Below are 57,671 nucleotides of genomic sequence, written 5' to 3' on the forward strand. Positions count from 1 at the left end.
TAGGTAAGGGGCGTGAGCAGGACGCGGAAGCTTTGCTCGGTTTTTACTTATTCTTACATGGATGTAAGCCATTAGAATAACGCAGGAGCAGTTATCGAGCCCACTAGGTTACAAACCTCGCGCCGCGATTTAATCTTCCTTGGATTGAACAAATTTCAATCCGCAAAGGTCAACACGCCCTGGTGGCAATATTTGTGTACAAACGTGCGCTGCACGGTTTTTGCACAAATAGCCATCTGAGCATCCGGCATGCTTGCTGTTTGTAGGCGCATACGTTTTGATTGTTGAATCGCAAAAACATAATAATCAAAAAAATGAGCCTACAATGAGCAAGCATCATATAAACACCCAGTGTATTCACGGACCACAAAAAGCAAACGACCCGCACGGCGCACTCACTTCTCCTTTGTATCAAACCTCTACCTTTCATTTTGAAAATGCCGCACAAGGTGCTGCGCGTTTTGCAGGCGACGAACCTGGCTATATTTATACGCGCTTAGGAAACCCTACAACCACAGAGCTTGAACAAAAAGTTGCTCAACTAGAGAGCTGTGAAGCAGCAGCTGCAACCGCAACAGGTATGGGGGCTGTATCGGCCTCAGTACTGAGCTTTTTATCGCAAGGAGATCACCTTGTTGCCTCAAGTGCTTTATATGGTTGTACCTTTGCGTTTTTCTCGCATATGTTGCCGCGCTGGGGAATCGAAGTCACTTTTGTTGATATGACCAACGAGGACGAACTACGCGCTGCCATCAAACCTAATTCAAAAATGATATTTGTAGAAACGCCAATCAACCCCACTATGGCGGTTATTGATTTGTCACTGATTGGCGCAGTTGCTAAAGAACACAATTTAATTAGTGTGGTCGACAACACCTTTTTAACGCCGCTACTGCAATCGCCCAAAAAATACGGCATCGACATTATAATGCACAGTGCGACCAAGTACTTAAACGGCCACGGAGACGTAGTTGCCGGTATTGTATGTGGATCGCTTGAGCACATAACACACATTAAAATGACCGTACTAAAAGACATTGGTGCAACCATAAGCCCGCACGATGCATGGCTAATTAATCGAGGCCTAAAAACACTCGCTATTAGAATAGAGCGCCATTGTCAAAGCGCACAAACTATAGCGCAATATCTAGAAGCGCATCCACAAGTAAGCACCGTATATTACCCGGGGCTTAAATCGCACCCAGGTTATAAGTTTATTGGTAATCAAATGAAAGCCGCTGGTGGTGTTATTGCGTTTGAAATAAAAGGCACGCTACATGATGGCGCTCAATTTATTGATAGTATGAAACTTTGTACACTTGCAGTAAGCCTCGGTGACGCAGAAACACTGATTCAGCATCCTGCATCTATGACTCACTCGCCTTATACGCCAGAGGAGCGAGCTGCCGCTGGAATAAGTGATGGGCTGATCAGACTCTCGGTTGGGCTTGAAGATGTTAACGACATTATTAGTGATTTAGACCAAGCTTTTACTAAAATTGGTTAGGTGTATTTAATTGTATACACTTAAAAATAAACTGCAGGCCTTTATTAAAGGGCCTGTATTTTTAATGTGCCATGAGTGTAATTTTAAATTTACGATCTAAGTGATCACGCTAAATACTGATGTTAGCCTATCTATTAAACTTTTCTTCACTTTTGCATAGTATGGGGTCATTCGATATTCAACAGGTTTGAGTATCACACTGACACCGATTTAGGGCTCACACCCAAGAAGGTACTTATGGCTAAAGCAAGTAAATACACATCCAAAACACCAGACGAAAATGGTGTTATACACTGGAGTGATGAAGAAAATAAAATTTGGTCTGAGCTTGTAGCGCGCCAACTTGCATGCATTGAAGGCAAAGCCTGCAACGAGTACATGCAAGGGTTAAAAAAGATTAACCTGCCGCACGACCGCATTCCGCAGTTAAGCGAACTAAACGAAGTATTGTTAGCCACTACCGGTTGGCAAGTTGCACCAGTACCTGCGCTTATCGACTTTGATGAGTTTTTTAGATTACTGGCAAACAAGCAGTTTCCGGTAGCTACATTTATTCGTAGCCGCGAAGAATTTGACTACCTACAAGAGCCAGATATTTTTCATGAAATATTTGGCCATTGCGCCATGCTAACTAATCCTGACTTTGCCGAGTTTACACACAAGTACGGGCAATTAGGTTACGCAGCGCAGAAAAAGGACCGTGTATACCTTGCGCGTATATACTGGTTTACGGTTGAATTTGGTTTAATGCAAACCGAAGATGGCCTGCGTATTTACGGCGGCGGCATTTTATCAAGCCCAGGGGAGACTCAGTATGTATACTCAAATACGCCAGAAATTAGCCCAATGAACGTGCTTGATGTACTGCGTACGCCGTACCGTATTGATATTATGCAACCACAGTACTACACCATAAATTCGATTCATGATCTGTTTGATATATCGCAAATGGATATTATGACTTTGGTTGAGCGAGCTAAAGAGCTTGGTTTGCACGACCCAAAATTTCCACCAAAAGAAAAATTAGCCAGTTAAACATTAATGCTAAAAAAGCTAAAAGTAAGGATTTAGAATGTCTTCATTAAGTGCACAAAAATGCGAAGCCTGTCATGTAGATGCGCCAAAAGTATCTGACGAAGAGTTAGCACAATTAATTACTAAAATCCCAGACTGGGTACCAGAAGTACGTGACGGCATTATGCAGCTTGAGCGAGTTTATAAATTTAAAAACTTCAAACAGGCTATCGCGTTTACTAACAAAGTAGGCGACATGGCAGAAGACGAAGGCCATCACCCAGGTTTATTAACCGAGTGGGGCAAAGTAACCGTTACATGGTGGAGCCATTCAATTAAAGGCCTACACAAAAACGACTTTATTTGCGCAGCTAAAACAGACGACGTATTTAACGCGCTGTAAACTTTTTAAAGGTTTAACCTTCGCAACAAAAAGCCCGCTAAAGTTATTTAGCGGGTTTTTTTTATATACTGTTGTCACTGGCATTTATAGAAATTGAATGAACCTTTAGCTGCTTGTCTGAAAACTTACTTTTAAGCATGTCGATGGTTTTTTCTTGTTGCCTACAAGGCGGACAAGGGCCTACATCTTCATCTATTGAGGTGTAAAACAACGTATACTTTTGCTGGGTAAAATCGGGCAATGTTGTTAATAGCTGCTCTAAATTACTTTTAATTAAATCAGAATCAGGATGGCTTTGTTTATTTTTAAAAATGGATAAAATATTTGGTAAATATTTATCAGAGTAATGCATCAACTCGCCTTTGCTGTTAAATAAAAACATTTGCGGTGCGGTATTATTAATGGGCGATTTAACCATTTGGTAATGAGAGAAACTGTACTGCTCAGCGTATGTATTTCCACCATATATAAGTAGTGTAGCTAGTAGTAATTTATACATGCTTATCCTTAAGTTAAGTTATTCCACGAATTGTTAAGTGTTTTTTTAATCTCTATAGCAATAATACATATAACCGCTAACAAAATGACTAAATGCACTGTAAGTATCGTGTTTAGGTCAAAAACGGATTGTTGAAATAAAAAAGTTTGTAGTTTTTCATGTTGGGTGAAAAATAGCGCAATAATAACTATGTGGGTTATCACAAATGCAGTGAAAAATAGCTTTAAAAATAAATAGCATATTTGGTAGCTGCGAGCGCCCATAGCACGTCTTAATGCAAGCTCTGTAGATGATTTAGCAGTAAGCTGTTTAATACTGCTGTAGTTGTATAAAAACGCAGAGAGTAGAAGAATTGAGGAACACACAACGGTAATTATTAGTAATGCATTTCTAGGGGCTTGCTCATTTTTTACTAAAGATGAAAGGGGGGTAAGTGATAAATCGTTAAAGTTAACACTTAATGCTCTTACTGCCGTTTGGAGTTCACTTTCAACTTGTGTGATGGGCGCATGAGTTTTAATTATAATTGTTTCAAAACCTGTCAGGGCACTTATTACATTATATACAGTTGGCTGAACCGGTGTGTCGGCCCCTTCATTATAAATATCATTAACAACGCCAACTACTTTATGTTTTACTTTTCCAGTATCAAATTGGGCTAATAAATAAGCTTGGCTTAGTTCTGTGCCTGCAAAGTATTGATCCCATAAAGCGCTGTTAACGACAATGTTTTGGTACTGTTGCCATTGCACACTTTGCCCAGAAATAAGCTTAGCGCCAATAGTTTTAAAGTAATGCGGGCTCACTCTATGGCTTGCGGTACTGGCGCTTTTAACCGAACTGATAGCTTGTCCGGTAACGGTGTACCATGCACTAAACCCACTGCGATCTGATAGTGGCGGGGCAGAGCTAAGTGATACTTCTTCAATAATGGGCAGTGAATTTAATTGCTGAATTAATTGTTGAGCAGAGTTATTTGCATTAAAGGCCTCGCTAGGTGATTGTGGAAAACTAAAGCTGGCAATTAGAATATTATCTGCATTAAAACCCATACTTTTATTATTTAAATTAATCTGGCTGTAAATAACCAAACTACTAATGTAAACACTTGTAATAGCAAGGCTAGTAAGTAACGAAAGCAATGAGAACACTTGTACTTTTTCGCTTGTTGTTGCACTTTGGCCGCGTCCAATACTGCTGTGTACCCACCTTCGCTGAAAATAACTAAGCGCCGATAAAAAAGTAATAATAACTATGTAAAATACCGCCAGCGTAAATAATGAAAAAGAGCTGCTTAGCTTATTCAGGCTTGGTAATAAAATTGCGCTAATGCGGTCGCTCAGTGGATACAAAACGCACATTACAATAATAAGTAGTAGGCTTGTGAGTGCAATATCAATAATTTGCTGCACAAAAATGTGTGTGTTATTGGCTCCACATAGTTTGCGTATAGTTTCTTCTTGTTGCTTTTTAATTGACTCTGCACAGTAAAATGCACAAAAGGCAATAAAGCTAAATGAGAGTAAAATATAATAAAGTAACTGCAATAAGTTTAGGCGCTTTATTATTTTATTAAAGTGAGTAGGGCTAACGCCAATACCATCACTAAACTTAAGTTCGGTGTTATCAAATATAAACATTTCGTTTTGTAAGTGCTTATTTAGCAAGCTTAAAAAGAGTGTTTTATTTTTAACGTTTCCTAAAATATACGTAAATGTATCTGGGGTCAGGCTACTTTCTTGAGGCAAAATGCGCTTGAGTTGCGAGTAAGAAATAAGGAGTTTAGGTTCATAGGCACGTTTAAAGCTTTTAAACTCTTTTGGCATTACAGCAACAATGTTTATGCTTTTATTATTAACAGCAAGCTGTTTGCCAATAATATCAGTGACACCTTTAAAATGAGTATGCCAAAACGAATAGCTAATGGCGGCACTTAGTGCGCTGCCTTGTTTTGGGAAATCTAGCTTCTCAAAGCTGCCTAAAGCAGGAATGATACCTAATTGTTTATAACCCCCCGATATAAAGCTTACCTTAACAGGCTCGCTATCATGATTAACCGAAAGCTTTAATGATAAATCAATAGAGCGTTCAAAAACGCCGACTAAATCTTGGTGCAATAAGGTTATTTCATCAAAAATGTACTCATCAACGGGTAAGTCATTTTGAGTGTCACTTAAGTAAACTTGTTTAATGTTGTGGATGTTATTTATTGCCGTGTGATCGGCTGATAAAAACTGACTATGAATATTATTTATATTTAAAATTAAACACAAAGGAATACTCAGCAACAAACAGCTAAGCCATAATTTAGTATTTTGCTTAGCATATTTTAGCCAGTTTAAGGTCAGATCAGTAATTAAGTTCAGCATCAAAAACCTTGCGCACTAAGCTGTCCGTCTTGAATATACAAACGCGTTTTTGCTGTTTTAGCATGGTTTTCATCATGTGTTATTAAGCAAATTGTTTTGCCATCGTCGTTTAGCTTATTGAGTAACTGATATATTTGTTCGCTATTACTCGAATCTAAATTACCCGTTGGCTCATCGGCTAAAATAATAGAAGGCTCATTTATTAATGCTCTAGCAATAGCAACTCTTTGTTGTTGCCCGCCTGACAATTGGCTTGGCTTTCTATCAATAAATTCAAGCATATTTACTTTATTAAGCGCAGCTTCTACTTTTTTTTGGTAATCCTTCCTAGGCACCGATTTGTTGTAACTGAGTGGCAAAGCCACGTTATCAAATACGCTTAAATGATTTAATAAATTAAAGTTTTGAAATATAAAACCAAGTTCTCTGTTTTTAATGGCTGCAATAGAGTCGGGTGTTAAGTCTGCTGTGTTAGTGCCTAAAATAGTGTATTGCCCTTGGCTAGGTAAGTTTAGTAAACCTAAAATAGAAAGTAGGGTACTTTTACCACTGCCAGAAGTACCAGTTATTGCAATGTAGTCACCACTGTTTATTTTAAAACTTACAGCTTTGAGGGTATCAATTTTGGTATTAGGGTATTGATAAAAAATATTATTAAACTCTATTAACGGATAACTCATAACTGACACCTCATTAAAATACTTCTTTCAAATCAAGGTAACTTTGAGTGGCATAAGCTGCTGGTAGTAATAAAACATAGTTACCTTGTAGCGACTCATCAAAGCTTAAAGTGTCTTGCTCAGTCGTTTTGTAATTTATATGAGTAAGAATAGCTTTGCTGGAGGGCGTTATTTCATATACTTTCCACAGACTGTAGTTATCAAAATCATTCGGTTTTTTAATGTTTTGAGCTACTAAAGATTGCTCCAAATAAATATGAGCTTCTATTGCTTGGCTGCTTCTAAGCCATGATGGAGGGGAAGCGTCTAATACTAAAAATACATTAATAGCGCCATTTCTTATTACCGTATCAATATAATCAACCTTAGCTGCAATTGTGCCACTGGGTGTAACTATGTCTGCTTTTTGGCCAATTTTTAACTGAGTGGATGAATACTGAGGGACTTGTATTTTAGCCAGTAAGTTGTCGGTCTCTATTAACTCAAACAGCGATTGCCCTTGAGTAACCGCTTGACCTAATTTAGCTAAGCTTTGGCTTACGGTACCGTCAAAGTTTGCTGTGAGTGTTAGTTGCTCTTGACGCCTTTGTAAATAGCTAAGTTTGTTTTTTGAGATGTTTACTTTGTTATCAAGCGCAATTAATTGCTGATCAAATGCCTCTTTAAATAGACTAAGTTCACCATTTTTGGCATTAACTTCAAGTTCACTTTGCTTGTAAAGCATTTCGCTTTGCTTAAAGCGAATTGCAGAAATAATACCTTGTTCCATTAAGACTTTATTAGCATTTAATTCAAGCGCTTGCTGCTGCAATGCCATTTTAGCTTTTGATAAGTCGACTTTAATTTGCGAGAGCTTAATTGCTAAATTACTTTTATCAATAGCTACTTGGGATTCTAAATTAAGCTGCTCATAACTCGCATTATGTATATCTTGTTCCAATTCGTAGTTAGTTAGCTTTGCTAATACTTGGCCTTTTTTTATAGCTTGCCCTTCACGAATTGTAAGTGTGTTGATATTGCCTTTTAGCGGCGCAGACAAAAGCTCTCTTTGTGTAGGCTCTATTGTACCAATCCCTTTTAATACATTGGGTAATGATACTTGAGAGACTAATATTGGCTTTAAATAACGTTCAGGAATATCATTTGAGAAAAGTAGTATCTTAATTAAATAACCCAAAGCCAATAACAACAATAAAGCCGCAATAGCGATAGGGTATCTACTTTTTTGTTTAACGATTAAATACTCTTCCATTAGTACAACCTACTTGTGCTTTTGTTATTTTAAAATGTGGTAAACGCTGTTTTAGTTAGGATTTTTATTTTCCTTAAGTAAAGGGTGTAAGGGTAAGCTAGCTGAGTAATATTTTTTAGCTGGCAGTTAATGGTTTGATTTATCACCAACTCCGTTCCCAAAACACATTCAGTTATATCACCACTAAGTTAACTATGTAAATTTTATTTTAATGGAATTTGGTGGAAGAAAGGTTTGATTATCTTGTTTGTTGATGAAGCAGGGCAAGGTAATTACTACGTTGCTACATAAAAGCACTTTTTTTATAAGTGATCTTAGGTTTAGGGGGGTATTGCTAACAATGAGCAGTAGCTCGGGATTAATTTTATCGACGTAGGAAGGGTTGAGTGAAACGAAACCCAACGGTTATCTGAAAGTTGCCTTTGAACTTAAAACTTTAGGCTTATATGGGTTAGTATCAACTCCTAACTCGTAGAGTTTTTTATTAAAAAATAAATTGTCTAACATATCATTAAAGACGGGGTCATTAGCTGCAAATTTACAACACGGTCCAAGTATAATTGTGTCAATTATATTTATTCGAAAACTTACTTCAAGATAGCTTTTAATAAAGCCATTAGAGTTTATGAATTTCACATCTTGAGGTGGTGGCAGTTTTTCAATGAAAGAAACTAACCTTACTTCACCTTCGTCTATAAAAGCCTCATTTTTACCTGTTGTTATAAATGCGATAAAGTTATCAAGAAAGTTACTTCTAGCCTCAAATTCAAATTGATCACTATCAAAAGTTGAGGCTAATTTTAATAAGTTTTGTGCTTCTGTGTTTAATTCTCCTTGTTTGTAAACGCAATTCCCAGCAATGCGGTAAGTATTATTTAGACAGTGTCGTAATGCTGATAAATTGATACTAAAACATATTCCTGTACCGTTATCTGCATATCCCCGCCACTGGCTTAAAGAATCTGGGTTTTTACTAAAGCTCATTATATGTATATAGTGATTTTCAATATGCTTTTTGAAAAACTTAATATTTTTAATGCCTTTATTAAACCCTTCATTTGAAATATTTAATTTTTTCATTAGCTCAGGTTTTTGTTTTTCTAAATTTAAAAGAAGATTAATATTATGATCTATCTCTGTATAGTCATTCATTGCTCTTGCGTCGCCAAACCGAAAGGTTCTGCTATTCACAATAGAGATAAAAGCATCCAAAGATGTGTAGTGATAGACTAGCTCGTTACTTTCTTCAGTATCCATATGATCAACTCTCCATTTAATAATAGAAAACGTTCAGATAACAAAAAAAGCTCTAGACCCAAAGGGCTTAGAGCTTTTCTATATACAATTAAAGTTTAGCTAAAACACTTAACTTAAAAGTATCGTTGGGTTTCGTTTCCCTCAACCCAACCGACTGTTACTCATCAATTGAGCGTAGTAGGGCGTTGATGCCTACTTTTTCACGTGTTTGTTTGTCTACTTTTTTAACGATGATTGCAGCGTAAAGGCTGTGGGTGCCATCTTTTGACGGTAGTGCGCCTGGAACAACTACTGCCCCTGCTGGTACGCGGCCGTAGTGAATTTCGCCGGTTTCGCGGTCATAAATACGAGTGCTTTGGCTGATGTAAACGCCCATTGAAATTACTGCGCCTTCTTCAACAATTACGCCTTCAACAATTTCAGAACGTGCGCCAATAAAGCAGTTGTCTTCAATGATAGTTGGATTAGCTTGTAGAGGCTCTAAAACGCCGCCTATGCCTACGCCACCTGATAAATGTACGTTCTTACCAATTTGTGCACATGAGCCTACAGTCGCCCATGTATCAACCATGGTGCCGTCGTCAACGTATGCGCCAATATTTACGTACGATGGCATAAGTACGACGTTTTTACCTACAAAGCTGCCTTTACGTGCTACTGCGTTTGGTACTACGCGCATACCACCTTGCTGAAATTGCTCTGGCGTGTAGTCGCTAAATTTAAGTGGTACTTTGTCGTAAAACTGGTTTACGCCGTCGTTCATTGGTTGGTTGTCGCGAATACGAAACGACAGTAAAACGGCTTTTTTAAGCCACTGGTGTACAACCCATTCACCTGATATTTTTTCAGCAACGCGTGCTGCGCCGCTATCAAGCAAATCAAGTGCATCAATAATGGCTTGTTTTACGTCGCTTGATACTGTGCTTGGGCTAATACTATCGCGGTTGTCCCATGCGTTTTCGATCATCGTTTTTAAATCTGACATGTGTGTCCTCTATTCTGTTTCGGCGTTGAATTTTTTACGTAATGCCTGATGAATTTTTGCTTGCTCTTCATCAGTCAGCGCTTGGTATTCGTTATTAGATACAACAAAGAAATCCTCTGCACGTTCACCTACCGTTGTAATACGGGCAGCGTGAATGTGTAGTAAATGCGCTTGGAAAACTTCGGCTATTTTGGTTAGTAAACCTTGTATATCGACGGCTTGAATTTCTATTAAGCTACGGTCTTTGCGTGCATGTGGGCGCAACACAATTTTAGGTTTAATATTAAAATCTTTAAAGCGTTGAGAGCGGCTCTTTTTAAAGCGAATTTTTTTACGCGGATCGCTAAGTGCTTGCTCAAGCCCGCGTTTAATTGATTGCGCTCGACCACTTGCAATAGGGTCGCCACTTACTTCAAGTATTACAAAGCTAAACAGGACGTAACCATCTTTTGTGGTCAGTACTTGCGCGTGCTGTATTTGTGCTTTTTTAGAGCCAATTACACTCACTAATCTCGCAAAAAGCGCACCAGAGTAGGGGCTGTATACAAATACTTGTGTACCCCCATGCATTGCTTTGTTAGATACAATGACACTGGGTTGGCTTAAATCGGTGCTAGTTAATAAATGCTCACTTTGCCACGATATTTGCTGTTCGCTAAAGGCGGTAAAGTAGTTGGCTTTAAAGCGACTCCAAATTAAATCAATTTTATTCTCAGGGTAACCTAAGTTGAGTAGACGTTGTTTAGCTTGGTGCTTTTTATCGCGAATTTGGTCGCGCTGATCCATTGGGTTTTCAAGCCCTAAGCGTAATGCGCGCTGCGTGTGCAAGTACAATTCACGCAGTAGGGTGTTTTTCCAATCGTTCCATAAGTTGTCGTTGGTTGCACGGATGTCGGCAACGGTTAAACAATATAAATAGTCGAGTTGGCGCTCTGTTTTAATACGTGTTGCAAAGTCTTTTATTACAGCAGGGTCGTTAATATCTTTACGCTGCGCGGTAACCGACATAAGTAAATGGTTACTTACAAGCCATGCTACTAATTTTGCGTCAGAGGATGAAAAACCATGTAGTTTAGCAAAGGCTATAGCATCAACAGCGCCAAGTTCTGAGTGATCTCCCCCTCGTCCCTTAGCAATGTCGTGAAATATACCGGCTAAATAAAGTAGCTCTGGTTTGTCCATTCGAGTGACTATTTCACTACAAATAGGAAACTCGCTAATGCCAGTTTTATCAAAGTATTCGTAAATATTTTTGATTAATTTGTGAGTATGCTCATCTACGGTGTAGGCGTGAAACAAATCGAACTGCATTTGTCCAAATATATTACGCCACTGCGGTAAGTAGGCGGCAAGCATGCCGTGTTTGTGCATTAACGTAAATGCGCGGCCCATACCATTAGGGTGTTTAACTAAGCGTAAAAAAGCTTCACGACAGGCTGCATAATCTTGTAAATCCCCCAATAAACGGCGGCGTACTTGGCGGATTGTACGAATAGTGCTTGGGTAAATATGCGTTATTGCAGGGTTGTCTGCTATGTGCTCAAACAATACAAAAAGTTGGTCACGTCTAAAAAATACAGATGGATCTTTTACGCGTATTTGATGGCCCACTTGCTCAAAGTTTCTGTCGAGTACTATCACCGTTTTTTCACTACTTTCGGGCATGATACTTTGCTCAAAGTATGAAAGTAGCATTTGGTTAAGTTCGCGCACGCGGCTCATTATTCTAAATAAGCGCTTCATCATACGCTCAACAGAGGCTTTACCGTCGCTACCAAAACCTAAAATTTCGGCGGCTTGTGGTTGATGATCAAACAATAAGCGGTTTTCAGCCCGACCTGCGGCTAGATGCAGTGCAAAGCGAATATTCCATAGGTTCTCTAGGCACTCTGAAAGCTCTTGAAACTCTTCATGGGTTAAGTAGCCGTGACTTATTAACTCTTGCAGGGTTTCGGTTCTAAAGTGCTTTTTTGCGACCCAAATAATGGTTTGCAAGTCGCGCAGGCCACCGGGGTTTTCTTTAATGTTTGGCTCAAGATTATACGCGGTGCCATGGCACTTTTTGTGACGTAAGTTTTGTTCTTGAACTTTGGCAGTAAAAAACTCACCGGAGCGCCATACGGGGGTTTCTAGAATATGCGTTTTGAGTTTTTCAAACTCAATATGATTACCAAAAATAAGGCGGCTTTCGAGTAAACTGGTGGCAAAAGTAACGTCTTCACGTTTTTGCTCAATGGCTTGTTCTATCGTGCGCACGCTGTGGCCAATCTCTAAGTTGAGATCCCATAGCATGGTGACAAACTGGCCTATTTTTTCGCATATTTCTTCGCTTGGTGGTTTAGTTACAAGCAATAAAAAATCGATGTCGGAGTAGGGATGTAGCTCGCCACGTCCGTATCCGCCTACTGCTATTAGTGCTAAATCAGGTTCGCGCGCTAAGTCGTAAACATGAAAAAGCTTAATTAGTAGGCGGTCAATAAACTCAGCCCGGGCATTAATTAAATTCCCAACCGGTTGTTTAGAAAATTCGTTATGTAACCATTTATAAAAATAGCTAGAACAATCGCGATAATCACTAAGTTGCTCTGCATCGCTGAGCAACTTTTTTACTTTGTTGGGTAATGCCACGTGGGCTGGCTCCTAATTTCTTATTTATTATTAGTGTTCTATGATCCTGTCGATAGTATCATCTGATCGTAGCGTTAAAATTTCAACACCATTTTCAGTCACTAATAAAGTATGTTCCCACTGTGCAGACAAGCTGCGGTCGCGAGTTACTACAGTCCAATCATCTTTAAGTAGCTTACATTGGCGTTTACCCGCATTAACCATTGGTTCAATTGTTAAGCACATGCCCGCTTTTAAAGTTTCGCCAGTACCCGCTTTACCGTAGTGCATTACTTGTGGTTCTTCATGAAATCCTGCGCCAATACCGTGGCCGCAATATTCACGAACAATAGAGTAATTAAAACTTTCTGCATATTTTTGAATAGCAGAGCCAATATCACCTAAGCGCACACCTGGTTTTACCATTTTAATAGCAAGGTATAAGCTTTCTTGTGTTACTTCTGCAAGACGCTTAGCTTGGATGTTTGGTGTACCAACGTGGAACATTTTAGAAGTATCGCCGTGGTAGCCATCTTTAATGACAGTTACGTCAATATTTACGCTGTCGCCTTCTTTTAATGCTTTGTCATTTGGAATTCCGTGACAAATAACATGATTAACTGACGTACAAACTGATTTTGGAAAGCCATGATAATTTAACGGAGCAGGGATTGCTTGTTGCACATTAACAATATAATCATGACAAAGTGTATTTAGCTCATCGGTGGTAACACCCGGCACTACATGAGGGCCGATCATTTCAAGTACATCGGCCGCTAAGCGCCCAGCTACGCGCATTTTCTCTATTTCTTCAGGGGTCTTGATAATAGCGCTCATTGAGGCTCCAAAGTTGAGTTTCTAACATTTATCGCCGAACAAATTTTGCACGCGACGTTGAGTATTTAATTTTAATATGGTATAAAGCGCGCCGTCTTTTTACAAATAAATTCTTAAATGATTTTTTGTATTTAAGGCAAACACAATTTTATTTTAACACACACACGTATCGTCACATACACTTGGGTGCATTTGAAGTTTAATTACTTCGGTGTTGGTGCTATGGGATATGTGGAGGCCTAACCCTAAACAACTATAGAGGATCTATAAAATGGCAAACGTTTCAATGCGCGATATGCTTCAAGCTGGTGTTCACTTTGGTCACCAAGCACGTTACTGGAACCCTAAGATGAAGCCTTTCATCTTCGGCACACGTAACCGTGTACATATCATCAACCTTGAGCAAACTGTACCAATGTTCAACGACGCACTTAAGTTTTTATCAAGTGCTGCAGCTAACAAAGGTAAAGTTCTTTTCGTTGGTACTAAGCGCGCAGCAAGCGACGCAGTTAAAGCAGCTGCTTTAGAAAGCGATCAGTTCTTCGTAAATCACCGTTGGTTAGGTGGTATGTTGACTAACTGGAAAACTGTACGTCAATCAATCAAGCGTCTTAAAGACCTTGAAGTACAAAGCCAAGACGGTACTTTCGAGAAATTAACTAAGAAAGAAACGTTAATGCTTAACCGCGAAATGGAAAAGCTTGAAAAGAGCCTTGGTGGTATCAAAAACATGGGCGGTCTTCCAGACGCGCTTTTCGTTATCGATGCTGACCACGAGCACATTGCTATCCGTGAAGCAAACAACCTAGGTATCCCTGTTGTTGCAATCGTTGATACTAACTCTAACCCAGACGGCGTTGATTACATCGTTCCTGGTAACGATGATGCTATCCGTGCTGTAAGCCTTTACACTAGCGCTGTTGCAGCTGCTATCACTGAAGGTCGCGAGAATAACATCGTTGCTCAAGCTGAGAAAGACGATTTCGTTGAAGCTGAGTAATTAGCTATCATCAAGTCTTCATCTTTTTAAGGTGAAGACTTGTTATTCTTGTAGAGCGGGTAACCCGCTTATCTAAACCAGATTTCAGATTTGAGGATTTACTAATGGCTGTAACTACTGCCCTAGTTAAAGAATTACGCGAGCGCACAGGCGCTGGCATGATGGATTGTAAAAAAGCGTTAACTGAGACTGATGGCGACATCGAGTTAGCGATTGAAAACATGCGTAAAAGTGGCGCTGCTAAAGCTGCTAAAAAAGCAGGTAACATTGCTGCTGAAGGTACTATCATCATCAAGCAAAACGCTGGTGTTGCAGTACTAGTAGAAGTTAACTGTCAAACAGACTTCGTTGCAAAAGACGTAAGCTTTTTAGCATTTGCTGATAAAGTTGCTGAAGCTGCAATTGCTGACACTCTTACTATCGAAGACTTACAAGCTAAGTTTGAAGAAGACCGTGTTGAGCTAGTAACTAAAATTGGCGAAAACATCAACGTACGTCGTCTGCAGTACATCGCTGGTGAAAACCTAGTTGAGTACCGTCATGGCGACCGTATCGGTGTTGTTGTTGCAGGTGTTGCTGATGAAGAAACACTTAAGCACGTTGCAATGCACGTTGCTGCTTCACGTCCAGAGTACTTAACTCCTTCTGACGTACCAGCTGACGTTGTAGAAAAAGAAAAGCAAGTACAAATCGAAATCGCGATGAATGAAGGCAAGCCTGCTGAAATCGCTGAGAAGATGGTTGTTGGTCGCATGAAAAAATTCACTGGTGAGGTTTCTCTTACTGGTCAAGCTTTCATCATGGAACCTAAAAAATCTGTTGGCGATATTCTTAAAGAGAAAAATGCAACAGTTACTGGCTTTGTACGTGTAGAAGTTGGTGAAGGTATCGAGAAGAAAGAAGAAGATTTTGCTGCTGAAGTTGCTGCTCAAATTGCAGCTGCTAAAGGTCAGTAAGATTAACTATTTGTGATGCAAAAGGAAATTAGATGCAATTAAAGTACTATTTGGTTTTGCTTCACAGCTAGAAATTCTTTAAAATAACCGCGCTTTTATGTTTAACATAAGCGCGGTTATTTTTTATCCATAATTCAATAAAAGTTGGCCCCTATACTATGACTATCAATCGCAAACCTATTTTCAGACGTGTTCTTCTCAAATTAAGTGGTGAAGCTTTAATGGGAGACGAAGGCTTCGGCATCGACCCTAAAGTTTTAGACCGTATGGCACAAGAAATTAAAGAGCTAGTAGAGCTTGACGTAGAAGTGGGTTTAGTTATTGGTGGAGGTAACTTTTTACGCGGTGGTTCACTTGCAGAAGCAGGTATGAACCGCGTAGTAGGCGACCACATGGGTATGCTTGCAACGGTTATGAATGGCCTTGCAATGCGTGATGCGCTACACCGTGCATTTGTAAACTGTCGCTTAATGTCGGCTATTCCGCTAAATGGTGTATGTGACGCTTATAACTGGGCTGAAGCAATTAGTTTATTGAAAACTGGCCGCGTTGTTATTTTTGCAGCAGGCACCGGTAACCCATTTTTTACTACCGATTCTGCAGCGTGTTTACGCGGTATCGAAATTGAAGCGGATACAGTAATTAAAGCGACTAAAGTGGATGGCGTGTACAGTGATGATCCTGTTAAAAACCCAGAAGCGACGCTTTACAGCCACTTAAGCTACAATGAAATCATTGAAAAAGAATTAAAAGTTATGGATTTAGCGGCATTTACTCTAGCCCGCGATCACAATATGCCATTGAGCGTATTTAATATGAATAAATCAGGCGCGCTAAAACGCGTAATTATGGGTGAAGAAGAAGGAACACTTATTTCTTCACAAGCCTCAGATGAAATAATCAAATAATTAGGATTAAACCGTGATTAACGATATTCAAAAAGACGCGCAAGCGCGCATGCAAAAAAGTGTAACTGCACTAGGTAGCCAATTATCTAAAATTCGTACTGGCCGTGCACATCCTGCAATCCTAGATGGCATTATGGTGTCGTACTACGGTGCACCAACGCCTTTAAACCAAGTTGCTAACGTAACAATTGAAGATTCTCGTACACTTGCTATTGGTGTATTTGATAAGTCTTTAGCGCAAGCTGTTGAAAAAGCAATTATGGCGTCTGACTTAGGTTTAAACCCTATGTCGGCAGGTACTGTTATTCGTGTACCTCTTCCTCCACTTACAGAAGAGCGTCGTAAAGACCTAATCAAAATTGTACGTGGCGAAGTTGAAGGCGGTCGTGTTGCTATTCGTAACATTCGTCGTGATGCTAATGGCGATGTAAAAGGTTTATTAAAAGATAAAGAAATATCTGAAGATGAAGCGCGTCAATCAGATGATGCGATTCAAAAACTTACAGATAAGTTTATCAAAGAAATGGATACTCTATTAGCTGCTAAAGAAGCAGAGTTAATGGAAATCTAAGTAAGTCCCTGTTTATCTTTTGAGGTTAAATTTGCAGTAGTGTGTTTGGCTTTAAGGCAAGGCAGAGCCTACGTAGTGTGGTTATTACTCATTATTAGGCGATAGCAATGCATAAAATCTAAAAACGCGCTGCCCAAAGGGTTCTGCCTAGATTGAATAAATTACAATCCTGAAAGGTAGACAGGACCTATTAAAATTATTAGTTTTGAAACGCCGTCTAGGGTATACTAGGCGGCGTTTTTTTATGGAATACTCGATATTTATGGTTCTAGATGCTGACACAATTTCACAGCAATGTTTACCCAAACATGTTGCTATCATCATGGATGGGAACGGACGTTGGGCACAAGCTAGAAATAGACCTCGTGTGTACGGGCATAAAAAAGGCGTAGACGCAGTTCGTCAATCTGTTCAGTTTTGTACTAAATTAGGGATACAATCGCTAACCTTATTTGCTTTTAGTAGTGAAAACTGGCGCCGCCCTGAAGACGAAGTAAACACTTTAATGGAGCTTTTCTTATTTGTTTTAACAAAGGAAGTTAAAAAGCTTCATAAAAACAATGTAAAACTGACCATTATTGGAGACTTATCACGATTTTCTGAAGGATTACGTAGCAAGGTAGACGCTGCGCATAAGCTGACTGAAAATAATACCGGATTGCGCTTAAATGTTGCAGCTAATTACGGTGGTCGTTGGGATATGGCTAACGCGGCTAAACAACTTGCTTTGCAAGTTGCGCAAGGCACACTCAACGCAGAAGATATTACAGAAGAGCGCTTAGCACAGCATATGAGCATGGCAGATCAGGCAGAACCTGATTTACTTATTCGCACTGGTGGCGATGTTCGTATTAGTAATTTTTTACTATGGCAAGTTGCTTATGCAGAACTTTACTTTACCGAAACACTTTGGCCTGATTTTAATGAAGCAGCATTTGCTGAGGCTATAGCGTGTTACGTTGCCAGAGAGCGACGTTTTGGTTGTACGGGCGAACAAATAAAACAATTACTCGCTCAAACCTAAATAGAATAAGGGTCACATTTTGTTAAAACAACGAATTTTAACCTCACTTGTGCTTGCACCATCGGCATTAGCTTTGGTTTTTTATACACCGCTTACGTTATTTAGTTACTTTGCCGGTGCAATAGTATTATTAGGCGCATGGGAATGGTCTGCGTTTATGGGTTTATGCGATAAGCTCAAACGTGGTGCTTTTGTTGTATTGATTGCAGCCTTACTTGGCCTGCTTAATTTACATTGGCCTATTGAATCACTATGGGAAAGTGGCAAGCTAGTAGGTGATGCGAATTACTTATTTACGCTTTCGTTTGCTTGGTGGATTGTTGCTAGTTATTTAATTTGGCGCTATCCAGAGATGGCTAAAGCGTGGAATGAAGGTCTAGTAATGCGCGGCATTGCAGGTTTATTAACACTTGTGCCGTTATGGCTTGCACTAAATACGCTGCGCAGTGCGCAATATGCTGAATCAACACATTTTGGCTCTGTACTTATTTTAGTCGTATTGGGTATTGTGTGGAGTGCAGACGTTGGTGCTTATTTTTCAGGTAAGAGCTTTGGTAAGCATAAACTTATGCCAAAAGTGAGCCCTAATAAAACAATTGAAGGGTTAGCAGGCGGTGTAGTCGCTTCTATCATTTTTGTTTTAGCATTTTGTCACTTTACCGATGTTGATTTAGGTGTTTGGCCTATCTACGCGATAATGACTGCATTTATTGCATTGTTCTCTGCGGTAGGTGATTTACTTGAAAGCATGTTTAAACGTGAAGCTGGTTTAAAAGATAGCGGCCGTTGTTTACCTGGGCACGGCGGTATTTTAGATCGCATTGACAGCTTAACGGCTGCAGCTCCAATGTTTGTAATGTGCTATGCGTGGACTCTTAGTTTATGAGCCAAAAGCAATTGCTGGTTATTTTAGGCGCAACAGGTTCAATTGGTTTAAGTACACTAGATGTTGTATCGCGCAATAAAGAGTTATTTGATGTTTTTGTTTTAGCTGCAGGGCAAAACGCAAAAAAAATGGCTGAGCTGTGTATTGAACACGAACCACTTTATGCGATTATGGCTACCCAGCAAGCCGCTGAGCAGTTATCTGCTTATTTAGCTAATACACCATGCCAAACGCTTGTTATGCACGGCGAGCAAGCAATGTGCGACTTATGTGCTCACCCAGATGTTGATGTCGTGATGTCGGCAATTGTAGGTGCCGCTGGTTTACTGCCAACATTAAGTGCAGTAGAAGCAGGTAAAAAAGTACTCCTTGCTAATAAAGAATCGTTAGTTATGTCAGGTCAGTTGTTTATTGATAAAGTTAAACAACATAAAGCGACCTTGCTGCCAATTGATAGCGAACATAATGCTATTTTTCAATGTCTACCTTCTTCGTTACAAAGTGCCAAAGGCGATCAAAATTTACAGCAACATGGCGTAAGTAAAATTTTGCTTACCGGTTCTGGTGGCCCGTTTTTAACGCGCGATATAAACACACTAAAAGATGTAACTGTAAGTGAAGCCGTGGCGCATCCTAACTGGTCGATGGGTCAAAAAATATCAGTAGACTCGGCCACTATGATGAATAAAGGCTTAGAGTTTATTGAAGCTAAGTGGTTATTCAATTGCGACACCAGTGATATAGACGTAGTGATTCATCCACAAAGTATTATTCACTCAATGGTGCAATATCATGACGGTTCTATTTTAGCGCAAATGGGTAACCCTGATATGCGCACGCCAATTGCCCATGCACTTGCATACCCTGAGCGAATTAATGCAGGCGTTAAACCGTTAAACTTCTCTGATATATGTGATTTCTCATTCACCAAGCCTGACTTTTCTCGCTATCCAAATTTACAATTAGCGATTGATGCGTGTAGTGCAGGGCAGGGCGCGACTACAACGGTTAATGCTGCAAATGAGATAGCAGTAAGTGCATTCTTAAACGGTAAAATTGGTTTTACTGATATATACAAAATAAATGCACAAACGCTTGAATCTGCAACGTATACCAATGTACAAAGCTTAGATGAAATTTTAGAGTGCGATAAATTAGCGCGTATTAGCGCTTCAGAATTTATAACAAAAGTGGCGCATTAATATGTTTGATTTTTTTTGGAATCTTGGCTCATTTATTTTAGCGCTTGGTATTTTAGTGGCCATACATGAATATGGCCATTTTTGGGTTGCACGAAAAATGGGCGTTAAAGTGCTGCGTTTTTCAATTGGCTTTGGTAAGCCACTATTAAAATGGCACGATAAATATAATACCGAATATGTGATTGCGGCTATTCCATTAGGCGGTTATGTAAAAATGCTTGATGAGCGTGTTGATGACGTGCCGGCAAACCAACGTCATTTATCGTTTAACGCTAAATCTGTACAAGCACGTATTGCCATAGTTGCAGCGGGTCCAATGGCCAACTTTTTGTTTGCCATTTTTGCTCTTGCTGTAATGTATATGGTGGGTGTGCAGTCGGTAAAGCCTGTGGTAGGTAGTATTACCGAGGGTAGCCGAGCAGAGCAAGCGGGCATTATGCCTTCTCAACATATTATAAAAATTGGTGATGATGATATAACGACCTGGCAAGATGCCACGTTTGCACTTATGTCTAATTTAGGTGAAGAAAGCGTTGAAGTGATAGTGCGCGATAAAAACCTTCAACCACGTGTTAAAACGCTTAATTTAGAGGGGTGGAAACTAGATCAGCAAGACGTGCCACCATTAAGCTCGTTAGGTATTGTACCGTTTAGACCTCAAGCAACTTTAACAATTGCCGCCGTAACTAAAGACTCAGCTGCAGAACACGCTAATTTACAAGTTAATGACACAATTTTGGCTGTAAACGGTGAAACAATAAGCAATTGGCAGCAATTAGTTAATCTTATTACGCAATCAGCTAACAAATCTTTACAATTTAGTGTAAAAAGACAAGATACTATAAAAGCCATTACAGTAACCCCTAAAGGGCGCATTGATAATAACGGTATTGAGCAAGGCTTTTTAGGTGTTGCTCCTGTTGTACAGCAATGGCCTGATGGTTATGTAGAGACTAGACATTACGGCCCGCTCGATAGTATCGTGCGAGGCACAAAAGAAACGTGGCGCTTAATTACACTCAGTTTTGACATGATTGGTAATTTAATTACAGGCCAGGTTTCGGTTAAGAATTTAAGTGGCCCTGTGGGCATTGCAGTAGGCGCTGGAACTAGCGTAAGCTATGGGTTAGTGGCCTTTTTAAGCTTTTTAGCCTTAATAAGCGTTAACTTGGGTGTATTTAATTTATTACCCTTACCAGTACTTGATGGTGGACACTTAATGTATTACATAATTGAACTTTTTCGTAAAAAGCCGGTCTCTGAAAAGACACAAGAGTTTGGTTTTAAAGTGGGCGCCTTGTTGCTCATTTTTCTAACATGTTTCGCTTTGTTCAATGATGTATCGCGTTTGTAGTTTTACAGCGTGGCAAATTACTAATTAGAACACGATTGTAAAGCACCACTTTAGTAGGGTGTTATGCGGTAATACAGTTGTAAAGGATAAAGATAATAAAATGGCTATAAAAAAACATTTGGCAGTAACAAGTTTATTGGGTGCAAGTTTTGCAGCCCTAGGCCAAAACTCCTTTATTGTTGAAGACCTGAAAGTTGAAGGTTTACAGCGTGTAGCACTTGGTGCAGCGCTAACACATATTCCTATTAACGTAGGCGATAATGTTGATGACTATACGATTTCAAAAACAATAAAGTCACTTTATCGTTCTGGGCACTTTGATAACATAAAAGCCCTTCGTGATGGCAACAACGTTATTTTTAAAGTAACGGAACGTCCTACCATCAGCTTCATTGAGTTTGAAGGCAATAAAGACATTAAAGACGAGCAGCTTAATGAGTCTCTTGATCAGCAAGATATTCGCCAAGGTGAACCACTTGATAAAACCGTTATCGATAGTATCGAAAAGGGCTTAGTTGAGTTTTTCCACAGTATTGGTAAATACAACGCTAAAGTAGATATCAGTATTACTAAGTTGCCTCGTAACCGCGTTAAACTTAAATTAGAGTTTGATGAAGGTGATGCAGCTTCTATCCGACAAATTAACTTAGTGGGTAATGAACTTTTTTCTAATGAAGAGCTTCTTAAACTTGCTGAATCGCAGCAAGATTTACCTTGGTGGCAGTTTATGGGTAGCGATCGCTACCAAAAGCAAACCATTGAAGGCGATTTAGAAAAAATTCGTAGTTATTATTTAGACCGTGGTTACCTACGTTTTAATATCGATTCAACGCAAGTATCAGTGAGCCCTGAACGTGAATCAGTTTACGTTACAGCTAACTTAACCGAAGGCGTAAAATATACCGTTAAAGGCTTTGACTTTATTGGTGACTTGCTTGGCCGTGAAGACTTAATTAAAAGTGTTATCCCACTTAGAGCGGGTGAGCTTTACAATGGCTCAGTCGTTACTTCGTCAGAAGAATTTATTAAAAGCTACTTAGCACGTTTTGGTTACGCTAATGCTGAAGTGCGTACAATTCCAGAAATTGACGACGAAAAGCAAGAAGTACAACTAACACTATCGGTTAATCCAGGTAAGCGTGTATACGTTCGTCGTATTATTGTTGGTGGTAACCAAAATACAGCTGATGAAGTACTTCGCCGTGAAATGACACAACTTGAAGGCGCCTGGTTATCTAATCAAAACCTTGAGCGTTCAAAACTACAAATTCAACGTTTGCCTTATATGGAAACTGTTGATTTTAACGTAGTGCCTGTACCAGGTGTGGATGACCAAGTAGATGTGGATTTTACTGTAAAAGAGCAATCAGCGGGTAGCTTTAATGCTGGTCTTGCTTATGGTTCTTACTTAGGTCTGCAGTTTAATATTGGTGTAACAGAATCTAACTTTTTAGGCACAGGTAACCAAATTGGTTTAAACCTTAACACGTCTACAGGTTCTGAAAGCTTAAGCTTATCGTACACAGACCCATACTTTACGCCAGATGGTGTATCGCAAGGCAGTAGCATCTTTTACAGAAACTACGATGCAAGTAAATTCAGTCTTGTTGAGTACAAATCAAAAAGTTATGGTTTAGGCACAAATATTGGTTTTCCAATTGATGCTGTAAATCGTGTTAACTTTGGCGCCCGTTGGATTAAAGAAGAGCTTTCGGATATTGCAGAGTACGAGCAAACGCGTGTACTTCGTGAAACATTCTTAGATCCAGACAACCCAGATGCAGGCTTTGACTTTACTAAGTATGAGCTGAGTGTTGGTTGGTCGCGTATTACAGTTAACCGTGGTTTATTCCCAACAGCGGGTTCGCGTCAAACTCTAAACTTAACAGCAACAACGCCTAACTCAGATCTTCAGTACTTTAAACTGAATTACGATTCGCGTTTTTACTGGCCTATATCAAATGACCACCGTTGGGTATTCTCAACGCGTGCAGCGCTTGGTTATGGTAATGGTTATGGTTCTACAAACGGGTATGAGCAAACACTACCATTCCAAGAATACTTCCGTATAACGGAAATGGAACTTCGTGGCTTTGACCGTAATACAATATTACCACGTGCCGTATCGCGTATACCTCAGTCTATTCCAGGTACGCCAGGTGCAGACGGTACTACAACCGGTAGCATTGGTGGCGCATCAGAATTTGATATTCTAGTGCCGCAAGGCCGTATTGGTGGTAATGCTAAAGCAGTGGCAGGTATGGAGCTAATTGTTCCTACGCCATTCTTAGATGAAGAAAATACCAGCTCTGTACGTACTAGCTTCTTTGTTGATGCTGCAAACGTATGGGATACTGAGTTTAACGTAGACCGCTATCAAAACTTAGGCGTTGATGAACGTGCTAAATTAGATGACTATTCAGACCCAATGCGCTTTAGGGTTTCAACCGGTCTTTCATTACAATGGATCTCTCCAATGGGTCCAATGCTGATCAGTTTTGCGTATCCATTGCAAAAAGAAGAAGATGACGATACGAAAACCATCAGCTTTAACATTAGTAACACTTTCTAAAGGAGTTTTTTGTGAAAAAATTATTTAAATCAACAGCTGTAGCAGTTTTAGCAACTTTAATGATGGGTACTTCTGTGAATGCATTTGCACACAAAGTAGGTATTGTTGATATGCAGGAAATCTACAAGCAAATTCCTCAAATGGCTAAAATTGAACAGTCTTTACAAACTGAGTTTGCTGAACGTCGTCAAGAGCTTGAAAAGTTACAAGGCGATATTCGTTTTGAAGCTGAAAAATTTAAACGCGAAAGTACAACTATGAGCCAAGCTCAAAAAGATGCACTACGTGATAAAATTCAAGGCATGCAAAAAAATCTTGCTGAACAAGGTCGTCCTTTAGAGCAAGAAATCAAAGCGCGCCAAAACCAAGAACTTGCTAAAGTTCAAGGTGTGATCATCAAAACAATTGAAGAAATTGCTAAAGACGGTGACTTCGACGAAGTTAAAGTAAAAGACACAACAATTTACTTTAATCCTAAAGAAGTAACTGATCTTTCGTCTAAAGTTGTAGCTGCAGTTAGTAAGAAATAATCACTCTATGCAAAATTATACGCTTTCGCAAATTGCGGAACTTCTAGGCGCCGAACTTCAGGGTGATGGCGCTTTAGAAATAAAAAAAATAGCGACACTTGCAAATGCCCATTCTGGGCATATTGCATTTTTAGCGAACTCAAAATATCGCTCGCAACTTGAAACTACTCAAGCTAGCGCTGTAATAGTAAGCCAAGCCGATGCTCAGTACTTTAGTGGTAGCAAAGTTATTGTTGCGAATCCGTACGTAAGTTACGCAAAATTAGCGCAATTTATGGATACTACACCACGCTCAGCCTCGACGGGTATTCATCCAAGTGCTACGGTTCATTCAACAGCGATTGTTAGTGACAGCGCCGCTATAGGTGCTAATGCAGTCATTGAAGCTGACGCGGTGATAGGTGACAATGCGCAAATTGGTCCGAACAGTTTTATCGGAGAACGTGTTAAAATAGGCTCTGGCACTAAGCTTTGGTCTAGTGTGACTATTTATCACGATGTTGAAATTGGTTCAGATTGTTTGTTTCAAGCAAATAGTGTTGTAGGTAGTGATGGGTTTGGCTATGCGAACGAGCGCGGGCAATGGGTTAAAATACCTCAGCTTGGCTCTGTGATCATAGGTAACAAAGTTGAAATTGGTGCAAGCACGACAATTGATCGTGGCGCACTGGATAATACCATTATCCATAGCAATGTTATTATCGATAATCAGTGTCAAATAGCGCACAACGTTGAAGTTAATTCAGGCACCGCAATCGCGGGCTGCACCGTACTTGCAGGAAGCGTTACCATTGGCAAAAACTGTCAAATTGGTGGCATGGTTGCAATTAATGGTCACATGTCTGTATGTGATGGTGTTATAATTACCGGCATGAGTATGGTGACAAAATCAATCACCGAACCAGGTATTTACTCATCTGGTATGCCCCATACAACAAACAAAGAATGGCGTAAATCAATAGCTCACTTGCGTAACCTTTCAGACATGAAATCTCGTCTTAAAGCGCTGGAAGCATTGGCTAAGTCATAACGTTGAACACTAATAAGGATGCTATTTTGGCAAACGAATTAAATAGCCTTGATATTCAAGAAATTTTAAGTTTATTACCGCACCGTTACCCGATGCTATTAATTGATCGTGTTATTGATTTTACACCTGGCAAATCTTTACATGCTATTAAAAATGTTTCTATAAACGAACCTATATTTACTGGCCATTTCCCAAATCAGCCAATTTTTCCTGGTGTGCTAATATTAGAATCAATGGCGCAAGCCACGGGTTTATTAGGTTTTAAAACAGTAGAAAATCGTAGTGAAAACGAATTATATTTATTTGCTGCTGTTGATAACGCACGTTTTAAACAGCCAGTGATCCCAGGTGATACAATGCACCTTCATGTTGAGTTTTTAAAAGAACGTCGCAACATTTGGAAGTTTGCAGCAGAAGCTAGAGTCGACGGCAAAGTAGTGTGTAGTGCCGAAATTATGTGTGCGAGAAGAGAGTTTTAATAGTGATCCATTCTACAGCAATAATCGAACCTGGCGCTAAACTAGGTAACAATGTCTCAGTTGGTCCGTATAGTTATATTGGCAATGATGTTGTTATCGGTGATAACTGTATTATTGAGTCTCATGTTGTTGTTAAAGGGCCATCAACTATTGGCTCTGGCAATCATATTTTTCAGTTTGCGTCTGTGGGCGAAGCCTGCCAAGACAAAAAATACAACAACGAGCCAACCACATTAGTCATGGGTGATAACAATGTTATCCGTGAATGTGCCACTATTCACCGTGGTACAATTCAAGACCAAGGCGTTACTAAAATTGGTAGTAATAACTTATTTATGGCTTATACACACGTTGCACATGACGCGGTAATTGGCGATAACGTAATTTTTGCTAACAATGCAAGTGTGGCCGGCCATGTACATGTAGGCGACTGGGTTATCTTAGGTGGTAATTCGGGAGTTCATCAGTTTTGTAAAATTGGTGCACATGCCTTTATTGGTATGTATTCAGGTGTTAACAAAGATGTACCACCTTTTGTTACTACCATTGGTATGCCAGCAGGTCCTGCCGCTATCAATAAAGAAGGCATGAAACGTCGTGGTTTCGAAAGTGATGAAATTATGGCTGTACGCCGTGCATACAAAGCGTTTTACCGTAAAAGCTTAGGTGCTGAAGAAGCGATTGAATCTCTCACAGAAGATGCTGAAAAGTACCCTGCTGTGAAATTGATGGTCGACTTTGTTAAAAGCTCAGAGCGCGGCATTGTAAGATAATTCGCGCGTTTTGCTCTAAGCATAAAAAAAACCACCCTAGATGATAAATCGAAGGTGGTTTTTTATTGCCCACGGTTTAGACCTAATTCAGTTAATACTCAGCGAGCTCAAGTTAGTATGCATCTAATTTGTATAATAAAAGTCATCCTATGCGTTTACCTAAGTTAGTTGTCACTCTTTTTATTACTTCAGCGTTAGCCGCTTGTAGTAGCCAACCTATTGTTAAATCATCTACTGGAGAGGTTACTCAAGTTGGTAAAGCATCTTTTTATGCTGACAAATATCACGGGAGAACAACTGCCAACGGAGAGCGCTTTAGCCAACAAGCCGCCACAGCAGCCCATTTAGAGTTCGACTTTGGCACTAAGGTCGTTGTTACCAACCTCGCTAATAATAAATCAGTCACGGTAAGAATTAACGATAGAGGCCCGTATGTGCGAGGTCGTATTATTGATTTATCAAAGAGTATGTTTAAAAAGATAGCCGACCCTAAAGTCGGCGTTATTGATGTATCAGTAACGGTTTTAAAACCGGGTAGTTAGCGCAATATAGTCGGGATAAGTACTACTGAGCTCTTTATGAGAGCCTTGTGCGACTACTTTACCGCCTTCTAACCATACAACATTATCCATTTGAGCAAGTAGAGCGGGATCGTGCGTAATTGTCAGCACGCTGGCGTTATTCATAACATGCATTATTGCTTGCATTACCCCTTGCTTAGATTGATTATCAAGACCTTCTGTTGGTTCATCAAGTACTAAAATAGCAGGGTTTTTAAGTAATGCTTGGGCAATGGCTATACGCCTAGATTGGCCTTGCGACACGTTACGCCCGCCAGTGCCTAAACGTGTTTTTAAACCTTCTTTTAGCTCATTAAACCATGGGCTCAATTGAGCTAATGCGAGCGCTTCAATCATTTGCTCTTTAGTTGCATTTGGCGCGGCATAACGTAAGTTTTCACTTAATGTGCCATCAAAAATATGGTGCTGCTGGGCGAGTATATTTATAACATTTGCGCGTATATCATTATTTAACGAATGTAAGTCAACAACGCTATTTTGATTGTTTAGCGTTATGCTGCCTTGTTGCAAAGGCCATAAACCAGTAAGTAAATTTACAAGCGTCGTTTTACCGCTGCCGCTTCTACCTACAATCGCTACTTTTTGCTGAGGCATTAGTTCAAAACTGATATTAGTTAGCGCTGTTTGTTCACCATATTGGTAGCTAATATTGTTAAGTACTAACGTGTGATTTTGCGCGCTAAAGTTTTCATCAATGTCTACATGTTTACTTTCAATTTGCGTACTAGCTGCTTTATCTTCAAGTGTAAACAATCGCTCTGCTGCTTTTAAAACATTTGGAAGCTCTATAAACGCGTTGGGTAGTAGTAATACGCTTTCAAAGCTTGCCAGTACAAATAAACTTAACATAGCAAGTTCTACATTTACCATACTGCTTGCGTAAACCAGCGGCACAATGGTTACTATGCTAGCAAGCATGGCTAATTGAACAACCAACAAGCTTAATCCATCTGAGTTTGCCAGTGCTTTGTGGCGAATAAATAATTGCTGATTGTACTGCTCGCTTAATTCGTCGCACTTATTAAGTTGCTGCGAACGGGCTTGATAAATACTAAGCTCTCTAAGGCCTGTAAGTGTATCTGAAAGCTCAGAGCGAAGTTGTGCACTAAGTTGTGTTTCTTTATGGCTGTTTTTAGTGAGCTTTATGCTGAGTAGGGCAGGTATAACCACACCAATAAGTATAATGCCAGTAAAGCAAATAAGGGCGACGTTGCCATTATAGGCCGACATAAACAGCATGATGATTGGCACACTTAAAAGAGCGACCAGCATAGGAAGTAAAACGTTTAAATAAAATTTGTCGAGTGCGTCTACATCGTTTTGTAATCGGTTAACTAGATCAGCGCTGCGGCTCATTGCTAAATCAACATTGTTAAGCTTGCTTAACGTTGCAAATACATTGGTACGTATTTCACTTAGTAATAAAAACGTGGCGTTATGAGTAACTAGGCGTTCGCCATAGCGCGATGCTGTTCGCACAATTGCTAAAAAACGAATCGTGCCGGCAGGAGTAAAATAATTCATTTGTACGCCCGCAATACCAGCAGCGGCCATTGATGCTAAAAACCAGCCAGATATAGCCAACAGGCCCACATTAGCTAATACCGTAATCGTCGCTAAAAATGTACCCAATAGCATAGCTTTGTAATGAGGAGCACAAAGTTTTAATAAACGAATAAAATTACGCATGCACCACCCCTTGTTCAGCCGTTTTTAGTAAGTCAGCAAATGCACCATTTTGCGCTGCAAGTGTTTCAAAGTGACCTTGCTCAGCTATTTTTCCATCGTGCATCACAATGATATTGCTGGCATGTTTAACGGTATTTAATCTATGGGCAATAACTAATACTAAGTTGTTTTTAGCATATTCATTAATAGCATCTTGAATAAGCAGCTCTGTTTGACTATCAAGGTGCGCAGTGGGCTCATCAAGCACTAAGACTGGTGCTTGTTTTATAAATGCGCGAGCCAGTGCAATACGTTGTTTTTGACCGCCAGAAAGCCCTTCACCTTGCTCACCTATCTGGGTGTTAAAACCATCGGGTAGGGTATTAATAAATTCAAGCACACCAGCTTGTTTTGCCGCGTGTTCAAGCTCTTGCTGTGTGGCAGTGGGTTTGGCCAATTTAATGTTGGCAGCAATGGTGTCGTAAAATAGCGTCGCTTGTTGTGGTATCCATGCAATATTATTTTGCAAGTAAGTAATATCGGTTGTACTTAAACTCTGATCATTAATAGATAGGTTGTTAATCACCTCAGGGTGAAACCCTAATAGACAATCAAACAACGTACTTTTACCTGAGCCACTACTGCCCACAACTGCAATTAAGCCTTTATTTGGCAATGTTAAATTTATATTTTTAATCCCTTCGTTACTACCAGGGTATATAAAATTAAGGTCGGTAATATTTATTGAATTAATTGTATTTAAAGTTAAATTGTTTTCAGGTGCGCTTGTAGTTACTGACGCATTTTCGTCACTTGGCAGTGGGGCATTTAAAATCGCAACCATATCGGCCGCCGCACTAATACCTTGTAAACGTGCATGGTAATGACTACCTAGTTGGCGCAGTGGTAAATAAAATTCAGGCGCTAAAAGTAGCACCACAAAGCCAGTGGCAAAATCAAGAGTGCCAAAAAATAGTCTAAAACCAATAATTACGGCAACGAGTGCCACGCTAATGGTGGCTAAAAACTCAAGTGCAAATGATGATAAAAACGCGATTTTTAAAACATCGAGTGTCGCGTGTCTAAAATCATCTGAAATTTTAGCTATTTGTTTAAGCTCGGTACGTGTTGCATTAAATAGTTTTAGCTGAGTTAAACCTTGCACGCGGTCAAAAAAGTAATTGCCCAGTACAGCAAGTTGCTTCCAGCGTTTTTGGTTTAAAGCTTCGGCTTTAGAGCCTACTAAAATCATGAAAAAAGGAATAAGTGGGGCGGTTAATAAAAATATCAGCCCAGCTTTATAATCTGTCGGAAAAATAACTACCAATATTGCCAGCGGAATAAGCGCGCTGTAAGCAACACCTGGCAAGTATTTAGCATAATAGTCGTGAAGTGCTTCAACGCCATTATGCAGGGTATTTAATGTAGCGCCTTGGCCGTGTTGTTCTATATAACTAGGCCCAAGTAAGCTGAGCTTATGGAGAAGTGTTTGGCGCATAGCCGATTTTATTTTAAGCGCAGCAAATGCACTTAAGCGCTCACTTAACGCTAAAAACACCGCGCGCAATAAAATAATGCCTGCTAAGGGCCATAATAAATGAGTGACTTGGGCTAAATTATTACCTTCAAACATTACATTATGAATAGCTTGAGCCAGTAAATAAGCACCTGCAATCATCAGTAATGCGTTAAAAGTACCCAGTGCAATGCTTAACTTTAACCACACTGCAGCGGGTTTACTTTGACGCTTTAAAAAAGCGCGCAGTGATTGCTGCTGCGCGCGATCTGGCCGGGGGTTAGTCGTCATCTTTTGTGTTGTTAGCATCATTTAATAGATCGTGCATGGCTTGTTCATCATCAGCAATACTGTTTTTATTTTGATGAAATTCGTACCACATTACATTTATCACACCTAAGGTACAGGCCAAAAGTACACCTAAAATCCAAGCGAAATACCACATTGTTTAGTCTCCTTAGTAGCTACCATGAGTGTTGTTTTCAATTTCTTCTACCGTTACTCTGCGCCACATTTTTACGTAACACCAAGTGGTGTAGGACAAAATTAGTGGTACAAAAATACACACTGCAACAAACATTATATTGAGCGTTTTATGGCTCGATACCGCATCCCAAATTGTTAAGCTAATATTAGGGTTGTTACTCGATGGCATAATAAATGGGAACAGAGAAACACCGGCCGTCATAATTACGCCAATTAACATTAAGCTTGTTGAAATAAGTCCAAGTGCAGGTTTATTTAATTTTGAAAACACAAGTGCACTTAATGCCATTGCAAAGGCTAAAATAGGGAAGGTCATTGTCCACGGACGGGTGCTGTAATTACTTAACCAAGCACCTTGCGCTGTAGTGACTACTTTAGCTAGAGGGTCTGCATGACTTTGTGTATCAGCCATAGATACAACTTGGTAACCCGTTAAGTTAGCCACCCAAAAACCAGCTGCAGCAAATAACACGATAAACACAATAAGAGAATAGCGACCATATTGACCCGAACGCTCTGCGACCACACCTGCTGTTCTAAGTTGTAACCACATACCCGCATGCGCAACTAACATGGTAATACTCACTAAACCTGCAAGTAATCCAAATGGGTTAAGCAAGCCAAAAAATGATCCTTGGTAGCTAACACGCATAAGGTTATCAATATTAAACGGTACGCCTAAAAATAAATTACCAAACGCCACACCAAAAACTAATGCTGGAATTGCGCTGCCTGCAAGCAAGCCCCAATCCCAGTTATTACGCCAGCGTTTTGAGTCTACTTTACTGCGGTAATCAAATCCAAGTGGTCTAAAAAACAAAGCAAAGAGTACTAGCATCATGGCAAAGTAAAAGCCCGAAAATGCAGCTGCATAAACCATAGGCCACGCCGCAAATAACGCGCCGCCTGCAGTTATAAACCATACTTGGTTACCATCCCAATGCGGGCCAATTGTGTTTATTACTGTGCGGCGCTCTGAATCTGTTTTACCAACGAGGCGGAGCAACATAGCAACGCCCATATCCATACCATCGGTAATAGCAAAACCAATAAGCAGCACACCAATGATCAACCACCAAAGCATTTTTAATGTTTCATAATCAAAAATCATGATTGCTCTCCTTCAGTTTTATCAGCTTTGCTTGGTAATTCAAAATGATACTTACCAGTATGTAGCGAGCTTGGCCCTTGCTTAACAAAGCGGATCATCAGCCAGCCTTCCACAATGGCTAAACCAGTATAGAAAACAATAAACCCAGTTAAGCTAATTAAAATATCGTTTACTGTTAGTGACGACGTGGCTAAAAAGGTCGGCAGTATTTCAGATATAGCCCAAGGTTGACGACCATACTCGGCAACAATCCAGCCAAACTCAATCGCTATCCAAGGTAGTGGAATACTCAATACGGCAGCCCATAACAACCAGCGTTTTTGCTCAATAACGCGGTGTGCGTTGTAGTAAAATGCCAATATAAATACACCTAGCATGGCCACACCACAGGCAACCATAATCCTAAATGACCAAAACATAGGGCCTACTTTAGGAAAAGAGTCTTTAACAGCTTTTTGAATTTGTTCTTCAGTAGCATCTACAACATCAGGTGTGTAGCGCTTAAGTAGCAAGCCATAGCCTAAATCATCTTTTAGAGTATTAAATTTGGCGATATTATCTGGCGTATCTTCACCGTTTCTGAGTTTTGTAAGGTATTCATAAGCAATCATACCGTTGCGAATACGTACTTCATGTTGTTTTTCTAGGTCGTTAATACCCGTTACTTGCTCATCTAGTGAGCGCGTAGCAATTAACCCAAGTGCGTAAGGTATTTTAACCGCTGCATGTGTTACTTGCTCTTCTGAATCAGGAAAACCAAATGCGGTAAACGCAGCCGGAGCTTCTTCTGTGTGCCATTCGGCTTCAATTGTGGCAAGTTTTACTTTTTGGACTTCGCCTACTTCGTAGCCTGATTCGTCACCGAGTAAAATTACACACAAAATTGACGCTAAACCAAAGCCTGATGCGACTGAAAAAGAGCGTTTAGCAAATGCTAAATCACGACCCTTCAATATGTACCAGCTACTAATACCAAGCACAAACATAGACGCTGCTACATAACCTGCCGATACGGTATGAATAAACTTAACTTGGGCTACAGGGTTAAACACAAGCTCTGCAAAACTGGTCATTTCCATGCGCATGGTTTGATAGTTAAATTCAGCGCCTACTGGGTTTTGCATCCAACCGTTGGCAATTAAAATCCACAGCGCCGACATGTTAGTACCAATGGCCATTAAAAAGGTCGCGCCTAAATGTTGGCGTTTAGAAAGCCTGTCCCAGCCTAAAAAGAACATACCTACAAAGGTCGATTCTAAAAAGAATGCCATTAAACCTTCAATTGCCAGGGGGGCCCCAAAAACATCACCTACGTAATGGGAATAATAAGACCAGTTAGTACCAAACTCAAATTCCATGGTAAGGCCTGTTGCCACACCAATTGCAAAGTTAATACCAAACAATTTTCCCCAAAACTTAGTCATATCACGATAAATTTCGCGACCGGTCATAACATAAACCGATTCCATAATAACTAAAATCCAGGTCATACCTATCGTTAAAGGTACGAATAAGAAATGAAAGAGAGCGGTAACAGCAAACTGTAATCGCGATAGATCCACAAAGGTTTCATCTATCATTATTGGCTCCTTGAGAGTGACGGATTAACAGGGCAACATTTAATTGGCAAAGTTAAGGTTTAATGAACTTTCAGTAATTACTGAAAGTTTGTAATAGTATTTACTTTTGTGCAATTTTTGTCAACATACATATTAGTAAAACTTAATATATATTTCCTATGCTACATCAGTATTAAAAACAAACAACATAAAGCCTTAACTTAGGTGATAAAAAACCAGTTATTTAAAGCGTTTAACCAAACAGTAAAACACGGTAAACTAACAAGCATGAACGCCTGGTTTACTTGTGAAATAAAATCAAATGAATAAAGATAAAAAACAACTACGTATTGGTATTGTGGCAGGTGAACTGTCGGGCGATATTTTAGGTGAAGGTTTAATTAAAGCCCTTAAGAAACACTTTCCGGACGCTATTTTTGAAGGAATAGCAGGACCTAAAATGCAAGCGCAGGGCTGTAAAACACTTTACGACATGGATGAGCTTTCGGTAATGGGGCTTGTTGAGGTGCTAGGGCGTTTACCACGTTTGCTTAAAATACGTAAACAACTCGTGCAGCATTTTGTAGATAACCCACCTGATGTATTTATAGGTATTGATGCACCCGATTTTAACTTACGTGTAGAAAAACCACTTAAAGATGCGGGTATTAAAACCGTACAGTATGTAAGTCCGTCTGTTTGGGCGTGGCGCGAAAAGCGCATTCATACAATAAGTGCAGCCACTAACTTAGTGTTAGCATTATTACCATTTGAAAAAGAATTTTACGATAAGCACCAAGTGCCATGTACATTTGTGGGGCATACCTTGGCAGACGACATAGCACTTGAGCACGACGATACCAAAGCGCGTGAAGAACTCGGCTTAAGCCTTGATGACAAAGTACTGGCGCTGCTACCTGGTAGTCGAGGCTCTGAAGTTGGTTTGCTAAGCGAGACTTACATTAAAACAGCCGCGGAGTTGCAAGCTAAAAACCCTAACCTTAAAGTTGTGGTGCCGTTAGTTAACGAAAAACGCAAAGCGCAGTTTAGTGATATATTAAACGCTACCGCGCCAAACCTTAATGTTAACCTGCTAGATGGGCAATCTAAATTAGCGATGCAAGCTGCTGATGCTATTTTATTAGCCTCGGGCACTGCAACACTTGAAGGTATGCTTTATAAAAAGCCAATGGTTGTGGGCTATAAAATAAAGCCTTTGAGCTATTGGATTTTTAAAACTTTATTTACGTTTAATATTAAGTACTTTTCGCTGCCTAATTTATTAGCTGACGAAGAGCTAGTGCCTGAGTTTTTACAAACCGAGTGTAATGTGACTAACTTAACAAACGCACTTACCCCTATGCTCAACACAGATAACAAAGAGCTAAAAGCACGCTTTTTAGCTATTCACGAAAAAATTAGATTAAATGCCAGTGAACAAGCAGCCAATGCTGTGGCGGAGTTAATAAATGCAAATTGATAGACCCAATGTATCCTTAATTGCTGGTGTAGATGAAGTAGGGCGCGGCCCGCTTGTTGGTGATGTAGTCACTGCCGCCGTTATTTTAGATCCCACTAAACCAATTGCAGGCTTAGCAGATTCTAAAAAATTAACGGATAAAAAACGCCAAGCACTTGCAATTGAAATAAAAGAAAAAGCATTGTGCTACGCGTATGGACGCTGCAGTCCAACAGAAATTGATGAGTTAAATATTTTGCACGCAACGATGCTTGCCATGAGTCGCGCAGTGGAGGCATTAAGCACACAACCTGAATTTGTATTTATAGATGGTAATCGTTTGCCTAAATTAGCAATGCCAGCACAAGCTGTTGTTAAAGGTGATAGCTTAGTGGCCGAAATTTCAGCAGCGTCTATTTTAGCTAAAGTAGCGCGCGATGACGAAATGCTTGAACTTGATAAACGCCACCCAGAATATGGTTTTGCAGGGCACAAAGGGTATCCCACTAAAGCGCACTTTGCAGCACTTGAACAATACGGTGCAATTGACGAGCATCGTAAAAGCTTTAAACCTGTGCAGCGCGTTTTGGCGCAAGCCAATGGTGAGGGCTAAGCATGGCTGCTCCTGATTTTGTTCATTTAAGAGTTCATTCAGACTTTTCGATGGTTGATGGCCTTGCTAAAACAAAGCCAATAGTCGCAAAAGCGCAAGAGCTGCAAATGCCAGCCATTGCAATTACTGATCAAATGAATTTTTGTGGTTTAGTGCGTTTTTATGGCGCCACGCATAATGCAGGTATTAAACCTATAGTGGGTGCTGACTTTTGGGTTCGTAGCCCAGAGTTTCCTGATGAGCCAAGCCGCTTAACCATATTAGCCAAAGACAATGACGGCTATAAAAATATTACCTTACTGATATCTAAAGCGTATCAGCGTGGGCATGTATTTCATCGCCCTGTGATTGACCGCGAGTGGTTAGTTGAGCTAAAAGCAGGCTTAATTATTCTCTCAGGCGCTAAAGACGGTGACTTAGGTAAAGCGTTATTAAAAAATAATCCGACTGTAATTGAATCGGTTGTTAGTTTTTATAAGCAGCATTTTAGCGATAACTACTACCTAGAGCTTGTTCGCACCAATCGACCGCTTGAAGAAGATTACTTGCACATGGCGGTAGAGCTTGCTGCTAAAGAGCAGCTACCGGTTGTAGCGACCAACGAAGTGGTGTTTTTAAAGCCCGAAAACTTTGAAGCGCACGAAATTCGTGTTGCTATTTTTGATGGTTACACGCTCGATGATAAGCGCCGCCCTAAACGGTTCTCTGAAGAACAATATCTAAAAACACCTGAGCAAATGGCTGAGTTGTTTAGCGATATTCCAGAAGCCCTACAAAATACCGTAGAAATCGCTAAGCGTTGTAACGTAACTGTGCAATTAGGTACTTACTTTTTACCTGATTACCCAACCGGCTCGCTTAAAATTGAAGACTTTTTAGTTAAAGTGTCACAAGACGGCCTTGAAGAACGACTACAGTTTTTATTCCCCGACGAAGAAGATAGAAAAGTAAAACGTGTTGAATACGATGAGCGTCTTGCAATTGAGCTCGGTGTAATCAACCAAATGGGATTCCCAGGTTACTTCTTAATCGTAATGGAATTTATTCAGTGGAGTAAAGATAATAATATTCCAGTTGGACCTGGTCGTGGTTCAGGTGCGGGTTCGTTAGTTGCGTACGCGCTTAAAATTACCGACCTTGATCCACTTGAGTTTGACTTACTCTTTGAGCGATTCTTAAACCCTGAACGTGTATCAATGCCCGATTTCGACGTCGATTTTTGTATGGATAGACGAGACGAAGTAATTGATCACGTATCGGCTTTGTATGGTCGAGATGCGGTTTCGCAAATTATTACCTTTGGTACCATGGCTGCAAAGGCGGTAATACGCGATGTAGGGCGAGTGCTTGGCCATCCTTACGGGTTTGTTGATCGAATTTCAAAATTGATTCCGGGTGACCCCGGTATGACACTTGCCAAAGCGTTTGATGTAGAACCGCGCTTGCAAGAAGCCTACGATGGCGACAATGAGGTAAAAGACTTAATCGACATGTGTCGCATCCTTGAAGGGTGTACACGTAATGCCGGTAAACATGCGGGTGGCGTAGTAATATCGCCAACCACTATTACCGACTTCGCTGCGCTTTATTGCGATGACGAAGGTAAGTTTCCAGTAACACAGTTTGATAAAAACGATGTAGAAACAGCCGGCTTAGTTAAGTTCGATTTCTTGGGTTTACGTACACTGACTATATTGCAGTGGGCGGTCGATATGACCAATGTGCGCATGAAACGCCAAGGTAAAGACCCCGTTGATATAAACACCATTCCACTGGATGATAAAAAAAGTATTGAGTTGTTACTTCGCGCCGAAACGACCGCTGTATTCCAGCTAGAGTCGCGTGGTATGAAAGACTTAGTACGCCGCCTTAAGCCCGACTGCTTTGAAGATATGATTGCACTTGTGGCCTTGTTCCGACCAGGTCCACTGCAATCAGGCATGGTAGATAACTTTATCGACCGAAAACTGGGCCGAGAAGAAATCTCATACCCAGATGCGCAGTATCAGCACGAAAGCTTAAAACCAATACTTGATCCAACCTACGGCATTATTTTGTATCAAGAACAAGTAATGCAAATTGCGCAAGTACTAGCAGGTTACACGCTAGGTGGCGCCGACATGCTGCGTCGTGCAATGGGTAAGAAAAAACCCGAAGAAATGGCAAAGCAGCGTTCAACATTTGAAGATGGCGCAAGAAATAACGGCATTGACGGCGAGCTTGCGATAAAAATCTTCGACTTGGTAGAAAAGTTCGCAGGTTACGGTTTTAACAAATCTCACTCAGCAGCTTACGCACTCGTATCGTATCAAACATTGTGGATGAAAACGCACCATCCTGCAGAGTTTATGGCTGCGGTAATGTCGGCCGATATGGATAACACCGACAAAATAGTTATTTTGGTGGATGAATGTGAAAACATGAAGCTCACCTTATTACCACCAGACGTAAATGCAGGTGAGTTTAAGTTTACAGTAAACCTTGAAGGTGAAATTGTTTACGGCATTGGCGCGATAAAAGGCGTGGGTGAAGCACCGGTTGATGCAATCCTAGAAGCGCGTGCAAAAGGCGGCCCATTTAAAGATTTATTTGATTTTTGTGCCCGTGTTGATTTAAAACGCTTAAATAAACGTGTTACCGAAAAATTAATTTACGCGGGTGCTTTGGATCAATTAGGACCAGAGAAAACCCAATCTGGGCGTGCTACATTACTAGCCAGTTTAAAAGATGCTATGCGTGCGGCCGATCAACACAACAAAGCTGAGCAATTAGGACAAAGTGACTTATTTGGTTTATTAGCCACTGAGCCTGATGAAGTTGAACAAGCTTTTATTAAAGCCACAGGGCTTACTGATAACGAGTGGTTAGATGGCGAAAAAGAGACGCTAGGCCTTTATTTAACTGGGCATCCAATAAATCAGTACCGCCGTGAGCTTAGGCATTACACTAGCGGAAAAATAGTTGATTTACAGCCAACTAATCGTGATGTGTTTGCAACGGCCGCTGGTTTGGTTATTGCTTCTAGGGTATTAATTAATAAAAAAGGAAATCGTTGGGCCTTAGTAACTTTAGATGACAAGAGTGCACGGATTGATGTACGCTTGTATTCAGACGAGTTTGAAAAGTACCAAGATATGCTCCAAGTTAACAATATCTTGGTAATATCTGGACAGGTCAGCTTTGATAACTTCTCCGGTGGTATTACAATGACCGCCAGAGAAATAAACACCATTGCTCAAGCGCGTGAAAAGCGTATTAAAGCGATTAAAATGACGCTGAACATGGTGCAAATCGAGGCAGGTTTCTTCGATAAATTACAAAAAGTACTCGAACCCTATAAAATGGGAACGTGTCCGATCAAGGTTTATTACCAACGTCCAGATGCGTTGGCGCAATTAACTCTTGGGATCGAATGGTGTGTTACGCCAAGTGACGACTTAATCCATAAGTTATCACTAATGGCTGCGCAAGATGTAGAACTAGAATTTAACTAATTAGGTAGTTTAGAGCATGAGCCTCAATTATCTTGATTTTGAGCTTCCAATTGCAGAATTAGAAGCAAAAATTGAAGAATTACAAAGTATCAGCCGCGCTGGCGAATTAGACCTTGAGTTAGAAGAGGAAGTCAGCAAATTAAAAGAAAAAAGTGCCAAACAAAAACAGGAGATTTTTTCTAATTTAGGCGCTTGGCAAGTATCACAGTTAGCACGTCATCCGTTGCGTCCTTACACTCGAGATTATATCGAGCGCATTTTCACGGAATTTGACGAGTTTGCTGGCGATCGTACTTTTGCTAACGATCCAGCTATTTTAGGTGGCATTGCGCGTTTAGATGGCGAACCAGTAATGGTTATTGGCCAACAAAAAGGTCGTGATACTGCTGAAAAAATTAAACGTAACTTTGGTATGCCAAAGCCAGAAGGTTACCGTAAAGCATTACGCTTAATGGAAATGGCTGAGCGTTTTAAAATGCCAATCATGACCTTTATTGACACACCAGGTGCATACCCAGGTGTTGGCGCTGAAGAACGTGGTCAATCTGAAGCAATCGCACGTAACTTAAAAGTAATGGCGTCACTTAAAGTGCCGACAATATGTACGGTTATTGGTGAAGGCGGTTCAGGTGGTGCATTAGCGATTGGTGTTGGCGACAGAGTTAACATGTTGCAGTACAGCACTTATTCTGTAATTTCGCCTGAAGGTTGTGCGTCTATTCTTTGGAAAAGCGCTGACAAAGCACCGCTTGCAGCAGAAGCAATGGGTGTAACTGCAGAGCGCGTTAAAGAGCTAGACTTAATCAACAACTTAGTTGATGAGCCACTAGGTGGTGCACATCGTAATTACGATGCTATGGCACGTAATTTAAAAGTACGCCTTAAGCGTGACCTAGCAGACTTACAAGCACTTACGCTTGAAGAAATGCTTGATCAACGTTACAAACGTTTAATGTCGTTTGGTTATTGCTAAACACATTAATTGTTAAAAAAAAGCCGCTTATGCGGCTTTTTTGCTTTAAAATGTTCAGAGTTTTTATATAAAAGTGCGGCCATATGCATACAACAGCAATTTATCAGCAATTAAAAAAATCACTAAATAGCTATATTGAGCAAGGTAACACTGTTTTTACTGTGGCGCTTTCTGGTGGTGTTGATTCTGTGGTGTTGCTGCATTTAATGCGTGCTTTAAGAGCCGATAATCCTGCAATTGATGTATCGGCTATTTATGTTCACCATGGCTTGAGCCAGTATGCTGATGACTGGCAACGCTTTTGCAAGAATGTATGTATTGAGCTTGATGTGCCTTTTAAAGTCGCAAAAGTTGTAATTGAGCAGCAGTCGCGTACGAGCCTTGAAGCCCAAGCTCGCGATGCACGTTACAAAGCACTTGATGAGCTAAGCCCACAAGGCAGCATTGTTTTATTGGGCCAACATTTAAACGACCAAGTAGAAACGTTTTTACTGCGCTTAAAGCGTGGCTCGGGTTTAAAAGGGCTTGGAGCCATGCACCAAGCGCGTTTGCTGCAAAGTGGCCGTGTATGTTTTAGGCCATTGTTAAACGTAAAGCGAAGCGATATAGAAGCGTTTGCGGCGCGCTTTAGTATTAACCACATAACTGATGACTCAAATACAGATGAAAGTTTTGACCGTAACTTTTTACGCTCAAAAATAGTACCTGTGTTAGCCGAGCGCTTTACTGGGTTTGAACAATGTACAGCACGAAGTATTGAGCTACTACAACAACAGCAAACATTACTTGATGAATACACTCAGCTTGATTTAAATAAGTGTATTAACGAGCACCAAGCACTGTGCATTAGCCAAATAAGTGAATACAGCTCAGCGCGTATTGCAAATATAGTACGTGCGTGGCTTGCATTATTTACACAAGTCATGCCATCGCAAAAGCAGCTTGAGCAAATTATTAATCAAGCAATGTGCGCAAAAAACGACGCACAAATGCGTATTGATTTGCTCGATGGGCAAATACGTCGCCATCAAGGTTATTTGTATTTTGTAACACCAAGCGAAGTATTAACTGATATTGAGCTGAATCATTCGCAGCTAAAACTTGCAGACGGGCGCTTATTAATTAAAAGCATTGGTTTTGGAGTAAGACCTCCACACTCAAATGAGCAAGTAATAGTGCGCTTTAATTGCAATAGCGCACGTATTAAACCATTTAAAAAGCCTGGTAGTAATACAGTTAAGCATTGGTTTAAAGATGCAAAAATAGCGCCGTGGCTACGCGCCAGTGTGCCACTTATTTTTTATAATGATGAATTAGTTCAAGTGGTTGGTTGTTTTATAAGCGCTAAGCATGTTGATGAAAATGGTATTTTTTGGGAGTGTAAATAAATGAGTAAACAGCCGCATGTTGGCTTATCGTTAGTAAAAAAAGCGCCAATGGGTATGCTAATAACAGCGCTTATTGCTGTTATCGCTAATGTTTTACTTGAGTTAAATATAGTTACGTTAGGTTATGCAGTCGCTGGTGGGATTGCATCTGCAGTACTTTTATTAGCTTATTGGTTAGGTAAAGGTGGATTGTTTTTTATTTTAGGCGTGAGTCTGCCACTGCTTTTAGTATTATTTACACCGCTTGCGACTATTACTGCATTACTTAATTTAATTAGCGGGTTCTTTTTTGGTTTTTGTGCTGCGTTGTTTATTTATAAATTGGTATGTGCAAAGCCTAGCGGGGGAAGCTAGGCTTTTTTATTTAATGCAGTTAAGTAAAGGCTAATATGCTTTTGCGCAGTTTCTACCTGATGCCTTTGCTTTGTATAAACCTTTATCGGCTCGAGCAAATATCTCAGTTTCGCAATCTTGGCTGTTAGCTAAAGTAAAACCAATACTGGTTGTTACTTTATACTTAGACATTAATGGCGATTTTCTTACTAAGCACATTATACGCTCAGCAATCACTTTATTAGTTGTAAACTCAGGGTCTTCAATAAGTAAAGCAAACTCATCACCACCAAATCTAAATACCGAATCAGTGCCGCGTATACTGCTACACAGTACTTTTGAAAATTCTTTAAGTGTATCGTCACCAATTTTATGGCCGAAGTTGTCGTTAACTTGTTTAAAGTTATCTAAGTCAAGCAACATTAAACTAAATGGGCGTTGATAACGGCGACAGTTTTCAAGCTTTTGAAGTAAAAAGTCATTAAATTGACTACGATTATTTAAACCGGTTAACGCATCCTTTGTGGCAAGCTTTAGTACGCGGCTATACATCATCGCATTACGAAGTGGATAAACCAGCGCACTATGTAATGTATGTAATTTTTTCTCAATTGCGTGACCAAGTGGGAATTTACTAAAATAAATTAGCTGCCCTAAGTGGTCTTTATTAATCGCTAAATCAAAAATATAGGGTGTACTATTTGTATCACTTTGTGATGTTTGAGCAGTACCTAAAGTTGATTGAAACTGCAATCCAGAAAAATTGAGCAATTGTTTTGCAAATTTAGCGTAAATAGCCAGAACATCCTCGATCACTAAGCTTGTTTGTAGCTCTGCGACGAGTTCATGCGTTTCAGTTATTTCATTTGTAGGTGAGTGTTCAGCCGAAAACGGCAAAAAATCACCGCGACCAGACACACGCTGCGTCAAAATATGGACGTTTTCCATTAAATTCTCCCCCGAGGGTGTTACTTTGCAATAACTAAGCTATTTTTGTGCCATATTTTAAAATTGCATGAAAAACATATGGTTGTTATATTTACTTACAAGCTACTAGTTTAATTTAAACGCGAGGCTGCATTTGCAAAGTATTAATGCTCAAATTTTTGGCTTATTAGTCGCGGCAGTTCTTTTTGTGTGGTTTTTTAAGCGCATTGGCTTGCCGCCTATTTTAGCGTACCTAGCAACGGGGGTTTTAGCCGGTAGTCATGGTATTGGCTGGCTTGCACAATCTCACGAAATAGAGTTTGTAGCTGAATTGGGTATTGTGTTTTTGTTATTTAGTTTAGGGCTAGAATTTTCTATTTCTCGACTAATGGCAATGCGAAACCTAGTATTTGGTTTGGGCTCATTACAAGTAGGTATAACCAGTTTACTCTTCATTATTATTCTATATTGCTTAAACTTTTCATTACTCACCAGTTTTACCATCGGCACAATTATGGCGCTTTCTTCAACCGCTGTAGTAGTTAAGCTATTAAAAGAAACGGGTGAGCTTAATCAGCGCCGTGGGCAATTAGCCGTTGGTGTTCTACTTTTTCAAGATATTGCTGTTGTTCCTCTATTAATAATACTTCCTTTATTTGCATCAAGTGACTCTCAAAGTATTGGCTGGGCTTTAGCGTTTGCCCTAAGTAAAGGCGCATTTGTATGTGTGCTTCTTTGGGCAATTGGTAAATGGGTATTGCCCATTGTGTTTAAAGAAATAGCGCAAGTACGAACCGATGAGTTATTTGTACTTACCACCATATTAGTCGCGTTGTTTGCAGGCTTTTTAACGTATATGTTTGGCTTGTCTATGGCGCTAGGTGCTTTTTTAGCCGGAATGATGTTAGGTGAGAGCCATTACAGGCATCAGTTAGAGGCCGATATACGCCCATTTCGCGATATTTTAATGGGGCTATTTTTTGTTACTGTAGGTATGCAGCTGGATATTTTATTTGTACTGGGGCATATCGTAATAATTATTGGCGCCTTGCTGGGTTTACTGGTGTTAAAAATTGCAGTGGTAGCCTTTAGCGCGCGGCTAATGCATGAGCGAAACCAAGATTCACTCGCCTGTGGCATTATGCTGTGGCAAATGGGGGAGTTTGGCTTTGTACTTATTGCACTTGCTGGCCAGCATCAATTATTAAATTCAGAGCAAGCTTCATTTTTAATTGCCCTTGGTGTGCTTTCAATGGCATTTACCCCATTTTTGATTGATAAAACGCCATTTATTTTAAAGCGTTTAGGCATACTCGATCGCCCAAGTTTGGCGCTCGAGAGTGAGCCACAAAGTAGTACGCTTTATAGTGACCATGTTGTTATTTGTGGTTTTTCGCGAGTTGGGCAAACTATAGCGCGTTTTTTAAAGCCCGAAGCAATAGACTATGTTGCGATTGAAAGTAACCCAATTTTAGTACAAGAAGGCAAAGCGGCGGGTGAGCCTGTCATATTTGGCTATGTTAAACAAAAAGATATTTTAAAGTGCGCAGGAGTAGAGCGAGCTCGCTTGGTTATTATTACTTTTACAGAGTTTGATCATGCACAGGTTGTTATTGATGTCATAAAGCAAATAGCACCCAATGTTAAAATACTCATTCGTACCCGTGACGATAGCCAGCTAGATTATTTAAAAGAGCTAGGTGTAACCGAAGTAGTACCTGAGTCGTTAGAGGCAAGCTTAATGCTCGTGTCGCATGTGTTGTCTATGTCGGGCGTACCGATGACGCGTATTGTGCGAAGAGTAAGTAAAGAGCGTCGTAATCGTTATCCGTTAATGCAAAGCTTTTATGCAGGCTATTTTAAAGATAACGAAGATACATCAAGTGACCGGTTAGAGTACTTACATGTGGTTGCTCTGCCTGATAAAGCTTATGCAGTTAATAAAACAATCGAAAATCTAAATTTAGAAAAGCGTCGGGTACTGGTAAAAGCGCTGCGCAGAGAAGGAGCCGAAATAGACACGCCATCAGCACAAACAACCTTATTGGCTAATGACGTTTTAGTGTTACAAGGTAAACCAAGGCGTGTTGAGCGGGTAGAGCACTACCTTCTCGACGGAATAGAATAACGTTTCTGTTTGAGCTTAATCTAGTTCTAAAAACTTGCGTATCTCCGGTAATTTTTTCATACCGTCTTCATAACCAATTTGCATTAAATGCTGGGTGTAGCGTTTTTCAAACAATAGATAACTGGTTAAGCTCGATTGCGAATGTTTTTTAACACCTATGGTACGTAGCAATACTTTAATAGCCCAAGGCATATCGTCGTAATACTGCGCTGCAATTGCGTTAAAGTTTTGCGATGGGTTAATTACAAAGGTATCTATTTGTTTAAGTTCTTGATGTTTATCACGAGCGGGTAATAGCCCTAATGTTCGGTTAACACGAGCCAAACGCTCTAAATCCGATTGCATAGTGTCGGTAAATACACTGTCTAGTAAATGCCCCGCAACAGCAGAGAGTCCAGGATAATGTGGCGAATAACCCGGCGGGTGTAATTCTTTAGGTTGGTCTACCCCAATAATAAATATTTTTTCAGCGCCTAAATGAATCGACGGACTCAGCGGAGAAAGTTGATGTATAGAGCCATCACCAAAGTAATGGTTATAAATATTTACACTTGGAAACACCATAGGAATGGCACTTGATGCCATTAAGTGCTCAACATTAATACGAGTTGCGCGGCCTTCGCGTTTAGCACGTTGCCACGATGTTTGCGTATTAGATTGAAAAAATGCAACCGAGTCACCCGTTGTATAACTTGAGGCTGTAATAGACAGCGCATCTAAATAATTACGGTGTAAATTGCGCTCAATGCGGTGTAAATCTAAAATCTCGTTTAATAAACTACGCAGAGGGCGGTTATTTAGTAAGCTCGCTGGTGGGTGGTTAATATGCTCTGACTGAAAGCTCGTTAAGATATTGCGAGCAATATGACCAAACACGCTTAAAAAGTCACTTTTATAGACCATAGAGGTTGAAAAGTTTTTCCAAACTGATTCGAGCTTTCGTACAGCCAAATGCGCACAAGAAGCGTAACATGCCAATGCAGCAGAGTTAATAGCGCCAGCGGAGGTGCCATTTATTACTCTAAATGGCAATGGAGCAGTACGAGGCATACTATGAGCTAGCGCTTTTAGCACACCGACTTGATAAGCAGCTCGTGCGCCACCACCTGTAAGTAATAAGGCAGTTTTAGGTTTTTGTGGATCAACTTGCTTGATTTTCATATTGGTGGTTAAACTGTTCTACGTCTTTACTTTATTTATTAACTGTAAGTCTTTAAGCTAGAAGAATCAAAGGATAACTGCCCTAATACTTATTACATTATTTAATCACCCAATTTAGTAGGTAACTTACTTTGCTATAATTGTCGTATTATAAAATGTCATAGTATTTGTGTAAGAATGAATTTAATCCACTTAGCGTACTCTAAGTGATATCGCATTTTAATTTTTATGGAGTTCGTATGTCAGATAAACCAGAAGCATCAGATGTTCAAAAACGTCCACCTAATAACAATATTCTTTTCGCCGTTATTATTTTAATAGTCGTAGCATGTGCGGCCGCCTTCGTATTGCTCACACCAAGTGACGAGCAAGAAACACGCACTGAGGTAGAGCCCGTAGTTAAAGAGCAACCTATGATGGAGCTTAAACCCGAGAACGACCCAGTGGTAGACGCGCCATCTGTAATGCCAGAAAAACCAGCCGAGCTTGAAGTACCAGCACAAAGCCCGAGTGAGCCGGAGCCTGAAGTGGAGCCACTACCAACACTTAACGAAAGTGATGCAGTTGTAGTTGCTAAAATGGATGAGTACCTAAGCGACTCAGTAATGAGCCTAATGGTAACCGATGATGTAATTCGCCGTGGTGTTGTATTTGTAGATAACCTAGCTAAAGGTAAGGTAGCTAAAAAGCACACGCCTGTTGTACAGCCAGAAGAGAAATTTAGCGTTAATGAAGGGGATATCCTCACAATTAACCCTAACAGCTACGAGCGTTATACCCCGTATGTGAAAATATTTACCAGTATGAGTGCAGCGCAAGCCGTTCGTATGTACGAAGAGTACAAGCCACTTATTAATAATGCATACAGTGAAATTGGTTATGGCGATGATGAGTTTAATCAAACGCTAACCGATGCAATCGATTTATTACTTGATACGCCAGAGCCTGAAGGTGACTTGCCGTTACTTCGCGATTCAGTGACGTATCAGTATGCGTTTTCGGAGTGGGAGCAATTACCTGCTGCGCAAAAACAGCTTTTACGTATGGGTCCAGAAAACATGAAAAAAGTAAAAGCAGCACTTCGTAATATAAAAGCGCAGTTAGAGAACAATTAATACGCACTAAAACAGCTAAATACGTCGCGATTGTATATGAAGTATGCAATCGCACTTTCTTTTTAGATTATCCCTTGAATAACAGAGCAAAAGTAGAGATAATCCTTCCCGCGCCAACCAAGGCCCTCAATGGTAGTCTTATTGGTCCTCTCGCAACACTAGCAGGCGAACCTGGTCAGGCCCGGAAGGGAGCAGCCACAGTTTGTGACGTGTGTGCCGAGATGTGGCTGGTAAGACTGCCACCCAAATTCCTCATTTGGGTGTTGTTTGAAGTATAAGTTGACATATTTGTACTAAAAGATTGCATAAACCAGAAGCATAAGATGACATAATTTAGCATTAACCAAATTGTTAAATGGCTCACTCATATTTGCACTTCGGCTTTTTGCCTTTTCCAATAACTTGATAAAGGCTACCACTGACAGTTTTGATTAGCTGGTTCTGAGGTGATATTTCCACTATTCTTGATGTGCTAATATAATCGTTTGTTGCGAATCGGTACGTCATGTCATCGACATAGATATCCCATAAAATTTATCCAATCATTTTCTTCACCATCAAAAATTGAAACTTAACGGTGTTTAAGTCTTAATGAGAAATATCTATTTCTACTAAATTAATCGGAATTTTTTAGCATTAAAAAACTGGCTTTGGTATCAGGAGCTTTTAATTTAAGAAAACCAGTCACTTTATGCCATTTTATGATTCAACTTTATGTCAACTTACGCTTCCACTTTTGTCGCTGTGGAGCAATAAAACCGAGTTTGGTTATGCCAACTTATACTTCAAGCAACATTGGGTGTATATCGCTAACTCCTTAATATATATATTTTTTCACTAAATTAACCCATAATACCTAATAGTTTCCAGCTCCTTTTCTCGCTAGACAACTTTTAACTTGTACGCAATAATGTAGCAATTATATTAATTTAACACTGCGTGTTAACAAAGTACTCTAGGGTTGAAGTAATGCCTCAAAGAAGTAAGTGGACACTCGCTGTTTTATTAGGGTTGCTAGGGGGTTTAGTTAACCTCTCGCCGTTATATTTTTTCGACAGTTCTGAGTTTTTATTTGGGCAAGTATTTGTATTATGTAGCTTAGTGTTTATTGGGCTGCGTTATGCGTGCTTAAGCCTTGCGATTGTATCTGGCTTTTTACTTTATAGGTGGGGGCATTGCTGGCCGAGTATTGTTTATTTACTCGAGCTTTTTTGGCTTTACACTTTTTGTTTACGCCGCTCTAAACCCATACTCCCTCTTGGTACTGTTTTTTGGCTGTTAGTTGGTTTACCTATAATTTGGGGAATAGGGCAGTTTCTTATTGGTCTGCCATGGTTAACGCTAGTTGTTGCAATATCAAAGTACCTCATAAATGCGTTAATTAGCTTAGCTTTAGTTGATTTATTTAGTGTATTTGTACCCCACGCCAGCCGTGCCTATCAGGGCAGGCCTCTTGCTCGCATTCTTAGCTATGTTGTAAGCGTTATTATTATATTGGTTATACTGCTTACCAGTGTAATTTTAGTGAACGATCACCACTCTCGGTTAGAGTATGAGGTAGACGCCCAACTTGAAGAAAAAGCCAAATATATAAGCACTCAATTAAGTGATTATTTAACGTTTCATAAAAATGCCATTGTAATGAGTAGCGACGCCATAAGCGCGGGCACAGATAGTGAGCAGCAGTTAAAAAGGCTAATGAATCTATTTCCAGGGTTTGCTACAAGCTTGTATGCAACCCCTAGCGGCTACGTCGAAATAACGTCGCCTAATAACCTTATAGCGGGGCTAACTAAGGCGCAGCGTAATGTCACTGATCGCGAGTACTTTAATCAGGCTAAGCAATATCCTCTCGGTTATAGCGGTGGTGTGTTTCAAGGGCGAGGGCTTGGCAATGAAGCCATTGTTGCGCTGTCGGCACCTATTTATCGTGATGGTGAGTTTTTCGGCGTAGTAGAGGGGTCGTTAAAGCTTGGACGATTAGAGCAGTTTGTTCCTAATTTATTTGAAAATACTGGCGAATTAGTTGTACTGGATGATAAGCAAAAAGTGGTTTTTAGCTCGCTTGAGCAGTTTAAAATATTAACCGACTTTAACGAAGATGGTTTTAATACGCGTAATATGGGCGATAAAAATTTATTTCGCTCCAATAATAATGAGGTTTACCATAGTTCTAGATATGTTAATCCGCAGAGCAAATGGCAAGTAATCACTTTTTATAATCGTAAACATTTGAGTATGGCTGTAGCCAAAGCCTGGCTGCCAAGTATTTTGCTAGGCGCTATGCTAATTATTATGGTGGTGCTGTTTGTACGCCAACTTGCAAATTTATTAGTGCAGCCAATCAGTGGTTTAACTAATTTAATGCAAAGCTTTAATAAATCAAAAAAACAGACTTTTAATACAGATTCAAGTTGGCAAGAAGTACTGCAACTTCAGCAGCAGTTTGAAATGCTCGCCACTGCGCTACAGCATTCAATAGAAAACCTGCAAGCGTCAAATATAAAAAACCAAGACCTAAACAAACAACTCAGTGAGTTTAACCAGCAGCTAGAAAAACAAGTTGCTGAGCAAACCAATAAGCTTAAGCAAGCAGTAGAGCGTGCTAATTTAGCTAATGTGGCTAAATCGCAGTTTTTAGCAAATATGAGTCATGAACTACGCACCCCAATGAACGGTATTTTGGGCATGGGTGAGGTATTGCTGCGTGATAGTTCGTTAACCGACGAGCAAAGAGATCTTTTAGATACGCAACAAAAAAGTGCTCAAAACTTATTGAAAATCTTAAACGATATTTTAGATTTTTCTAAAATTGAGGCTAATGCAATGCAAATTAGCCCGCGTCCTACAAATTTAGCGCCTTTTATCGAAAATATTAAATCGTTGTTTTCACCCATTGTAAGCTCTGACGATGTGCAGTTTATAGTTCAGTGCAGTAACACCTTGCCAGATTGTATTAACGTAGATGATTTACGCTTAAACCAAGTTATTATTAATTTATTATCTAACGCGTATAAGTTTACTGAGCGCGGGTTTGTACGTTTATCGTTTGATTACAGTGGCCAGCAGTTATTTGTAAGTGTGTCTGATAGCGGCATAGGCATAGCAAAAGATCAGCAATCGTTATTGTTTAGCGAGTTTACACAAGCTGATGTAGGTGTTGCACGTAAATACGGTGGTACCGGGCTTGGTTTGGCCATTAGCCAAGGGTTAATTAAAAAAATGCAGGGTGAAATATCTTTAAATAGTGAACCCGGTAAAGGCAGCATGCTTAAGTTTTACATTAATGCGCCTAAAGCTGAGTTTATAAAGCACACAGCCGCAGTACAGTCGCAATCAGTACCTAACCTTGGTAGCAAAAAATTACTATTGGTAGAAGACAACCCCATAAACCGCCAAGTAATTGCAAAAATGTTAGAGCCAACTCATGTACAACTTACAATGGCTAACGATGGAATTGAAGCGTTAAAAGTGCTTAAGGGTAATACCTTTGACTTAATTTTAATGGATTGCCAAATGCCAAATATGGATGGTTACGAATGTACCCAAACCATACGTGCTAACGAAGTAAACACTAAGGCACATGTGCCCATTATTGCAATTACCGCTAATGCCTACGAAGATGATAAACAGCGCTGTTTAAGTGTAGGTATGGATGACTTTGTATCTAAACCTGTAAGCACACAAGGTTTGTACGAAGTAATCGCTAGGGTGATAAACGCGCATTAGCTTAGCGTTTATCACCACAACAAATTTTAGATAAAATCGAGCGTAAGTAATAAGCGTTGCTCGTTTTCAGCCACCGGGGGTGAGCGATGTACAAGCCCCGCACCTTCGTTTTCATCCCAGTACTCGCCTTTAAGCAGGGCAACATCACCTTGCTTGAGTTGATTAATATTATTTAGGCTTTTAAATAAACCAGACTCTTCATCGGGTTTACCTAAATTACCAGTACCTAGCTTTGAGCGGTTTACATCGCTGTGATTTAACCACTGCGTAGCAACACCTTGATAGGTAGTAACTAGCCGGCACGGAATTTTGTCTACATGAAAACGCGGGCACATAGGTTTATCTAATATTTTTAGCCTTAAACCGGCGCGTTTTAAATCAAACAGGCAGCAAAACATTTCAACCAACAGTGCGATATCTTCACACAGCGCTTTAACTTCATCGCGGTTATTATCTTCTGGCTTAAGCGTTTTTATTAATTGATCAAACGCATCATCGGGCGATACCGCAAGTTCTAGTGGCTTTAAAGCATTTGCGCTAATGAGAGTATTAACTGCATTTGTTAATGTTTGCTCAAGGTCTCTTTGCCAAATAACAATGTTAGTGTCTTGGTTATAAATTTGTGGCAATACATCGGCGTCACACTCTTTAGCTGCTTTTCGGTACAGCGGTTCCGCAGGCTTTATTTGCGCAGTTATTGGGGCTAGGGCATTCATTACTCTTCCTCCCAAATAGGAAACGGGTCGTTATAGGTTCTCCAAAAGTCCCTACCCTTAAGTACCGCATCTTCTGGTAGTAGGCAGTCATCAAGCGCTTTAATCATCGCTTGTTTATTTAATGATTGACCAATAAACACAAGCTCTTGGCGCATGTCACCAAAGGGTTCTACCCATTTATTATTTATGTCAGCAAGCAGTTCAGGCTCTGTAGGCCAGTCTTTTTGGGGGATGGCTTTAAAAAACATACCAGCAAATCCGTAATGAGCTATACCGCCTGCTTGGCTCCACTGCGCGCAAAATAAAGGGCGTGTTGCTAACCAAAAATAACCTTTTGAGCGAATAAGTTTGCCAAATTGTTCGGTGCTATGAAGAAAGTTATAAAACTTTTCTGGGTCAAATGGGCGGCGCGCAGTGTAATTAAAGCTGCTAATTCCATACTCTTCAGTCTCGGGAATATGTTCACCAGGCATTTCTTTAAGCCACCCCGGTGCTTGTTGGGCACGTTCAAAATTAAATAAACCCGTGTTTAGCACTTCGTTAATATTAATATGGCCGTTTGAAATAGGAATAATGTTAGCTTGAGTATTAAGCGTATTTAAAATGGCAGTGAGTTTATTTAATTCATCGTTTGTAATTAAATCAGTTTTACTAATTAAGATTACATCGGCAAATTCAACTTGGTCAACAAGTAGGTCGGCTACGCTTCGCTCGTCGTCTTCTCCTAACGATTCGCCAGTATCTTGTAAATCATTTGCTTGTTCGTAGTCGTTTAAAAAGTTAACGGCATCAACCACCGTTACCATAGTATCAAGGGTGGCAATATCACCCAGTGATACGCCATTTTCATCGGCAAATGTGAAGGTTTCGGCTACAGGTAATGGCTCAGAAATACCGGTTGATTCAATAACGAGGTAATCAAAACGCCCATCTTTGGCAAGTTTGCCCACTTCAACAAGTAAGTCTTCTCGTAGGGTGCAGCAAATACAACCGTTGCTCATTTCAACGAGCTTTTCGTTACTGTGATTGAGCGATACATCGTTTTTAATAGTGGCTGCATCGATATTTATATCGCTCATATCGTTAACTATAACAGCCACTTTTTTACCTTGCCTGTTATTAAGAATATGGCTAAGTACAGTGGTTTTACCAGCCCCCAAAAAACCTGATAACACTGTGACGGGCAGTTTATTTATCATTTAATAATCTTACTAAATTACAATTAAAGGTATGTTATATTATATCAATTTTGTATTCCAGTAATGCTAATTAATTTTTTTAATGCTGAGCTGCAAATTTAGTGTGTTACTCAAAAACTCTTCATTCGAAAAATAAGGATGAATATGAAATTATTTACATTGCACATGTTAATGATAGTCGTTATCATTCGCAGTGTTTTATAAACCTCTTCTTTGGATCAATATGTTTAACCAAAAATATTTGGCGCTCAGTATTGCTGCGTCTTTTTCTGCTTTTTCTAATGTGGCATTTGCCGAGCAAAATAACGATATTGAAAAAATAGAAGTAACTGGTCGTGCCCAGCAATTTTACCTAGAAACCGAAAGTAAAATTGGTACTAAAACGGATTTAGATCTTATTAAATTACCGCAATCTGCGCAGGTATTAACCGAGCAACTTATTATTGACCAAGCCGCGCGCGACATTACCGATTTATACCGCTCAATTGCGGGTGTGAGTGAATACAGCTACTCAGGTGTAACTTTTCGTGGTTTTAGAGATGACGCCAATGTATTTTATGATGGTGTGCGTGGCGACCCATATTCGGGCTTTGGTGTACCGCAGTTATTTAATGTTGAACGTGTTGAAGTATTAAAAGGGCCTGCCTCTGCTTTGTATGGCGGTGGCGAACCTGGTGGGATGATTAATTACGTAACCAAAAAGCCAAGCTACACACAAAAACGCGAACTAAAGCTTACTTTGGGTAACTACAACACCCGTGGTGCATCACTTGATATGACCGGCGGTTTAAGCGATACAATGGCTTATAGATTGGGTGGTTACTATGAAGAGCAAGACAGCTTTCGTAACAATGCAGACTCAAAAAACACCGAGCTGACAGGTGGATTGTTATTTGATTTAACAGATTCAACAACCCTAACCACAAGTGTTGACTACATTAAACAAGACCTAGGCGGAAACCGCTTACGTGGCGTACCGGTAGATGACAACGGTAACTTTTTAGTTGACCCAAGTTATAACGCCAATGAGTCGTTTGATTATCAAAATATGGAAGCTTTGGTGCTTCAAGCAGAACTTAGCCATTATTTTAATGATGATTTTTCGTTAAGTACTACGTTTCGTTACATGGATAACGAGCGAGACCAAGCCTACCATGAGTCGCAAAGCTGGGTAGATGTAAATGGTGATGGCGTAGCCAATATCGATGACGAGACGATTAAGCGTGAATACCGTAAGCAATTTCGTGCCAATAAAGAGGCAAGTGTAACCACCGACTTTGTTTATAACTTTGGACAAGGACAATTAATACATCAGTTTTTATTTGGTGGTGATTACCACACCGTTGATACCGAATATGACTACTTTCGTGCTCGATATGAGGCCGATGGCGTCGCTAATTTAAATATTTTTAATTTAAACTACGGTGAAACCGATCCAAGTACTTATAACCTTACCGACATGAACCGCGATGGCGTAGATACCGACCGATTTGGTGTATACGCGCAAGACGTAATTAGCATAGGCGAGCAGTGGACAATAATTGCAGGTTTGCGCTATGACCATTTTAAAGAGTTTAATCAAGAAACAGGTTTTAGTTACTCAGATAACGATATAACGCCGCGCGTTGCTGTTACTTATCAGCCAGTAGAAAACACATCGGTATATATTAATTACTCAGAGAGCTTTAACCCTACATCATCAGCCGACCAAGAAGATGTAGAAGGCGAGGGCAACTTAGACCCAGAAACAGGTAAGCAAACCGAGCTGGGTATGAAAAACCGATGGTTTGACGGCAAAATAATGAGTACATTTGCTGTTTATCAAATTAATAAAGAAAACGTGGTAATGAGCAATCCTGAAGATACGGGCGCGGGGGATGGCATTGCTGCACTTTTAAATATAGGTGAAGTAGAAAGCCGTGGATTTGAAACAACTTTAGTAGGCGATTTATCCGAGCATTGGACAATAACGGCTAACTACGCATACAACGATACGCAAGTAGTAGACGGCGTAACGGGTGATACGCTTTCAGATACATTTGGTGATGGCTCGCGCTTTGCTAATGCGCCGCGCCATCAGGCGGGTTTATGGTCACGCTTTGGGCTCGATTCGATTAATTCCTCTATTGCGTTTGGCGCTAATTATGTGAGTGAGCAAGTAAGCTCCGATGGTCAAAAAGTAAAACCGTTTACCGTATTTGATATGAGCTGGACGAGTCGCTTTGATGACGTATTACTAAGTGTAAATATTAACAACCTGTTTGATAAGGAATATGCTGTAAGCGGATTTAGCCAGCGTAACGGTCACTTTCCGGGTAGCCCGCGTGAAATTGTTGGGCAAATAACCTACAAGTTTTAATACTTATTAGCGCGAGTGTCTCTCGCGCTTTGTTTTAAGTATCGCCTTGCACCTTTTTATCACTATTAAATTTAGCGGATTCTTGTGTAGTGTTAATAGCCGTAATAGGGAAGGGAATTACAATGCCTTCTTTTTTATAGCGTTTATGCAGGGCTTTTATAAAAGCAGATTTAACCCAAAAGCGATTAAAGTATTCTTTTGCGCGCAGCATAACCGTAAAGTTAATACTTGATCTGTCAAAGGTATGAAAAACCACAAAGGTATTGTAATCATCAACGCCCCATTCGTGTGAAATAAGTATTTCACGAGCCACTTCAAGTGTTACTTGCTCAACAAATTCTAAATCCGAATCGTAATGCACGCTTATATCTACAGGGACGCTTAGCTCTCTTTCAGGATAAAAGTAATTAATAATACGCGATTTAGATAATTGGCTATTAGGTATAATAATCATATTATTAGGTAGCATTTTAACCCATGTAGAGCGCCAGCCTATGTGATCTACAAAGCCTTGTTCTTTTGATTCAAGCTCAATAAAATCGCCCACTCTTATGGGTTTATCTATCACTAGCTGCACGCCAGAAAAAAAGTTTTCGAGGGTAGGTTGTAAAGCAAGGGCAACAGCCAGTGATGTAATACCTAACGAGGCAATAATGGGTGTAATAGAAATACCTAACGTGCCCATTAATACTAGTATTCCTACGGATGATAATGTAACGCGTATCACGCCTTTAATTATGCTTTTTGAATTAAAAACAACGGCAGATTGTTTGCCATAGTAATTAATAGTGCCAATAATAAAGCGGTCTAAAAACATAATAAGTGCCAGTAGAGCTAGTACAATATTAATGCTATTAAAAGGAATTTGTTGAGAAATAGAAGTACTAATAATGAAGGTGTCGTGCTCTAAAATGGTGAGTAGCACAATAATTGTGCACAGTGTTAGCGGCTTAGATATTGACTCTATTAGTAAAGTATCGAATATAAATTTGGTTTTTGAAGTCCATTTTTTTAGCCAGTACATCACAAAAAAACGAACTAAAAACAGTAGTATAGCTATAAGTAAAAGGGAGGACGCTGCGCCTAACCAAGGTGTGCTGTTAGAAAATTCCAGCGCTTTATTTAGCATAACTTAAACCTGTTCAATATAGTTTTATATATATTGCAGCAAGTTATGTACCTTTGTTTGGGTAAAAGTAGCTGCCGAGTTTAGTCGGCAGCAAATATTATACTTTTTTGGCTAACCACATACCGCCTAGCACGGCTGCAAAAAATAATAAAAACTCCATTTTAAGAGACACCAATTGAACCAAACCCGGGCCTGGGCATATACCACTTAAACCCCAGCCTAAACCAAAAAGTACCGAGCCGATAATTAAGCGCGCATCAATTTTTTTTAAATCACTTAAATTAAACGTTCCTGAAAGAAGTGGCTTCTCTTTTTTTGCAACCCATAACCATGTAAGCATCATTATTAGCATGGCAACAGCCATCACTATAATTAAGCTTGCGTCCCATTGGTTTCCATAAGTAAGAAAGTTAATCACTTTAGCAGGGTTTGTCATCCCGCTAATAATAAGTCCTAAGCCAAATATAAAGCCTATAACAACCATCATAATTGCTTTCATTATTTATCCTACAAGGTTTGCTGTAATGAAGGCGACAAGCATAAATGTGCATGTTGCAACCCAAGAGCGAGTAGAAAAGCGCGACATGCCGCACACACCATGGCCACTTGTGCACCCATTAGCTAACGTTGTACCAGCGCCAACTAAAAGCCCTGCAACAACAATAAGCCAAGGCGGTAATTGCAATTCGCCTTCTAATAAAGAAGGCGCAAATACCCTTACAGCCACTCCTGCCAACAACAACCCTAAAATAAAGTATAACTGCCAACGAGAGTCTGAATTTGCTTTAGCGAATACAGATTTAACAATGCCTGATATACCTGCAATTTTTCCGTATAAAACCAGTAATAACGTACACGCTATACCTATTAATGCCCCGCCTATTGCAGCCGATACTGGGGTGAATTCTGTTATCATTTTTAAATTTCCCAAACAATAGAAACGCCTAAACCGGTTTGTTTCATTTCGATTGATAATTGTTGATTAGGCGCTAAGTAGTTAGTACCCGTTACTTTTTTTGCTGGCGAATAAAAAGCCATAGCGTTTAATTGTACCTTGTTGGTAAAAGAATGGCTAAAGCCAGTAGTAAAATGCCACTCTTGAACGCCCGGGGCTAAAATATTAAGCAAAACGTTTGATGAAGGAATAGGTTGCTCGGTGTAAGATACCCCAAAACGAATTTTTTGTTGCGATGTACGCTGCCACTGATAGCCAAGCTTATAAATAGTCATATCGTTCCAGCCAAACCCAGCTCCTGCATCAGCCCCTAAAGGCGCTGACATCAAGTTATTGATTGGATTTGCAATACTTTTTACTTCGCTGTAATTTATTTT

General features: G+C 40.0%; 48 protein-coding genes and 1 other RNA gene (1 of these 49 running past the window's edge). 28 read left to right on the forward strand and 21 right to left on the reverse strand.

The window, feature by feature from the left end; all coding sequences use genetic code 11:
- The first annotated feature begins 325 nt into the window (after positions 1-325).
- The 3 genes from megL to H5117_RS14960 all read left to right on the forward strand — a co-directional run bounded on the left by megL (position 326) and on the right by H5117_RS14960 (position 2,924).
- Positions 326-1,507 carry a methionine gamma-lyase gene (megL, locus tag H5117_RS14950; protein WP_182716215.1) on the forward strand — a complete coding sequence of 394 codons (1,182 nt, stop codon included), beginning with the start codon at positions 326-328 and terminating at the stop codon, positions 1,505-1,507.
- Positions 1,508-1,744: 237 nt separating this feature from the next.
- Positions 1,745-2,542, forward strand: a complete 798-nt coding sequence (gene phhA, locus H5117_RS14955; protein ID WP_002958327.1) for a phenylalanine 4-monooxygenase — start codon at positions 1,745-1,747, stop codon at positions 2,540-2,542.
- 37 nt (positions 2,543-2,579) lie between these two features.
- Positions 2,580-2,924 (forward strand): 4a-hydroxytetrahydrobiopterin dehydratase, encoded by a 345-nt coding sequence (locus H5117_RS14960; protein ID WP_002958326.1) that lies wholly within the window; start codon positions 2,580-2,582, stop codon positions 2,922-2,924.
- 61 nt (positions 2,925-2,985) lie between these two features.
- Here H5117_RS14960 and H5117_RS14965 read toward each other — a convergent pair whose 3' ends face one another.
- The 8 genes from H5117_RS14965 to map all read right to left on the reverse strand — a co-directional run bounded on the left by H5117_RS14965 (position 2,986) and on the right by map (position 13,410).
- A complete protein-coding gene (locus H5117_RS14965) occupies positions 2,986-3,423 on the reverse strand; it encodes a hypothetical protein (protein WP_182693128.1) in 438 nt (145 codons plus the stop codon).
- An 8-nt stretch (positions 3,424-3,431) separates the two neighbouring features.
- Positions 3,432-5,792 carry a hypothetical protein gene (locus tag H5117_RS14970; protein ID WP_182738540.1) on the reverse strand — a complete coding sequence of 787 codons (2,361 nt, stop codon included), beginning with the start codon at positions 5,790-5,792 and terminating at the stop codon, positions 3,432-3,434.
- A complete protein-coding gene (locus H5117_RS14975; protein WP_182682336.1) occupies positions 5,792-6,472 on the reverse strand; it encodes an ABC transporter ATP-binding protein in 681 nt (226 codons plus the stop codon). Before H5117_RS14975 ends, H5117_RS14970 begins: the two co-directional genes overlap by 1 nt.
- A gap of 13 nt (positions 6,473-6,485) precedes the next feature.
- The gene (locus tag H5117_RS14980; RefSeq protein WP_182738542.1) at positions 6,486-7,724 is read right to left on the reverse strand and encodes an efflux RND transporter periplasmic adaptor subunit; all 1,239 of its coding nucleotides are present in this window, start codon (positions 7,722-7,724) and stop codon (positions 6,486-6,488) included.
- Positions 7,725-8,129: 405 nt separating this feature from the next.
- On the reverse strand, positions 8,130-8,981 hold the full coding sequence (locus H5117_RS14985; RefSeq protein WP_182696047.1) for a DUF2971 domain-containing protein: 852 nt from the start codon (positions 8,979-8,981) through the stop codon (positions 8,130-8,132).
- Positions 8,982-9,138: 157 nt separating this feature from the next.
- The gene (dapD, locus tag H5117_RS14990) at positions 9,139-9,966 is read right to left on the reverse strand and encodes a 2,3,4,5-tetrahydropyridine-2,6-dicarboxylate N-succinyltransferase (protein WP_002958324.1); all 828 of its coding nucleotides are present in this window, start codon (positions 9,964-9,966) and stop codon (positions 9,139-9,141) included.
- A 9-nt stretch (positions 9,967-9,975) separates the two neighbouring features.
- The gene (glnD, locus tag H5117_RS14995; protein WP_002958323.1) at positions 9,976-12,594 is read right to left on the reverse strand and encodes a [protein-PII] uridylyltransferase; all 2,619 of its coding nucleotides are present in this window, start codon (positions 12,592-12,594) and stop codon (positions 9,976-9,978) included.
- A gap of 30 nt (positions 12,595-12,624) precedes the next feature.
- A complete protein-coding gene (map, locus tag H5117_RS15000) occupies positions 12,625-13,410 on the reverse strand; it encodes a type I methionyl aminopeptidase (RefSeq protein ID WP_002958322.1) in 786 nt (261 codons plus the stop codon).
- Positions 13,411-13,681: 271 nt separating this feature from the next.
- Here map and rpsB point away from each other — a divergent pair, with 271 nt between their 5' ends.
- The 14 genes from rpsB to H5117_RS15070 all read left to right on the forward strand — a co-directional run bounded on the left by rpsB (position 13,682) and on the right by H5117_RS15070 (position 27,237).
- A complete protein-coding gene (rpsB, locus tag H5117_RS15005; protein WP_024596499.1) occupies positions 13,682-14,410 on the forward strand; it encodes a 30S ribosomal protein S2 in 729 nt (242 codons plus the stop codon).
- 104 nt (positions 14,411-14,514) lie between these two features.
- A complete protein-coding gene (gene tsf, locus H5117_RS15010) occupies positions 14,515-15,366 on the forward strand; it encodes a translation elongation factor Ts (protein WP_002958320.1) in 852 nt (283 codons plus the stop codon).
- 158 nt (positions 15,367-15,524) lie between these two features.
- On the forward strand, positions 15,525-16,274 hold the full coding sequence (gene pyrH, locus H5117_RS15015) for a UMP kinase (RefSeq protein WP_024596498.1): 750 nt from the start codon (positions 15,525-15,527) through the stop codon (positions 16,272-16,274).
- A 49-nt stretch (positions 16,275-16,323) separates the two neighbouring features.
- Complete coding sequence (gene frr, locus H5117_RS15020) at positions 16,324-16,845, forward strand: ribosome recycling factor (protein WP_206013162.1); 522 nt, start codon at positions 16,324-16,326, stop codon at positions 16,843-16,845.
- A 244-nt stretch (positions 16,846-17,089) separates the two neighbouring features.
- Positions 17,090-17,869, forward strand: coding sequence for an isoprenyl transferase (locus H5117_RS15025; protein WP_024596497.1), 780 nt, complete (start codon positions 17,090-17,092; stop codon positions 17,867-17,869).
- 19 nt (positions 17,870-17,888) lie between these two features.
- A complete protein-coding gene (locus H5117_RS15030) occupies positions 17,889-18,755 on the forward strand; it encodes a phosphatidate cytidylyltransferase (protein ID WP_024596496.1) in 867 nt (288 codons plus the stop codon).
- Entirely contained in the window at positions 18,752-19,957 is a 1,206-nt protein-coding gene (gene ispC, locus H5117_RS15035) for a 1-deoxy-D-xylulose-5-phosphate reductoisomerase (protein WP_154903577.1), read from the forward strand. The genes H5117_RS15030 and ispC overlap by 4 nt, the downstream gene beginning before the upstream one ends.
- Position 19,958: 1 nt before the next feature.
- Positions 19,959-21,311 carry a sigma E protease regulator RseP gene (rseP, locus tag H5117_RS15040; RefSeq protein ID WP_002958314.1) on the forward strand — a complete coding sequence of 451 codons (1,353 nt, stop codon included), beginning with the start codon at positions 19,959-19,961 and terminating at the stop codon, positions 21,309-21,311.
- A 100-nt stretch (positions 21,312-21,411) separates the two neighbouring features.
- The gene (gene bamA, locus H5117_RS15045; protein WP_024596248.1) at positions 21,412-23,883 is read left to right on the forward strand and encodes an outer membrane protein assembly factor BamA; all 2,472 of its coding nucleotides are present in this window, start codon (positions 21,412-21,414) and stop codon (positions 23,881-23,883) included.
- Positions 23,884-23,894: 11 nt separating this feature from the next.
- Positions 23,895-24,413 carry an OmpH family outer membrane protein gene (locus tag H5117_RS15050; protein WP_002958312.1) on the forward strand — a complete coding sequence of 173 codons (519 nt, stop codon included), beginning with the start codon at positions 23,895-23,897 and terminating at the stop codon, positions 24,411-24,413.
- A 7-nt stretch (positions 24,414-24,420) separates the two neighbouring features.
- Positions 24,421-25,443 carry a UDP-3-O-(3-hydroxymyristoyl)glucosamine N-acyltransferase gene (lpxD, locus tag H5117_RS15055; RefSeq protein WP_024596249.1) on the forward strand — a complete coding sequence of 341 codons (1,023 nt, stop codon included), beginning with the start codon at positions 24,421-24,423 and terminating at the stop codon, positions 25,441-25,443.
- A gap of 26 nt (positions 25,444-25,469) precedes the next feature.
- The gene (fabZ, locus tag H5117_RS15060) at positions 25,470-25,922 is read left to right on the forward strand and encodes a 3-hydroxyacyl-ACP dehydratase FabZ (RefSeq protein WP_002958310.1); all 453 of its coding nucleotides are present in this window, start codon (positions 25,470-25,472) and stop codon (positions 25,920-25,922) included.
- Between the two features lie 2 nt (positions 25,923-25,924).
- Positions 25,925-26,695, forward strand: a complete 771-nt coding sequence (lpxA, locus tag H5117_RS15065; protein ID WP_182712632.1) for an acyl-ACP--UDP-N-acetylglucosamine O-acyltransferase — start codon at positions 25,925-25,927, stop codon at positions 26,693-26,695.
- 149 nt (positions 26,696-26,844) lie between these two features.
- A complete protein-coding gene (locus H5117_RS15070) occupies positions 26,845-27,237 on the forward strand; it encodes a septal ring lytic transglycosylase RlpA family protein (protein WP_149602336.1) in 393 nt (130 codons plus the stop codon).
- Here H5117_RS15070 and cydC read toward each other — a convergent pair.
- From cydC to H5117_RS15095, 5 genes are read right to left on the reverse strand one after another with little or no spacing between them, the layout of a single operon-like run.
- Positions 27,220-28,965, reverse strand: a complete 1,746-nt coding sequence (cydC, locus tag H5117_RS15075; protein WP_182738544.1) for a thiol reductant ABC exporter subunit CydC — start codon at positions 28,963-28,965, stop codon at positions 27,220-27,222. The genes H5117_RS15070 and cydC overlap by 18 nt on opposite strands.
- Positions 28,958-30,751, reverse strand: a complete 1,794-nt coding sequence (cydD, locus tag H5117_RS15080; protein ID WP_182738573.1) for a thiol reductant ABC exporter subunit CydD — start codon at positions 30,749-30,751, stop codon at positions 28,958-28,960. Before cydD ends, cydC begins: the two co-directional genes overlap by 8 nt.
- Positions 30,741-30,905, reverse strand: coding sequence for a cytochrome bd-I oxidase subunit CydX (gene cydX / locus H5117_RS15085; RefSeq protein WP_002958303.1), 165 nt, complete (start codon positions 30,903-30,905; stop codon positions 30,741-30,743). Before cydX ends, cydD begins: the two co-directional genes overlap by 11 nt.
- Before the next feature lie 12 nt (positions 30,906-30,917).
- On the reverse strand, positions 30,918-32,057 hold the full coding sequence (gene cydB / locus H5117_RS15090; RefSeq protein ID WP_220491793.1) for a cytochrome d ubiquinol oxidase subunit II: 1,140 nt from the start codon (positions 32,055-32,057) through the stop codon (positions 30,918-30,920).
- Positions 32,054-33,637 (reverse strand): cytochrome ubiquinol oxidase subunit I, encoded by a 1,584-nt coding sequence (locus H5117_RS15095; protein ID WP_182696042.1) that lies wholly within the window; start codon positions 33,635-33,637, stop codon positions 32,054-32,056. Before H5117_RS15095 ends, cydB begins: the two co-directional genes overlap by 4 nt.
- Positions 33,638-33,938: 301 nt before the next feature.
- On the opposite strand from H5117_RS15095, the gene lpxB reads away from it, so the two are divergent.
- The 6 genes from lpxB (at position 33,939) to H5117_RS15125 (ending at position 41,897) form a co-directional block, all read left to right on the forward strand.
- A complete protein-coding gene (gene lpxB, locus H5117_RS15100; protein ID WP_002958300.1) occupies positions 33,939-35,096 on the forward strand; it encodes a lipid-A-disaccharide synthase in 1,158 nt (385 codons plus the stop codon).
- Complete coding sequence (gene rnhB, locus H5117_RS15105) at positions 35,086-35,688, forward strand: ribonuclease HII (protein WP_182738547.1); 603 nt, start codon at positions 35,086-35,088, stop codon at positions 35,686-35,688. The genes lpxB and rnhB overlap by 11 nt, the downstream gene beginning before the upstream one ends.
- A 2-nt stretch (positions 35,689-35,690) precedes the next feature.
- Complete coding sequence (dnaE, locus tag H5117_RS15110; protein ID WP_002958298.1) at positions 35,691-39,182, forward strand: DNA polymerase III subunit alpha; 3,492 nt, start codon at positions 35,691-35,693, stop codon at positions 39,180-39,182.
- A gap of 16 nt (positions 39,183-39,198) precedes the next feature.
- Complete coding sequence (gene accA / locus H5117_RS15115) at positions 39,199-40,155, forward strand: acetyl-CoA carboxylase carboxyl transferase subunit alpha (protein WP_002958297.1); 957 nt, start codon at positions 39,199-39,201, stop codon at positions 40,153-40,155.
- Positions 40,156-40,238: 83 nt separating this feature from the next.
- A complete protein-coding gene (tilS, locus tag H5117_RS15120) occupies positions 40,239-41,543 on the forward strand; it encodes a tRNA lysidine(34) synthetase TilS (RefSeq protein ID WP_182738549.1) in 1,305 nt (434 codons plus the stop codon).
- Positions 41,544-41,897, forward strand: a complete 354-nt coding sequence (locus H5117_RS15125; RefSeq protein WP_024596259.1) for a hypothetical protein — start codon at positions 41,544-41,546, stop codon at positions 41,895-41,897.
- 30 nt (positions 41,898-41,927) lie between these two features.
- Here H5117_RS15125 and H5117_RS15130 read toward each other — a convergent pair whose 3' ends face one another.
- The gene (locus H5117_RS15130) at positions 41,928-42,824 is read right to left on the reverse strand and encodes a GGDEF domain-containing protein (RefSeq protein ID WP_182696038.1); all 897 of its coding nucleotides are present in this window, start codon (positions 42,822-42,824) and stop codon (positions 41,928-41,930) included.
- Positions 42,825-42,957: 133 nt separating this feature from the next.
- Between H5117_RS15130 and H5117_RS15135 the strand changes: the two genes are divergently transcribed.
- Positions 42,958-44,931: a monovalent cation:proton antiporter-2 (CPA2) family protein gene (locus H5117_RS15135; protein WP_182738551.1), complete on the forward strand. Its 1,974-nt coding sequence runs from the start codon at positions 42,958-42,960 to the stop codon at positions 44,929-44,931.
- A 15-nt stretch (positions 44,932-44,946) separates the two neighbouring features.
- Here the strand turns inward: H5117_RS15135 and H5117_RS15140 are convergent, their stop codons facing one another.
- Positions 44,947-46,092 (reverse strand): patatin-like phospholipase family protein, encoded by a 1,146-nt coding sequence (locus tag H5117_RS15140; RefSeq protein WP_002958292.1) that lies wholly within the window; start codon positions 46,090-46,092, stop codon positions 44,947-44,949.
- Between the two features lie 239 nt (positions 46,093-46,331).
- Here H5117_RS15140 and H5117_RS15145 point away from each other — a divergent pair, with 239 nt between their 5' ends.
- From H5117_RS15145 to H5117_RS15155, 3 genes are all read left to right on the forward strand, one after another.
- Positions 46,332-47,207 carry a DUF3014 domain-containing protein gene (locus H5117_RS15145; protein WP_182674390.1) on the forward strand — a complete coding sequence of 292 codons (876 nt, stop codon included), beginning with the start codon at positions 46,332-46,334 and terminating at the stop codon, positions 47,205-47,207.
- Positions 47,208-47,346: 139 nt separating this feature from the next.
- An RNA gene (gene ffs, locus H5117_RS15150) (signal recognition particle sRNA small type) lies at positions 47,347-47,443 on the forward strand.
- Between the two features lie 733 nt (positions 47,444-48,176).
- Positions 48,177-50,936: a response regulator gene (locus H5117_RS15155; protein WP_182738553.1), complete on the forward strand. Its 2,760-nt coding sequence runs from the start codon at positions 48,177-48,179 to the stop codon at positions 50,934-50,936.
- Between the two features lie 26 nt (positions 50,937-50,962).
- On the opposite strand, the gene H5117_RS15160 is transcribed toward H5117_RS15155, so the two are convergent.
- Together H5117_RS15160 and zigA are read right to left on the reverse strand one after the other, a co-directional pair.
- Positions 50,963-51,652: a DUF1826 domain-containing protein gene (locus H5117_RS15160; protein WP_182738554.1), complete on the reverse strand. Its 690-nt coding sequence runs from the start codon at positions 51,650-51,652 to the stop codon at positions 50,963-50,965.
- A complete protein-coding gene (gene zigA / locus H5117_RS15165; RefSeq protein WP_182738555.1) occupies positions 51,652-52,851 on the reverse strand; it encodes a zinc metallochaperone GTPase ZigA in 1,200 nt (399 codons plus the stop codon). The genes H5117_RS15160 and zigA overlap by 1 nt, the downstream gene beginning before the upstream one ends.
- A 223-nt stretch (positions 52,852-53,074) precedes the next feature.
- Here zigA and H5117_RS15170 point away from each other — a divergent pair, with 223 nt between their 5' ends.
- The gene (locus tag H5117_RS15170) at positions 53,075-55,210 is read left to right on the forward strand and encodes a TonB-dependent siderophore receptor (RefSeq protein WP_182738556.1); all 2,136 of its coding nucleotides are present in this window, start codon (positions 53,075-53,077) and stop codon (positions 55,208-55,210) included.
- Between the two features lie 34 nt (positions 55,211-55,244).
- Here the strand turns inward: H5117_RS15170 and H5117_RS15175 are convergent, their stop codons facing one another.
- The 4 genes from H5117_RS15175 to H5117_RS15190 all read right to left on the reverse strand — a co-directional run.
- Positions 55,245-56,339, reverse strand: coding sequence for a mechanosensitive ion channel family protein (locus H5117_RS15175; RefSeq protein WP_182733811.1), 1,095 nt, complete (start codon positions 56,337-56,339; stop codon positions 55,245-55,247).
- Positions 56,340-56,436: 97 nt separating this feature from the next.
- Complete coding sequence (locus H5117_RS15180) at positions 56,437-56,838, reverse strand: DUF6691 family protein (protein ID WP_002958285.1); 402 nt, start codon at positions 56,836-56,838, stop codon at positions 56,437-56,439.
- A gap of 3 nt (positions 56,839-56,841) precedes the next feature.
- Positions 56,842-57,255: a YeeE/YedE family protein gene (locus tag H5117_RS15185; protein WP_021032090.1), complete on the reverse strand. Its 414-nt coding sequence runs from the start codon at positions 57,253-57,255 to the stop codon at positions 56,842-56,844.
- A gap of 2 nt (positions 57,256-57,257) precedes the next feature.
- Positions 57,258-57,671, reverse strand: partial view of an OmpP1/FadL family transporter gene (locus tag H5117_RS15190; protein WP_182738557.1) — the 3' end only. Its footprint extends 846 nt past the window's final position; only the last 414 of its 1,260 coding nucleotides appear in the window; its start codon lies beyond the right edge, outside the window; it ends in the stop codon at positions 57,258-57,260.

The sequence above is a fragment of the Pseudoalteromonas sp. SG45-1 genome (assembly GCF_014164135.1).
Lineage (GTDB): Bacteria > Pseudomonadota > Gammaproteobacteria > Enterobacterales > Alteromonadaceae > Pseudoalteromonas > Pseudoalteromonas distincta.

Coding starts and splice junctions, on each gene's coding strand:
- megL (WP_182716215.1), top strand. CDS start 326: ATGAGCAAGCATCATATAAACACCCAGTGTATTCACGGACCACAAAAA.
- phhA (WP_002958327.1), top strand. CDS start 1,745: ATGGCTAAAGCAAGTAAATACACATCCAAAACACCAGACGAAAATGGT.
- H5117_RS14960 (WP_002958326.1), top strand. CDS start 2,580: ATGTCTTCATTAAGTGCACAAAAATGCGAAGCCTGTCATGTAGATGCG.
- H5117_RS14965 (WP_182693128.1), bottom strand. CDS start 3,423: ATGTATAAATTACTACTAGCTACACTACTTATATATGGTGGAAATACA.
- H5117_RS14970 (WP_182738540.1), bottom strand. CDS start 5,792: ATGCTGAACTTAATTACTGATCTGACCTTAAACTGGCTAAAATATGCT.
- H5117_RS14975 (WP_182682336.1), bottom strand. CDS start 6,472: ATGAGTTATCCGTTAATAGAGTTTAATAATATTTTTTATCAATACCCT.
- H5117_RS14980 (WP_182738542.1), bottom strand. CDS start 7,724: ATGGAAGAGTATTTAATCGTTAAACAAAAAAGTAGATACCCTATCGCT.
- H5117_RS14985 (WP_182696047.1), bottom strand. CDS start 8,981: ATGGATACTGAAGAAAGTAACGAGCTAGTCTATCACTACACATCTTTG.
- dapD (WP_002958324.1), bottom strand. CDS start 9,966: ATGTCAGATTTAAAAACGATGATCGAAAACGCATGGGACAACCGCGAT.
- map (WP_002958322.1), bottom strand. CDS start 13,410: ATGAGCGCTATTATCAAGACCCCTGAAGAAATAGAGAAAATGCGCGTA.
- rpsB (WP_024596499.1), top strand. CDS start 13,682: ATGGCAAACGTTTCAATGCGCGATATGCTTCAAGCTGGTGTTCACTTT.
- tsf (WP_002958320.1), top strand. CDS start 14,515: ATGGCTGTAACTACTGCCCTAGTTAAAGAATTACGCGAGCGCACAGGC.
- pyrH (WP_024596498.1), top strand. CDS start 15,525: ATGACTATCAATCGCAAACCTATTTTCAGACGTGTTCTTCTCAAATTA.
- frr (WP_206013162.1), top strand. CDS start 16,324: ATGCAAAAAAGTGTAACTGCACTAGGTAGCCAATTATCTAAAATTCGT.
- H5117_RS15025 (WP_024596497.1), top strand. CDS start 17,090: ATGGAATACTCGATATTTATGGTTCTAGATGCTGACACAATTTCACAG.
- ispC (WP_154903577.1), top strand. CDS start 18,752: ATGAGCCAAAAGCAATTGCTGGTTATTTTAGGCGCAACAGGTTCAATT.
- rseP (WP_002958314.1), top strand. CDS start 19,959: ATGTTTGATTTTTTTTGGAATCTTGGCTCATTTATTTTAGCGCTTGGT.
- bamA (WP_024596248.1), top strand. CDS start 21,412: ATGGCTATAAAAAAACATTTGGCAGTAACAAGTTTATTGGGTGCAAGT.
- lpxD (WP_024596249.1), top strand. CDS start 24,421: ATGCAAAATTATACGCTTTCGCAAATTGCGGAACTTCTAGGCGCCGAA.
- H5117_RS15070 (WP_149602336.1), top strand. CDS start 26,845: ATGCGTTTACCTAAGTTAGTTGTCACTCTTTTTATTACTTCAGCGTTA.
- cydC (WP_182738544.1), bottom strand. CDS start 28,965: ATGCGTAATTTTATTCGTTTATTAAAACTTTGTGCTCCTCATTACAAA.
- cydD (WP_182738573.1), bottom strand. CDS start 30,751: ATGACGACTAACCCCCGGCCAGATCGCGCGCAGCAGCAATCACTGCGC.
- cydX (WP_002958303.1), bottom strand. CDS start 30,905: ATGTGGTATTTCGCTTGGATTTTAGGTGTACTTTTGGCCTGTACCTTA.
- cydB (WP_220491793.1), bottom strand. CDS start 32,057: ATGATTTTTGATTATGAAACATTAAAAATGCTTTGGTGGTTGATCATT.
- H5117_RS15095 (WP_182696042.1), bottom strand. CDS start 33,637: ATGATAGATGAAACCTTTGTGGATCTATCGCGATTACAGTTTGCTGTT.
- lpxB (WP_002958300.1), top strand. CDS start 33,939: ATGAATAAAGATAAAAAACAACTACGTATTGGTATTGTGGCAGGTGAA.
- rnhB (WP_182738547.1), top strand. CDS start 35,086: ATGCAAATTGATAGACCCAATGTATCCTTAATTGCTGGTGTAGATGAA.
- dnaE (WP_002958298.1), top strand. CDS start 35,691: ATGGCTGCTCCTGATTTTGTTCATTTAAGAGTTCATTCAGACTTTTCG.
- accA (WP_002958297.1), top strand. CDS start 39,199: ATGAGCCTCAATTATCTTGATTTTGAGCTTCCAATTGCAGAATTAGAA.
- tilS (WP_182738549.1), top strand. CDS start 40,239: ATGCATACAACAGCAATTTATCAGCAATTAAAAAAATCACTAAATAGC.
- H5117_RS15125 (WP_024596259.1), top strand. CDS start 41,544: ATGAGTAAACAGCCGCATGTTGGCTTATCGTTAGTAAAAAAAGCGCCA.
- H5117_RS15130 (WP_182696038.1), bottom strand. CDS start 42,824: ATGGAAAACGTCCATATTTTGACGCAGCGTGTGTCTGGTCGCGGTGAT.
- H5117_RS15140 (WP_002958292.1), bottom strand. CDS start 46,092: ATGAAAATCAAGCAAGTTGATCCACAAAAACCTAAAACTGCCTTATTA.
- H5117_RS15145 (WP_182674390.1), top strand. CDS start 46,332: ATGTCAGATAAACCAGAAGCATCAGATGTTCAAAAACGTCCACCTAAT.
- H5117_RS15155 (WP_182738553.1), top strand. CDS start 48,177: ATGCCTCAAAGAAGTAAGTGGACACTCGCTGTTTTATTAGGGTTGCTA.
- H5117_RS15160 (WP_182738554.1), bottom strand. CDS start 51,652: ATGAATGCCCTAGCCCCAATAACTGCGCAAATAAAGCCTGCGGAACCG.
- zigA (WP_182738555.1), bottom strand. CDS start 52,851: ATGATAAATAAACTGCCCGTCACAGTGTTATCAGGTTTTTTGGGGGCT.
- H5117_RS15170 (WP_182738556.1), top strand. CDS start 53,075: ATGTTTAACCAAAAATATTTGGCGCTCAGTATTGCTGCGTCTTTTTCT.
- H5117_RS15175 (WP_182733811.1), bottom strand. CDS start 56,339: ATGCTAAATAAAGCGCTGGAATTTTCTAACAGCACACCTTGGTTAGGC.
- H5117_RS15180 (WP_002958285.1), bottom strand. CDS start 56,838: ATGAAAGCAATTATGATGGTTGTTATAGGCTTTATATTTGGCTTAGGA.
- H5117_RS15185 (WP_021032090.1), bottom strand. CDS start 57,255: ATGATAACAGAATTCACCCCAGTATCGGCTGCAATAGGCGGGGCATTA.